Below are 49,982 nucleotides of genomic sequence, written 5' to 3'. Positions count from 1 at the left end.
CGCACGGAGGGTGGTAGGGTGGCAACGCCCCCCCCTGCCCGCCCCCCGCAAGCAAAGCCCGCTGTCCTACACGCCGCGTTTCTGTCACAACGCGCGCCATGCCCTGTCACGGCCCCGTCCCGATCCCCGCTCATGCGAGCACCGATCTGCCCGACGACCCCGTGAGAACTCGGACCGCGATGCGTCCAGCGCGTCAACGTCCTCAACTTATGCCCCGACGAGAGACCCCATGACCCCTCCGACGCCCGCCCGACCCGCAACCCCGCTCGCAGACCGTCTCTCCGCGCTCCGCGCCCATCTCGCCGCCGCCGGCCTCGACGGCTTCGTCGTGCCGCTGACCGACGAGCATATGAGCGAATATGTCGGCGGCTATGCGCAGCGGCTCGGCTGGCTGACCGGGTTCCAGGGCTCGGCGGGCAGCGCCGCGGTGCTCGCCGACCGCGCCGCGATCTTCACCGATGGCCGCTACACGCTCCAGGTCCGCGAACAGGTCGACGGCGATCACTGGGAATACGCCCCCGTGCCGCAGACCAGCGTCGCCGCCTGGCTCGGCACCCACGTCGCCGAGGGCGCGCGGATCGGCTATGACGCGTGGCTGCACACCAGCGCCTGGGTCGCCGAAGCGAGCGCGGTGCTCGCCGATCGCGGGGCTGAGCTCGTCGCGGTCGACGCCAACCCGATCGACGCGATCTGGACCGACCGCCCCGCGCCGTCGCCCGCCAGGATCACCATCCAGCCCGACGCGTTCGCCGGAGCCTCGTCCGCCGAGAAGCGCGCGCGGATCGCCGACTGGCTCGCCGAACAGCGCGCCGACGCGGTCGTGCTCTCGGCGCTCGATTCGATCGCCTGGACGCTCAACATCCGCGGCGACGACGTCAGCCACACCCCCGTCGCGCTCAGCTATGCGATCGTCGGCGCGGACGGCACCACCGACCTGTTCGTCGCGCCCGAAAAGCTCGACGACACCGTCCGCAAGCATCTCGGCAATGCGGTCCGCGTCCATGACCGCGCCGCGTTCCAGCCCGCGCTATGCAATTTCGCGGGCAAGCGCGTCGCCGCCGACCCCGAACGCGCGGTCGCCGCGATTTCCGACGCGCTGACCGCGGGCGGGGCCAAGGTGCTCGCGCTGCGCGATCCCGTCGTGCTCGCCAAGGCGCTCAAGAACCCGGTCGAGATTGCCGGCCACCGCGCCGCGTCGGTCCGCGACGGCGCCGCGCTCGCGCGCTTCCTGCGCTGGGTCGAGACCGACTGCGCCGACGGCAGCCAGACCGAATTGTCCGCCACCGCCAAGCTACTCGCCTTCCGCGAGGCGACCGGGCTGCTGAAGGACACGTCGTTCGACACGATCTCGGCGACCGGCGCGCACGGCGCGAGCCCGCATTATCACTGCACCGAGGAGTCGAACGTCCCCCTCGAGCCCGGCCAGCTCTATCTAGTCGATTCGGGCGGGCAATATGCCGATGGCACGACCGACGTGACGCGCGTCATGCCGATCGGCGCACTGTCACCCGAACAGGGCAAGGAGATCCGCGACCGCTTCACGCGCGTGCTCAAGGGCCATATCGCGATCGCGACCGCGGTCTTCCCCGACGGCACGCTCGGCGGCCAGATCGACGCGTTCGCGCGGCGCCCGCTCTGGGAAGCCGGCCTCGATTTCGCGCATGGCACCGGCCACGGCATCGGCGCCTATCTGGCGGTGCATGAGGGGCCACAGCGGATCGCCTCGCCCAACTATCCCGGCGGCGCGGCGATGGAGCCGCTGCGTGCCGGCATGATGCTCTCGAACGAGCCCGGCTATTACAAGGCGGGCGAATACGGCATCCGGATCGAGAATCTGCTGCTGATCGAACCGCGCAGCATTCCGGGCGCGGACCGCGAGATGCTCGGCTTCGAGACCCTGACCTTCTGCCCGATCGAGCGCACGCTGATCGAACCCTCGCTGCTCACGCAGCCCGAGCTCGCCTGGCTCAACGCCTATCACGCGCAGGTGTTCGAGACGCTGTCGCCCGAGATGACGGGGGACGATCTGGCCTGGCTGCGCGAAAAATGTGCGCCGATCGGCTGACGCCCTAGTCTTCGGTCGCAGCCTTCTGCGCAGGTTCGGCCGCGGCGGCGCGCGCCTGCGCCTTGCGCCGCCGCAGGTTCTCGCGCAGCGCCGCCGCCATTCGCTCCGCCTTTTCGGCGGCCTTCTGATCCCGCATATCCATAATTACGCCCTATATTGCCGCACCGTGCCTTGACAATCGCGCCGCCCTCGTCTCTTAGCCCCACTCCGCCGGCAGCGATGTCGGCGAGTGCTGCCGTAGCTCAGTGGTAGAGCGCATCCTTGGTAAGGCTGAGGTCGTGAGTTCAATCCTCACCGGCAGCACCATCTTATTCCGTCCCGCCGATCGGCCGGACACACCGCCCGCCCGATTTCGACCGACAATCACCCCCCCGCGGGGCGCCACGGCGGGCTAGTGCGCGATCGCCCGCAGCGCCGAAGCCTCGGTCGCGGGCAACTGGTCGATCCCGGTGCGCGGTACCTGGAACAGGCCATGGCGCGTCGCCGCCTCGCCGGCTGCATTGCTCGCGGTCCAGCTCGCCAGCCATGGCGACAGCAACAGCCCCAGCGTCACCGGCGCCAGCCACAGCGCGGTCACCGGCACGGCGGGCGACAGCGCGAGCAGCGCCACGCCCGCGACCAGATGCCACCGGTAGCGCGGCAGGACGGCGCGGATCGTCAGCCCGTCGCGGTCGCGGTTCTGCGGGTTCCACCCCGACGGCTGCCCACGAAAGATGCTGATCAGGTCCATCGTCTGCGTGAGCATGATGATCGGCGCGGACAGCATCGACAGCGGGATCTCGGCGAGCGTCGAGGAAATGATCGCACGCGCGCCGCCGAACGCTTCGCGCCGCGCCGTGTCCGACACCGCCCAGATGATCCCGAGCAGCTTGGGCCCGAACAGCAGCACCACCGTCATCGCCAGCACGCGTGCAGACGTCGTCGCCTCGACCAGCTTGCTTTCCCCCGCGAACGCCTGCGCGATCGTCGTCAGGATAAGCACCAGCCATGCGGGCGACGTCATATAGGCCGAGGCGCCGATCAGCAACTGCAGCCGATTGACCCAGTGAAAGCCATCCGAATTCAGCAGCTGCAGATGCTGGATATTGCCCTGCGCCCAGCGCCGGTCGCGCACCGCCATGTCGATCAGCGTCGGCGGAAACTCCTCATAGCTGTCGTCGATCATGATCAGGTGCACCGCCCAGCCACGCCGGCGCAGCAGCGCCGCCTCGACCATGTCGTGGCTCATGATCGCCCCGCCGAAGGGCGCAGCGCCCGGCAGCACGGGCAGACCGCAACTCTCGGCGAAGGCGCGCGTGCGGATCATCGCGTTATGCCCCCAGAAGCTCGCCTCGGCACCCGACCACCACACCAGCCCGGCGGTCGAGATCGGCCCGTAAAGCCGGCTGTTGAACTGCATCCAGCGCTGGAACAGCGTCGTGCCGCCGTAGATGGTCGGGACGGTCTGCAACAACCCGACCGACGGTCGGCTTTCCATGACCTGCGCCATGCCGATCATCGCCTCGGCGCTCATCAGGCTGTCCGCGTCGAGCATCATCATATGGTCATAGGCGCCACCGAACCGGCTGACCCAATCGGCGACGTTGCCGGGCTTGCGCGCGACGTTGGCGGTCCGCCGCCGGTAGTGCAGCGGCACCTGCGAGCGCGCCGCCAGCATCGCCCAGGCCGCGCGTTCACGCGGCTCGGCATCCTCGCCCGAGTCGCTCAGGACGAAAAACGCGAAACTGCCTGCCTCGCCCGCTGCGTCGACGTCGTGCATCATCCGCGCGATCCGGCCGAACACCGCGTCGACATCCTCGTTGTAGATCGGCACGAGCACGGCGGTCTTCCCGATCAGGTTGCCGCGGTTGCGTGGTGCCGGCACGAACCCGGGATGCATGCCCGTCATCAGCAGGATGAACCCGATCAGCGAGGTCAGGAACCCGAACGCGATCCAGCCGAACAGCGGGAAGAACAATGCGAGCAACGCGACGTCCCACAGGTCGATTCCGTCGCCGAGCAGCGAATCCTGCACCGCAGCCGATGCGGTGGTCGCGATCAGGCTGGTCAGCAGGAACAGCAGCAGACGCCGCGACAGCATCCCCTCGGGCGATGTCACGACGCTGCGCGCGTTCGCGGCGCCACCCATCGCGTCATCCGTTGCCGCTAGCGGTCCCCCGCCCGCCCCCATCGCGCGAAAATCCTGGATGGGCATCGCGATCGGTGCATCGGGCGGCAATTGGCGTGCCGCATCGCGCGAAGAAACCGGCGGCGCGCCAGGGTCAGGGGCGGCGTCGGGGGCGGGGTCGGGCATCTCAGGCCCCGATCTGTGTCAGCAGCGTTTCGCTCAGCGACAGGGTGCCGCGCTTCAGATACAGCCGGACATCGGCGATCGCACCCCGCTCGGGCTCGATATCGACGGTGACGCGCCAGCGATTGGGCTGGCCGACGACGGGATAGGCGGCATTGGCCAGCACGCGACCACGCCCGACGTCGACCTGCGCGGTCACGCCGCTCGACCGGTCGAGCCCGGCCAGCGTCGTACCGACGAAGTCGACGACGAGCTTCCGCGCGCCCGCGGTGGGGGCCGAGCCGGGCCGACCCGCGGCACCGCGCCACGTGTCCACCACATGCGCCGCCGCCGCGACGGAGGCATCGCGCGACGCCCAGGTCAGGCGATAGTCGAACGTCAGCGTCTGACCCGCCTTGGCAGGCGCCGCGGGGACCCAGAACGCCGCGACATTGTCGACCGTCTCGCTTGCGGTCGGAAACGCGTACAGCGTCACCGCGCCCTTGCCCCAGTCGCCCTTGGGCTCGACCCACAAATTGGGGCGCCGGTCATAGAATGCGCCATCGTCCTGGTAATGATCGAACGCGCGGTCGCGCTGGATCAGCCCGAAACCACGCGGATTGCTGTCCTGGAAACTGTCGAGCGTCGGGGTGGCGGGATTGTCGAGCGGTCGCCAGATCCGCTCCCCCGACCCGCTCGCCATGGCGAGCCCGTCCGAATCGTGGATCTCGGGTCGCCAGTCGACCGCGGCTGCACGGTTGCCCTCGCCGTACCAGAACATGCTCGTCGCAGGCGCGATGCCGAGCCGCGCCACATCCTTGCGCAGCGTGATCGTCGACGACACGTCCTGCACCACGCCGCCATCGGCGCCGGACCCGGCCGTGTGACGACAGAGGAACCGGTAGGCGCCCGTCACGCTCGGCCCATCGAGCAGCGCATAGATCGTATAGGCCTGCGCGCCGTTCGGCTCGATCCAGAAGGCGGTGAAGGCGGGGAATTCCTCCTTGCCGTCGATCCCGGTGTCGATCGCGATGCCGCGTGCGGACAGGCCATATTGATCCTGCGAGCCGGCGGTGCGGAAATAGGACGCGCCGATGTACGCCATCCAGTCGCTCTTGCCGTCCGGCGAAACCGCGCGGAAACCGGCAAGCCCCAGCGCCGCATGGTGGCCAGCGGTCGCCTGGAACAGGTCGGGGGTGAAATCGACGGCGCGCGCCTGCCCGCCCTCGACGATATGGATCGCAACTGGCGTCGGCGCGTAACGGCCGAGCGGGAACAACCGGATCCCCCCCGCCAACGTCCTGTCAGGCTTGTAGGTGATCGATCCGACCGCATCGTAATCGATCGCCTCCGCCGCCGCGACCTTCGCGGGCGCGCGATAGGGCTGGCTGGCGAGCGCCGCGGCGCGCGCTTTGAGCGAGTCCCAGGAGAAGGGCTCGACCTTGCCGCGTCCCGGCTGCACCCGACGCCGCGTGCGGGTCTGCGCGCGCGCTGCGCCGGGCAGGATGCCCAAGGCGCCAAGCGCCAGGATGATGTCGCGTCGGCTCGTTTTGCTCATCCCGGCATTATCGAACGTCGCGCGCCGCAGTGCAACATCGCCGGCTGCGGCTCGGACCCGCCGGTCTGGAAACGCGGTGGATCCCACTGCCGATCGCGCGGCGAGACGGGATGATGCGTGCGCCTACAGGGCCTTCAAGGCGGCGATGATCATCTGGCTGGTGATCCTCGCGGTCTCGACTTCCGACAGACGCGGTCGCGACAGCGTGCGATGACCAAGCCCGAACATGAACGCCAGCACGAGCTCCTCGGCGCCGTCCAGGGCCTCGGACGTCAGCAACGGATTGGCGACGCACGCCAGCTCGCGAACGACCGAGCGGAACCCCAGACACAGCGTCGCGATCGTATCGGCGACGTCGCTGTTGCGGTGCGCCTCCGCCATGATGTCGAACGACAGCGCCTCGTCCCCCTTGGCAAGCGCGTGTCGGGCAAGATGCTCGAACCCCGCCTCGATCGTCACCCGCCCCGAGGTCACGTCGTCCGTCAAGGCACGCAACTCCGCCTCCTTGGCCTCGGAGTCCTCGAGAACGAGCGCCTTGATGAGCGCATTCTTGTCGGTGAACAGGCGATAGATCAGGCCAACGCTGACATCCGCTGCCGCCGCGAGTTCTGCCATCGATGTCCGGTGAAAGCCCTTGGTGGCATAAAGGTGCCGCGCCGCGTCGACGATCCGTTTCTGCCCTGCGCTCTCATGTTGCACTGCACCCAATACGCCACTCCAAAAGGTTTTTTTGCTTGACCCGGCGTTCGCACAATCATAGCGGCCACGCAAGCGGAATGAACGTTCATTCCGGCGTGCGGTTGCACCCGTTGGTGGGAGCGAGCGAATGGGAAAGCGGAATATGCGTCGATTGGACATCAAGGGTTCGGTAGCTCTCGGGGCGCTTGCCCTCGTGATGGCATGCAGCGAGCCGGCGCCCCCGCCACCGCCGACGCCGACCGTGGGTGTCGTCACGGTCGCGCAGGACTCGGTGACGCTCACGACCGAGCTTCCCGGCCGTATTGCCGCCGTCGAGACGTCGGAAGTCCGTCCGCAGGTCAGCGGCGTGATCCGCAGCCGGCTGTTCACCGAAGGCGCGCTCGTACGCGCCGGTCAGACGCTCTACCAGATCGAGGACGCGCCTTATCGCGCACAGCTCGGCACCGCGCAGGGGCAGCTTGGCGCCGCGCAGTCGCAGATCAACGCGACCAGCCAGCAGGCCCGCCGATACGGCGAGCTCGTCACGCTTAACGCCGTCAGCAAGCAGGAGGCGGACAACGCCACCGCCTCCGCGCAGCAGGCGCGCGCCAATGTTGCAGCGCAGCGCGCTTCGGTCGAAGCTGCGCGCGTCAACCTGAACTTCACGCGGATCAAGGCGCCGATTTCGGGTCGGATCGGCCGTTCGCTGGTGACCGTCGGCGCACTCGTCCAGACCGGCCAGACCGATCCGCTCGCGACGATCCAGCGTACCGACACCGTCTATGTCGACGTCACGCAGTCGGCGGCGCAGTTGCTTGACCTGAAGGCGGCGATGGCGTCGGGCGGGGTCACCCGCGGCGATGGCAGCGCACGCGTCCAGCTGCTTCTCCCCAACGGGCAGACCTATCCGATCGAGGGGCGACTCCAGTTCGCCGAAGTCACGGTTGATCCGGCCACGGGCGCGGTGACGCTGCGCGCGAGCTTCCCCAATCCCAACGGAATCCTGCTTCCGGGCATGTACGTGCGTGCCAAGCTGGTCGAGGGTGTGCGCACCCAGGCGATCATGGCGCCACAGGAAGGCATCACCCGCGATCCACGCGGCAACGCGACCGCGATGGTGGTCAATGCGCAGAACAAGGTCGAGCAGCGGACCGTTACCACGGACCGCGTGATCGGCGACAAGTGGATCGTCACCAGCGGCCTGAAACCCGGCGACAAGCTGATCGTCGAGGGGCTGCTGAACCTGCGCCCGGGCACCACCGTCAAGGTCGGCAAGCCGCAGCAGGTCACCGTCCCCGCGGGCGGCGCGTCGAAGGGCGGCGCCGGCTCGGACGCGGCCGCAGGCGGCAACACGAACGGCAATTCGGCCGCGCAGGCCGGGAAGTAACCGCTTATGTCACGCTATTTCATCGATAGACCCATCTTCGCATGGGTCATCGCGATCATCCTGATGATGGCCGGCGTCCTCGCGATCCGGTCGCTGCCGATCGCGCAGTTCCCCGAGATCGCCGCCCCCAAGGTGACGGTCGCGACGTCCTATCCGGGCGCCGACGCGCAGACGCTCGAGAACACGACGACGCAGATCATCGAGCAGCAGATGAAGGGGATCGACAACCTTCGCTACTTCGCCTCGACCAGCGACGGCGCGGGCAACCTCGCGATCACGCTGACCTTCGAACAGGGCACCGACGCGGACATCGCGCAGGTCCAGGTGCAGAACAAGCTGCAACAGGCGACCCCGCTTCTGCCGCAGGAAGTGCAGCAGGCCGGCCTTCGCGTGACCAAGGCGACCGCCAATTTCCTGCTCGTGATCGCCGCCTATTCGCAGGACGGCAGCCATGACCAGGTCGATCTCGGCGATCTGATCGCGTCCAAACTCCAGGATCCGCTCAGCCGGATCAAGGGCGTCGGCGACACGCAGGTGTTCGGCGCGCAATATTCGATGCGGATCTGGGTCGATCCGTTCAAGATGTCGAACCTTGGCGTCACCGTCACCGACATCACCTCGGCACTGACCGCGCAGAACGCGCAGGTTTCGGCGGGTCAGGTCGGCAGCCTTCCCGCGGTCAAGGGCCAGGCGCTCAACGCGACCGTCACCGCACAGTCGCGACTGCAGACCCCGGACCAGTTCCGCCAGATCATCATCCGCTCGGCCACCGGCGGCGCCACCGTGCGCCTCGCCGACGTCGCGCGGATCGAAATGGGCTCGGAAAACTACAGCTTCCAGGCACGCTACAACGGCAAGCAGGCGGCAGGCTTCGGCGTGAAGCTGGCGCCGGGCGCCAACGCGCTCGACACCGTCACGCTGGTGAAGGCCGAGGTCGAGAAGATCGCCAAGCAGTTCCCGGCCGACGTCAAGATCGCCTATCCGGTCGACAATTCGACGTTCGTGCGGCTGTCGGTCGAACAGGTGGTCCACACGCTGATCGAGGCGATCGTCCTCGTCTTCCTTGTGATGTTCCTCTTCCTCCAGAACTTCCGCGCGACCCTGATCCCGACGATCGCGGTGCCGGTCGTGCTGCTCGGCTCGCTCGCCGTGCTTCAGGTCGCGGGCTTCACGATCAACACGCTGACGCTGTTCGGCATGGTGCTGGCGATCGGCCTGCTCGTCGATGACGCGATCGTCGTCGTCGAGAATGTCGAACGCCTGATCCAGGAAGAGGGGCTCTCCCCCAAGGAAGCCGCCAAGAAGTCGATGGACGAGATCAGCGGCGCGCTGATCGGCATCGGCCTCGTGCTGTCCGCGGTGTTCCTGCCGATGGCGTTCTTCAGCGGCTCGACCGGCGTGATCTTCCGCCAGTTCTCGATCACCATCGTCTCGTCGATGGTGCTCTCGGTGCTGGTCGCGTTGATCCTGACGCCCGCACTCTGCGCCACCATCCTCAAGCCGACCAAGCATGATCATGGCGACAAGAAGGGCTTTTTCGGCTGGTTCAACCGGACATTCGACACTGGCGTCGCCAAATATGGCAACGGCCTGCGTCGCGTCGAAAAGGGCTGGGTGCGGACGATGATCATCTATGCGGTCATCGTCGCCGGGATGCTGTTCGTCTTCCTCCGGCTGCCCTCGGGCTTCCTTCCCGAGGAGGATCAGGGGCTGATGTTCGCGCAGGTGTCGATGCCCACGGGCACGACGATGGAAGAGACCGCGCGGACGATGGACAAGCTGCGCGATCACTTCCTGGTCGATGAGAAGGCCAATATCGCGGGCATCTTCACGATCAGCGGCTTCGGCTTTGTCGGCCAGGGCCAGAATGTCGGTCTCGCCTTCATCCAGTTGAAGCCATGGGAGGATCGCGAAGGCGACGCGAATACCGTCGCCGCAGTCGCGCAGCGCGCCAACCAGGCGCTCGCAGGGATCCGTGCGGGCATGGTGATCGGCTTCGTGCCGCCCGCCGTGCAGGAACTGGGCAACGCCAACGGCTTCGACTTCATGCTGAAGGACAATGCCGGCGTCGGCCACGACAAGCTGCTCGAGGCCCGCAACATGCTGCTCGGCATGGCGAGCCAGGACAAGCGGCTGATGCAGGTTCGCCCGAACGGGCTGGAAGACGCACCGCAGCTTAAGCTGAACGTCGACCAGGCTCAGGCAGGCGCGCTCGGCCTCAGCCAGGCGGACATCAACACCACCGTCAGCACCGCGTTCGGCGGGTCGTACATCAACGACTTCATCGATCGTGGCCGCGTGAAGAAGGTGTTCGTCCAGGCCGATGCACCGTTCCGCACGTCGCCCGCGGACCTCGGCAACTTCTATGTGCGTGGCGCCAGCAACGCGATGACCCCGCTGTCGTCGTTCGCGACGACCAACTGGACCTACGGCCCGGCGCGTCTCGAACGCTATAACGGCGTCGCCTCGTTCGAGATCATGGGGTCGCCCGCACCCGGCGTCAGCAGCGGCACCGCGATCAAGGCGATGGAGGAGATGGCCGCCAAACTGCCGCCCGGCATCGGCTATGAATGGACCGGGCTCAGCTACGAGGAGCAACTGTCGGGTGGCCAGGCCGGCTATGTCTATGCGCTGTCGCTGCTGATCGTGTTCCTGTGCCTCGCGGCGCTCTACGAGAGCTGGTCGATCCCGATCGCCGTGCTTCTCGTCGTCCCGCTCGGCGTCCTCGGTGCGGTGCTCGCAGCGATGATCGCAGGGCTGAACAACGACATCTATCTCCAGGTCGGTCTGATCACGACGATCGGCGTGGCGGCGAAGAACGCGATCCTGATCGTCGAATTCGCCGAAGAGAAGATGGCGGACGGGATGAACGCGGCCGATGCCGCGGTCGAGGCGGCCAAGCTGCGTCTGCGCCCGATCCTCATGACGTCGTTCGCGTTCATCTTCGGCGTGCTGCCGCTCGCGCTGTCGAGTGGTGCCGGTGCCGGCGGTCAGAACGCGATCGGCTGGGCGGTGGTCGGCGGCATGCTGTCCGCGACCGTCCTCGCCATCTTCTTCGTGCCGTTGTTCTTCCTGCTGGTGAAGCGCCTGTTCAAACAGGACAAGCCGGCAAAGAACGCTACCAACGACCATCGTGACGGCGACACGCCGCACGATCAGCGGCCGCAGGAGGCCTGACCGCCATGCCATCGTCCTTCATGTCCCGGCGCCTCGCGCTGACCTTTGCCGCCGGCCTCACGCTGGCGGGGTGCAACCTCGCGCCGAAATACGTCCGCCCGGACCTGCCGGTCGCACCGACCGGTCCGGTCGGCCCCGCCTACGCGACGAGCGATCCCGTCGGCGCGATCGTTCCGGCCGACACCGCCTGGTCGGCATTCTTCACCGACGACCGGCTGCGTCGCGTGATCCAGCTCGCGCTCGACAACAACCGCGACGTGCGTATCGCGGTCGCCAACGTCGCGCAGGCCCGGGCGCAATACCGCGTCCAGCGTGCCGATCTCTTCCCGACGCTTGGCGCAACGGGGAGCGCGACGTACCAGAAGTCGCCGTTCGGCGCGGTCGGCGGCGGAGTCGGTGGTGGAGTCGGCGGCGGTGCCGGCGGTGGCGCGGGTGGCGGTGCAGGCGGCGGTGCAGGCGGTGGCGCGGGCGCGGGCGCAGTTGCCGGCGGTGGTCGCTTCGACATCTATTCCGCCAATCTCGGCATCTCTGCCTGGGAAGCCGACCTGTTCGGGCGCATCCGCAACCTGACCGAAGCCCAGCAACAGGCCTATTTCGCGGCGGAGGAAAACCGCAACGCCGCACAGGTCACGCTGGTCGCCGAGACCGCGACCGCGTGGCTGACGATGGCCGCCGACCAGGACCGTCTGAGGATCGCACAGGATACCGAGCGGGCATTCGGCCAGACGCTCAAGCTCACCCAGGATCGGTTCCGCGTCGGCATCGCGTCCGAACTCGAGGTGCGCCAGGCGCGGACGACCTATGATCAGGCTCGCTCGGACATCGCCGAGGCGACGACGCTGATCGCGCAGGACCAGAACGCGCTGAACCTGCTCGCGGGCACCACCGTGACCCAGGAGCTGCTGCCCGCCCGGATGCCGGAGACGACGCCGACGCTCGAGACGTTGCCCGCAAACCTGTCATCCCAGGTGTTGCTGCGTCGTCCCGACGTCGCTGCGGCGGAGCATCAGCTGGTCGCGGCCAACGCCAATATCGGTGCCGCGCGTGCGGCATTCTTCCCGAACATCTCGCTGACCGCGAGCCTCGGGACGCTCAGCCTCGGCCTGTCGAACCTGTTCGGCAACGGCAGCGAAAGCTGGTCGGTCGCACCGACGATCACGCAGCCGATCTTCGATTTCGGGCGCAACAAGGGCAACCTGCAATATGCCAAGGCGTCGCGTGACGCGATGCTCGCAACCTATGAGCGGACGGTCCAGACCAGCTTCCGCGAAGTCGCCGACGCGCTCGCGCGACGCGGTACGATCAACGCGCAGCTGTCAGCACAGACGTCGCTGCGTGACAATGCCGCGGGCGCATTCAACCTGTCGCAACTGCGTTTCCGGGCCGGGATCGATCCGTTCCTCAACACGCTCGATTCGCAGCGATCGCTGTACACCGCGCAGCAGAGCCTGCTTGCGACCCGGCTCGTGCGTGATACCAACGCGGTGGAACTGTACCGGGCGCTGGGTGGTGGGCTGAAATAGCAGCGAGACCGCCGCCGAGACCGTCATCCCCCCGATCGCCGGGATGACGGTCTCGGCGTGCGCGGGGTCAGTTGGCCGGTTCGGACAGCGGCGCGAACCGTGCGACCTGACGGCCGACCAGACGAAGCTGCTCGATCACCGCGGGATCGCTGGCGCCACCCTCGTCGTCGAACTTGGTGACCTGTGTGTTGATCGCGGCCGCGAACGGCGTCGGCCAGCCGCGCAGCGCATGGACGATCGAGCGCAGCGCCGCGATCGTGCTCCCGGTCGCCTGCCAGCCATAGGCGGTCGCGATCAGCCCGACGGGCATGTCGGCCAGATAGGACCGCTCCGGGTCACGCGCCGTCTCCTCGAGAAGGTCGAGCGCGTTCTTCACGACGCCGGAAATGCTGCCATGATAGCCGGGGCTTGCGATGATCACCGCCGACGCGGCTCGGACTGCGGCGACGAACGCCTGCTCGTCGGCGGTGCGCGTCGTTGCCTTTGGATCGTACAGCGGCAGCCGCGCCATGTCCGCGCCGCCGAACATCTGCGTACGATAGCCCTGTTTCTCGACCGCATCGAGCGCGATGCGCAACGCGCGCTCGGTCGACGACACGCCGCCGATCGTGCCGCCAATGCCGACGACGAGAGGGAGAGATTCGGAAGAGGTCACGTTATCACCCGGTTCGATCGTTTCGCCTGCTCTTCCCCGTTTCGCGGCACGATGACAACAGCCCATCGACGCGGTGCCCGCGTGGCGATACCGCGACGCTGTCGCTCAGCCTGCATACACGATAGGCATGCGCACAGGCTTGTCCGAACTGTAATAGAACGATAACACACCAGATGCCCGACCGCTGGAACGACCCGATGCGCCCCGATCCCTTCGATACAGACCGTTCCGGCCACGGCGGAGGCGGCGAGCGCGAACCCTATGCCTATGAACGCGAACGCCTGATCACCGAGCGCGAACGCCTGCGCGAGCGCTACGAGCGTGAACGCGCCGGCGAAGAGCCCGCAGCATTTAGCGATACCGATGCCGACACGGGCTACACCGTCGCGCGACCACGGCGGCGGGGCGGCATCGGCCGCTGGATCATCCGCGGGACGGGGATCGGCATCGTCCTGCTGGTGATCGCGATCATCTGGCTCGCCTTCACCGCGCCGCTGTCAAAGTCGCTCCAGCCCCCGACGCCGCCCTCGATCACGCTGACGGCGAGCGACGGCACGCCGATCGCGCGGCGCGGCGCGATCATCGGCAAGCCGGTCGACGCCGCGACGCTCCCCCCGCACGTCATCCAGGCATTCCTCGCGATCGAGGACCGGCGATTCTATTCGCACTGGGGCATCGATCCCCGCGGCATCGCACGCGCGGCCTGGGCGAACATGGGGTCGGGCGGTGTCCGTCAGGGCGGCAGCACGATCACGCAACAGCTTGCGAAGAATGCGTTCCTCGATTCGGATCGGACCGCGACGCGCAAGATCCGCGAGGCGATGATCGCGGTCTGGCTGGAGGCCTGGCTGTCGAAGGATGAAATCCTGTCGCGCTATCTGTCCAACGTCTATTTCGGCGACAACACCTACGGGATCGCCGCGGCGTCAAAGCATTATTTCGGTCGCACGCCTGACAGGCTCAATATCGGGCAGGCCGCGATGCTTGCCGGGCTCGTCAAGGCGCCGTCGCGGCTTGCTCCCACGTCCAATCTCGAAGGCGCGCGCAAGCGCGAGGCGGTCGTGGTCGGCGCCATGGTCGCCGCGGGGTTCCTGACCAAATCCGAAGGCGACGCCGTCAGGCCGCAGCGCGTTCTGTCGAGTCCGCCGGCGCAACTCCCCAGCGGTACCTATTTCGCTGACTGGATCCTGCCCGAGGCGCGCGACCAGGCGGGCGAGGTCAAGACGGAGACGACCGTCAAGACGACGCTCGATCCCCGGTTGCAGCGCGCCGCCGAGCGTAGCGTCGCACGCGCCGGCCTCCGGCAGGCGCAGGTCGCGCTCGTCGCGATGCGCCCCGACGGCCGCGTCGTCGCGATGGTCGGCGGCAAGAACTATCGCAAGAGCCCGTTCAATCGCGCGACGCAGGCGCGGCGCCAGCCCGGGTCGACGTTCAAGCTGTTCGTCTATCTCGCCGCGATGCGATCGGGCCTGACCCCCGATTCGACGATCGAGGACCGGCCGGTAACGATCGGCGACTGGACGCCCAAGAACAGCGATGGCCGCTATCAGGGGACGATCACGTTGCGCCAGGCGTTCGCGCGCTCGTCGAACGTGGCGGCGGCGCGGCTGACGCAGCAGGTTGGCGTGAAGGCGGTGATCAAGGCCGCGCGCGACCTCGGCATCTCGACGCCGATCCCGAACGAGGCGACGATCGGTCTTGGTACGTCGGCCGTGTCGCTGCTCGAGCTGACGGCCGCCTATGCCGCGATCGCGCGCGAGACCTATCCGGTGCAGCCGCGTGGTCTGGCGGATGTCCGCGAAAAGGGATGGTATCAGTCGCTTACCGGTGGCTCGACCGCGATTCCGGCGACGATCCATGACGAGATGCTCGATCTCCTTGCCGCCTCGATCCGCGAGGGAACGGGGCGCAGCGCGAACCTGACGGTCGATGCGTTTGGCAAGACCGGCACGACGTCGGATAACAAGGACGCGCTGTTCGTCGGCTTCGCACGGGACCTAGTCGTCGGGGTGTGGGTCGGCAATGACGACAACAGCTCGAACCCCGGCCTGTCGGGCGGCGGGATCCCGGCACGGATCTGGCGCGATTTCATGCAGTCGGCGCTGGGGATCGCGCCCGTCGCCGCCCCGCTGCCACCGGTCGAGGAGGTCGATCCCGATGCGTTGCCGGCGGACGACCCCGACAACGCGGTGCTCCCGCTCGGCGGCGAGATCGAGGGGCTCGGCTTCAACCTGAAGATGGGCGAGGACGGGACGATCTCGGTCGGCCCGTCGCGCCGCGACCGGGACGAGGGACCGCCGCCGCCACGCGACGACCGCCGCCCGCCCGAGGACGAGCCGGGGTATGACGGCGGGCAGTGATCCCCTCCCCCCGCCGCCGTCATCCTGACGAAAAGCAGGATCCAGTGCCCCGAATGACCCCGCCCGCGGCTCTGGATCCTTGGTCCAGCCCAGGATGACGAAGCAGAAGGGGACGGCTCGGTCGACGCTCCCGTTGACGCCCTCCCGTTGACGCCCCCGTTGACGCCCTCCCGTTGACGCCCCCGTTGACGCCATCACCGCATCGCAGCATGTCCTCGCCATGCGATTTTTCTCTGACAATGCCGCCCAGGTCCATCCACTCGTCATGGCCGCGATCGGCGCGGCCGACACGCTCGACACCGCCTATGCGGGCGACGCGTGGAGCCAGCAGCTCGACGGTCGCCTGTCCGCGCTGTTCGAGACCGAGGTCGCGGTCCTCTGGGTCCCCACCGGCACCGCGGCCAACTGCCTCGCGCTGGCCGCGCTCTGCCCGCCGCATGGCGGGATCGTCTGCCACCGCGACGCGCACATCCAGAACGACGAGGGCGGCGCGCCCGAATTCTACACCCACGGCGCCAAGCTGTTCCTCGCCGACGGCATCGGCGCGAAGCTGACGCCCGAGACGATCCGGACCGTCCTCGATACGATCCCCGACGACGTCCACCGCGTCCAGCCGCATGCGATCTCGCTCACCAACGCGACCGAATATGGCCGCGTCTACCAGCCGCACGAAGTCGCCGCGATCGGCGCGCTGGCAAAGGAGCGCGGGCTCGGCTTCCACATGGACGGCGCGCGCTTTGCCAACGCGATGGTCCATGCCGGGTGCTCGCCCGCCGACATGACGTGGCGCGCCGGCGTCGACGCGCTGAGCTTCGGCTTCGTCAAGAACGGCGCGATGAGTGCGGAGGCGCTGGTCTTCTTCAACCCCGACCTCGCGGCCGTCACGCACTACCGCCGCAAGCGTGCAGGGCTGCTGCTGTCGAAGGGGCGCTACCTTGCCGCGCAGATCCTCGCGATGCTCGACGACGATCTGTGGCTCGCCAATGGCAGGGCCGCCAACGACGCCGCTGCACGCCTCGCGACGGCCGCTGGCGACCGGCTGGTCCACCCGGTCGAGGCGAACGAGGTGTTCCTGCGCGTGACCCCGGACGAGGCCGCCGCCCTGCGCGCGAAAGGCTTCGACTTCTACGACTGGGCGGCGGGCGAGATCCGTCTCGTCACCGCCTGGGACAGCCCGGTCGATGCCGTGGGGCTGCTCGCCGACGCGATCCGGGCGTTATGACGGCCTCCGACATGACCGGTTCCGGCATCAGCGGACCGTCCGACCCGCCGCAGTCGACCCGCGCGGCGATCCTGATCCCGTTCGGCATCGTCACGCTGATCTGGGGTTCGACCTGGCTCGTGATCCGCGATCAGCTCGCGGTGGTGCCGCCGAGCTGGTCGGTCTGCTACCGCTTTCTCGTCGCGGGGATCGCGATGGCGATCTACGCCACCGTCCGCCGCGAAAGCCTCCGGCTCGACGCGCGCGGCTTCGCCTTTGCGGCGATCCTCGGCACCGCGCAGTTCGTCTGCAACTTCAACTTCGTCTACCGGGCCGAGCATTATGTGACGTCGGGGCTGGTCGCGGTGGTGTTCGCGCTGTTGCTGGTGCCGAACGCGATATTCGGGCGGATCTTTCTCGGCCAGCGGCTGGGACGTCAGCTCGTCACCGGTTCGGCGATCGCGATGGCGGGCGTTGCGCTGCTCTTCATCAACGAGGCACGCGTCGATCCGCACGGATCGACCTCCGCACTCATCGGGATCGGCTTCACGCTGTGCGCCATCCTGTCCGCGTCGACCGCGAACGTGATGCAGGGGACGCAGACGGCGAAGCGCTATCCGATGGGATCGATGCTTGCGGTGGCGATGCTGATCGGTGCCGCGCTCGACGCGGCGTTTGCCTGGACGACGACCGGCCCGCCGGTATTCGAGATGCGCGCGGGGTATATCGCCGGCATCCTCTATCTCGGGCTGTTCGCCTCGGCGCTCGCCTTCCCGCTCTATTTCAACGTCATCCGCGCGATCGGCCCGGCAAAGGCGGCCTATTCGGGCGTGATCGTGCCGGTGATCGCGATGCTGCTATCGACGATCTTCGAGCATTATCGCTGGTCGACGCTGGCGGTTGCCGGCGCCGTGCTTGCGGGAATCGGGCTCGTGACCGCATTGAGGGCGCGCAGGCCCGCACGGTAATCGGGCCAGACGGGCGTCCAGCCGAGCACGCGCTTCGCCTTGCCGTTCGCGACCCGGCGGTTCTCGCGGTAGAACCCGCGTCCCATCGCGGACAGGTCATCGAGCGTGACGAACGGCGGGGCGGGCAGCCCGAGCAGCATCGCGGCGAACGCAGCGACGTCGTTCTGCGATGCGGGCAGATCGTCGGCGATGTTGTACGCACCCGCCGGCGCATCCATCCCGGCGATCACCCCCGAGACGATGTCGTCGACATGCGCGCGGCTGAACACCTGGCCCGGACAGTCGATCCGGTGTGCCTTGCCCTCGCGCACGCGGTCGAGCGGCGATCGTCCGGGGCCATAGATGCCGGGCAATCGGAACGTCCGCGCGCCGATCGCGAGCCAGTCCGCGTCCGCCGCCGCGCGTGCGCTCCGCCGGCCGCCGCCGATCGGGGCGGTCTCGTCCACCCACGCGCCGCCGGCATCGCCGTACACGCCGGTCGACGAGAGGTAACCGAGCCACGCCCGGGACCGCAGCAGCAACGGGCCGTACCGCACGAGCACCGGGTCGGCTTCGTGCTCGGGCGGGACCGACGAGAGGATATGCGTCGCCGCGGCAATCTCGGCTGCGACCGCGTCGCTATCGTCGAAGCGGATCGTGCCGTCGCGCCCGTCCCGCGTCGTGCCGACGACATGCCAGCCATCGGCGGTCAGACGCTCGGCGACCAGCGATGCGGTATATCCCAGCCCGAAGACGAGCAGGCGGCTCATTTCGCGACGGCGCCCGGGCTCATCCGACCCTTGTAGAGCGTCCCGAAATAATCGCCCGCGTTCCACACCGGACGCTGGGCGCCGTCGGCGATCTCACGCGCGATCCGATAGTTCGCATCGACGAACCGGACGCCCTGGTCCCACAGGATCGGCTGCGACAGGTCGTCCGACGGCTTGTGGTAATTGTTCGCCATGAAATAGGAGACCGCGGCCTTGCCCGGCCCCTTCTGGCCCGGCCACAGGAACACCGCCGGAATGCCCTTCTGGACGAACCGGAAATGATCGGAGCGGACGAAGATCCCTTCCTCGGGCATCGGGTCGGGCGACAGCCCGACACCGATCGCCGCGACCGCCTTCTGGACGATCGGCCCCAGCGTCGAGCGCTCGGCACCGAACACGACCATATCCTCGAACTTGTAGGTGAGGATCGGCATGTCGAGGTTCACGTCCGCGACGATGTCGGTGAGCGGCACGGTCGGGTGGTTGGTGAAATAGTCGCTGCCGACCAGCCCCTTTTCCTCGCCCGTGACGGCAAGGAACATCACGGTGCGCTTCGATGCCTGGCCGCTGCTCGTGAAGCGCTTGGCCTCCTCGATCAGGCTGGCGATCCCGATCGCGTTGTCCAGCGCGCCATTGTTGAGCGCATCGCCCTCCTTTGCGCCATTCGCGGGGCGCGTGATGCCGATATGATCGAGATGCGCGGACAGGACGACGACTTCCTTGCCCAGCACCGGATCGGTCCCCGGGATGATGCCGACGACGTTGCTGCTGGCAGCAGGCGCGAAGCTCGTCTTGGTCGCGACGGTCAGCGTGCCGGTCAGCGGCGCGGATCGGAACTTCGCGTTATCCGACTTCGCCTGCTTGGCGATCGTCTTCCACGACGGACCGAAGAGCTTGGCTGCGCCGATCACGCTCAGCGTGCCGAGCGACGGCGCACCCGGCGCGTCGACCTTGCCGGTGCCGTCGGGGTTCGCCCAGGTCATCCGCGCCATGTCGTAATATTGCGCAGACCGCGCGAATGGCCGCGCCTTTGCCGTGCGCGGATTTTCGAGCGTGATCACGCCGATCGCGCCCTTGCTCTCCGCGATCCGCGCCTTGGTCCCGCCCGACCCGAAAAACGCGCGCTCCTCGCCGCTGAACCGCGCGGGGGCACCGCCGAAATAGGCGACGATCTTGCCGCGGACGTCGACGCCGGCATAATCGGTCTGCTTGTACTGCGGTGCATCGATCCCGTAGCCGACGAAGACGATCGGCGCGCTCACCGTGGTATCCGCTTTCGCGCCGTTGGCGGCAGGGACGTAATCCTCCGCAAAGACGAGCGGCACGGTCGCTCCCGACCGCGGCGCCCAGGCGAAGCTCCCCTTCCCCGCCGCCTTGTAGCTGACCAAGGGAACGCGCTGCAGATAGCCCGCATCGTCGCCCCCCGGACGCAGCCCCGCGGCATAGAATTGCGCGGCGACATACTGTGCGGCGATGTCGAATTCGGGGCTCCCCGCCTCACGCCCCTTCATCGCGTCGGAGGCCAGGAACAGGACATGCGCCTTCATCGCGGCCTGATCCGCGGGCAGCGGCGCAGCAAGCTTGGCGTTGAGAATCGCCGGGTCGGGCTTGGCCGGCATGGTCGTCGTCGTCGCGGCCGGTTTCGGGGTGGGCGTCTGCGCCAGCGTCGCCGTCGACATGGCCGTGGAAGCTGCGAGCAACGAAAGCGCGCCGATGAACCGATACATGCCGAAATCCTCGCAAGACGAACGTGTTGCAGCCGGGTAGCACGCCGATGGCGCCGCGCAAGCTCGGCCCGCAAGCTTTGGCTGGCGGAGCCCGCGACTGTGCCTATATTCATCTGCTATGCTCGATATCCAACACAGTCTCGCCCAGCCCGACATCGCCGCCCCGGTCTCTATCCGTCGGGCGGATTATCAGGCACCGGCGTGGCTGGTACCGACGACGAGGCTCGATTTCGCCCTCGATCCGGTCGCAACGCGCGTCACCGCGACGCTGTCCGTCACGCGCAACGGCGATCATCGCGATCCGCTCCGGCTCGATGGCGCCGGGCAGCGGCCGCTGTCGATCACGGTCGACGGCGTCGCGGTCAATGACTGGCGATTCGAGGGTGAACAACTCGTGATCCCGTTGTCGGGCGACGCGCATGTCGTCGAGACGCAGGTCGAGATCGCCCCCGATCGCAATACGCAGCTGATGGGGCTTTATGCCTCGGGCGGTATCCTGTGCACGCAGTGCGAGGCGGAGGGCTTTCGCCGGATCACCTATTTCCCGGATCGTCCCGACGTCCTCAGCCGCTATTCGGTGCGCATGACCGCCGACAAGACGCGGTTTCCCGTGCTGCTGGCGAATGGCGACCCGGTTGCGCACGGCGATCTCGACGACGGCCGGCATTGGGCGGAATGGAACGACCCCTTCCCCAAGCCCTCCTATCTGTTCGCGCTCGTCGCGGGCGATCTGTCGGTGAATTCGGGTCGCTTCACGACCATGTCGGGGCGCGACGTCGCGCTCGGCATCTGGGTGCGCAAGGCCGATCTGCCCAAGACCGATCACGCGTTGAAGGCGCTCGAGCTCGCGATGGCGTGGGACGAGACGACCTATGGCCGCGAATATGACCTCGATGTGTTCAACATCGTCGCGGTCGACGACTTCAATTTCGGCGCGATGGAGAACAAGGGTCTCAACATCTTCAACTCGCGCTACATTCTGGCCGACCCGGATACCGCGACCGATTACGACTATGACGCGATCGCAGCCGTCGTCGCGCATGAATATTTCCACAACTGGTCGGGCAACCGCATCACCTGCCGCGACTGGTTCCAGCTGTCGTTGAAGGAAGGGTTCACCGTCTACCGCGACCAGGGGTTCTCCGCCGATCAGGGGAGCCGTGCGGTCAAGCGGATCGAGGACGTCCGGGGCCTGCGCGCGGCGCAGTTCCCCGAGGATGCCGGGCCGCTCGCGCATCCGGTGCGCCCCGAAACCTATCAGGAGATTTCGAACTTCTACACTGCGACGATCTACAACAAGGGCGCCGAGCTGATCCGGATGATCGCATCGATCCTTGGTCCGCAGAACTTCCGTGCCGGCACCGACCTGTTCTTCGACCGGTTCGACGGGACGGCCGCGACGTGCGAGGATTTCGTCGCGAGCATGGAAGCGGCGAGCGGTGTCGATCTCGCGCAGTTCCGCCTGTGGTATTCGCAGGCGGGTACGCCGCGCGTGACCGCGCGGCTCGCGCATGATGCCGCCGCTGCCCGTGCGACGCTGACCTTGACGCAGCATATCCCAGCGACGCCGGGACAGCCTGACAAGCAGCCGATGGTCCTGCCGCTCCTGGTCAGACTGTTCGGCGCGGACACCGGCGCGCCGCTGGCGGAAGAACGCCTCGTCATGCTCGAGACGGCCAGCGATCAGGTGATCTTCGAGAATGTCCGCGAGCGTCCGATCCTGTCGATCAACCGCGGCTTCTCGGCGCCTGCGATCGTCGATAGCGATCGATCCCCGGCGGACCTCGCCTTCCTCAGCGCGCATGACGACGACCCGTTCGCGCGCTACGAGGCGATGCAGCAGCTCATGCTCGACACGCTCGTCGCCAATGCGACGACGCCCGGCCAGGTCGATCATGCCGGCGTGATCGCGGCGGTCGCCAAGACGCTCGCGGATCCCGCGCTCGATCCCGCCTTCGTCGCGGAGGCGGTCATGCTCCCGTCCGAAGCGTATATCGGCGACCAGATGGCGGTGGTCGACCCCGAGGCGATCTTCCGCGCGCGCGATGCGCTTCGCCGCGACCTCGGCCGGTCGTTGGAGCCACAGTGGCGCGCGGCGTACGCATCGGCCGCATCCGGCTCGTTCGTCTACACGCCCGTCGCGAAGGGACAGCGTCGGCTGCGGACGGTGTCGCTCGGCTATATCGCCGCAAGCGGCGCGACGGACGCGGCCGATCTCGCCTTTGCGCAGTTCGAGACCGCGGACAACATGACCGACCGACAAGGTGCGCTGGCGACGCTGGTCAACGTCGCGTCCGACCATCGGCTGCGCGCGCTCGACCTCTTCTACGCGCGCTACCGCACGAATCCCCTCGTGCTCGACAAATGGTTCCAGACGCAGGCGCTGTCGTCACGCGACGATGCCGGTGCGATCGTCGCGAGCCTTGCCGGCCATCCCGATTTCAGTCTCGCCAATCCCAATCGCGCCCGCTCGCTCGTCGGCGCGTTCGCTGCCAATCAACGTGCGTTCCATGCAGCGGACGGCAGCGGCTATCGCTTTCTGGCGGACCAGCTGATCGCGCTCGACCGGCTCAATCCGCAGACCGCGGCGAAGCTGCTGCCACCGCTCGGTCGGTGGCGCCGGTTCGACACGGCGCGCGCCGCGCTGATGCGGGCAGAACTCGAGCGGATCCTGAAAACGCCAGGCCTGTCGAAAGACGTGTTCGAGCAGGCATCGAAAAGTCTGGAGGAATAGGTCCCGGCGCCAGGGCGGCGTCAGAACAGCCGGCCGCCGTTCGGGACCGTCCCGGACGGCTGGACGAGTACGACCTTGCCGTCCGTATCGGGAAACCCGAGCGTCAGGACCTCCGACATCATCGGGCCGATCTGCCGCGGCGGAAAGTTGACGACCGCTGCGACCTGACGCCCGACGAGCGTCTCCGGCGTATAATGCTCGGTGATCTGCGCGGACGACCGCTTCGTACCGATCTCGTCGCCGAAATCGATCGTCAGCTTGAACGCGGGCTTGCGCGCCTGCGGAAACGGCTCGGCCGACACGATCGTGCCGACGCGGATATCGACCTTGGCAAACTCGTCGAACGTGATCGCGGGGACCGGCATCTCAGAAGTCGACATTGTCATAATGTGCGGGTGGCGCGATGAGCTCCATCCGCTCGCTGAGCAAGGGACGGAAGCTCGGGCGGCTCTTCAATCCGCGATACCAGCGTGCGGTCTGTTCATGGCCCTTCCAGTCGATCCCGCCGAGATAGTCGGTGACCGAGATCTGCGCCGCCGCCGCCAGATCGACGAGACTCATCGTCGCGCCGCCCAGCCAGTTGCGATGGTCGAGCAGGTAATCGGTATAATCAAGATGGCCGACCGCCGCCTTCATCGCCTCGCGCAGCCCCTTCGCGTCGGGTGCTGCCCGGTGCGCGAGGCGCTTGACCATGCGTTCGTGGAGCAACGGCCCCGTCACGTCGCGGTAGAAATGCGTGTCGAACCACGTCACCAGCCGGCGGATCTCCGCACGGTTGGTCGCGGTGCCGTTGATCATCGCCGACTTCTCGACGGTTTCCTCGAAGAATTCGCAGATCGCCATCGAATCGATCAGCGGTGCGACGCCGCGCGACGCGTCGACCATCACCGGCGTCTGCCCCGCGGGGTTCATGTCCATGAACTCGTCGCGCCGCTCCCATGGCGATTCGCGGACCAGCTCGTAGCCGACGCCCTTCTCACCCAGCAGCAGACGCACCTTCCGCGAGAAGGGACACAAGGGGAATTGATAAAGCTGCCACATACCCTCCGTTTAGGCGGCATGGGGCGGGTGTGTCACTAGCGCGGGTTGGGCGGCGAGTAAGAAGATTTTGGTTCACGCGGAGGCGCGGAGGCGCGGAGGTGGTCCGTTCGCAGCGCGCGAAGCTCTTTCATAACCGATCACGGGAAAAGGGAAGCAGAGGAGGTTCTAGCTCCGCGTCTCCGCGTCTCCGCGTGAACCCTCCCACTCCCCCCGGCGAGGGCCGGGGCCCAATTGGGAGGCGTGGCTAACGGAGGGCGGCGCTCCGTTACTGCGAACTTTCCAGTTGGGCCCCGGCCTTCGCCGGGGTGGTGCACTGGAGACGAGCTTACTCGGCCGCCACCAGCTCCGCGCTGTCGTCGAGCGGATGGCTCAACCGAGTCAGCATTTCCTTCGGTACCACCTGCCAGAAATGCGGCGCCACGCGGTCCCAGTCCTCGAGCAGGCCCTTCGACCATTTGCTGTCGGTGGTATCGGCATGGTCGCGCACGAGGTCGAGCAGTATGTCCGCCCAGTGCAGCGCCTTCACGCGGTCCCAGGTGATGTTCTCGGGGTTCGCGCGCTTTTCGAACACGCCCTCGGGGTCGTAGATGAACGCCATCCCGCCAGTCATCCCCGCGCCGAAGTTCGCGCCGACCTTGCCCAGCACCACTGCGATGCCGCCGGTCATATATTCGCACCCGTTCGCGCCGCAGCCCTCGACGACGACGTTCGCGCCCGAATTGCGCACCGCGAACCGCTCGCCCGCCTGCCCCGCTGCGAACAGCCGGCCGCTCGTTGCACCGTACAGCACGGTGTTGCCGATGATCGTGTTGTCCTGGCTGGCCAGCGGCGAACTGACCGCGGGCCGGACGATGATCGTGCCGCCCGACAGCCCCTTGCCGACATAGTCGTTCGAATCACCGAACACCTCGAGCGTGATCCCCTTGCACAGGAACGCGCCGAGCGACTGGCCTGCGGAGCCGCGCAACCGGATCGTGACGTGATCGTCGGCGAGCGTCGACATCCCGAATTTCCGCGTGATCTCGCTCGACAACCGCGTCCCCACCGCGCGGTGCGTGTTGCGCACCGAATAGGTCAGCTGCATCTTCTCCCCGCGCGAGAACACCGCGGCGGCATCCTTGATGATCTGCGCATCGAGGCTGTCGGGCACTTCGTTACGGAACGTCGACAGGCTGAACCGCCGCTGCGAATCGTCGGCATCGACCTTCGCCAGGATCGGGTTGAGATCGAGATCGTCGAGATGCTCCGCGCCGCGGCTGACCTGCCGCAGCAATTCGGTGCGGCCGATCACGTCGTCGAGGCTCTTCACGCCGAGCCGCGCGAGGATGTCGCGCACTTCCTCGGCGATGAAGGTCATCAGGTTGATCACCTTCTCGGGCGTGCCGACGAACTTTTGCCGCAGCGCGTCGTTCTGCGTGCAGATGCCAACCGGACACGTGTTCGAATGGCACTGGCGCACCATGATGCAGCCCATCGCGACTAGGCTCAGCGTGCCGATCCCGTATTCCTCGGCCCCGAGAATCGCCGCGATCACGATGTCGCGGCCGGTCTTGAGCCCGCCATCGGTGCGCAACCGCACGCGACCGCGCAGGCCGTTGAGCGTCAGCACCTGGTTGACCTCGGACAGCCCCATTTCCCACGGCGTGCCCGCGTACTTGATCGAGGTCTGCGGAGACGCGCCGGTCCCGCCGACATGCCCCGCGATCAGGATCACGTCGGCATGCGCCTTGGCCACCCCCGCCGCGACCGTGCCGATCCCCGCCGACGAGACGAGCTTCACGCACACCCGCGCGCGCGGATTGATCTGCTTAAGATCATAGATGAGCTGCGCCAGATCCTCGATCGAGTAGATGTCGTGATGCGGCGGCGGCGAGATCAGCGTCACGCCGGGCGTCGCATGGCGCAGCTTGGCGATGAACTCGGTGACCTTGAAGCCGGGCAGCTGGCCGCCTTCGCCGGGCTTGGCGCCCTGTGCGACCTTGACCTCGATCTCCTCGCAGGCGTTCAGATATTCCGCGGTCACGCCGAACCGCCCGCTCGCGATCTGCTTGATCGTCGAGTTGGCATTGTCGCCGTTCGCATAGGGCACGAAGCGCGCCTTGTCCTCGCCGCCTTCGCCCGACACCGCCTTCGCGCCAATCCGGTTCATCGCGATCGCGAGCGTCTCGTGCGCCTCCGGGGAGAGCGCGCCGAGCGACATCCCCGGCGTCACGAAGCGCTTGCGGATCTCGGTGATCGCCTCGACCTGGTCGACCGGAACGCCTTCCGCGGGGAAGTTGAACTGGAGCAGATCGCGCAAATACACCGGCGGCAGGTCCGACACGCCACGCGAGAATTGCAGGTAGCTCGTATAGCTGTCCGTCGCGACCGCGGTCTGGAGCAGATGCATCAGCTGCGCGGAATAGGCATGCGTCTCGCCGGTGTGGCGCTGGCGATAGAAGCCGCCGATCGGCAGCGTCGCGACGCCCGAATCGAACGCCGCCTCGTGGCGGTCGGTCGCATTGACGTGGAGCGACTTGTAGCCCTCGCCGCTGATCTTGGCGGGCATGCCGGGGAACAGGTCGTTCACCAGGCTGCGCGACAAGCCGACCGCCTCGAAGTTGTAGCCGCCGCGGTAGGACGAGATGACCGCGATGCCCATCTTCGACATGATCTTAAGCAGCCCCTCCTCGACGGCGACGCGGTGACGACGGAGGCATTCGGCGAGGTCGAGGTCACCAAACAGCCCACGCGACTGGCGATCGACGATCGCGGCCTCGGCGAGATACGCGTTCACGGTGGTCGCACCGACGCCGATCAGCACCGCATAATAATGCGTGTCGAGGCATTCGGCGGTCCGCACGTTGATCGACGCGTAGGAGCGCAGGCCACGCCGGACGAGATGCGTGTGAACGGCGGCCACCGCGAGCACGCCGGCGATGCCGACGCGGTCTTCGCTGATCGCCTCGTCGGTGAGGAAGATCTCGCTCTTGCCCTGCCGGACGGCCTGCTCCGCCTCGTTGCGGATCCGCTGGATCGCCGCGCGCAGCTTCTCCGGGCCGCCGCCGACTTCGAACGTGCAGTCGATCTCAGCGACCGCGCTGCCGAAATGTGCCTTCAGCCGCGACCAATGCTCGCCCGTCAGCACCGGCGAATCGAGCACCAGCACGCGCTCGCGCTGGTCGCGCACGTCGAGGATGTTGGCGAGATTGCCGAACCGCGTCTTGAGCGACATCACGTGGCGCTCGCGCAACGGATCGATCGGTGGGTTGGTCACCTGCGAGAAATTCTGGCGGAAGAACTGGCTGATGAGGCGCGGCTTGTCAGAGATCACCGCGAGCGGCGTGTCGTCGCCCATCGATCCGATCGCTTCCTTGGCGGATTCGACCATCGGCGACAGGATCAGCTCCATGTCCTCCATTGTCTGCCCCGCGGCGATCTGACGGCGTGCGAGCTCGGCGCGGTCGTAGCGCACGATCGCGTCCTCGACCGAGGGGAGGTCAGCGAGCGTGTGGAATTCGCCGATCATCGCGGCGTAATCCGCCTCGCCCGAGATACGATCCTTGACCGCGCGGTCCTGCAGCAGGACGCCTTCGTCGAGGTCGACCGCGATCATCTCGCCCGGCCCGAGCCGCCCCTTGGCGATGATCGTCGATTCAGGCACGACGACCATCCCGCTTTCCGACCCGACGATGAGCAGACCGTCGGATGTCAGCGTATAGCGCAACGGCCGCAGCGCATTGCGGTCCATACCCGCGACTGCCCAGCGGCCATCGGTCATCGCCAGCGCGGCGGGGCCGTCCCACGGCTCCATCACGGAGGCGAGATACTGGTACATCGCGCGGTGCTCAGGCGGCATGTCGGGCGCCGCGGCCTCGGGCACCAGCATCAGCTTGGCGGTCGGCGCATCGCGCCCCGAGCGACAGATCGCCTCGAACACCGCATCGAGCGCGGCGGTATCGGACGCGCCCGCCGGGATCACCGGCTTGATGTCCTCCGAATTGTCGCCGAACGCGAGGCTCGCCATCCGGATCTCGTGGCTGAGCATCCAGTTCTTGTTGCCGCGGATCGTGTTGATCTCGCCGTTATGCGCGAGGCAGCGGAACGGCTGCGCCAGCCACCATTGCGGGAAGGTGTTGGTCGAATACCGCTGGTGGAAGATCGCGACGCGGCTCTCGAACCGCTGGTCGCACAGATCGGGGTAGAACACCGACAGCGATTCGGCGAGGAACAGCCCCTTGTAGATGATCGACCGGCACGACAGCGAACAGATGTAGAAGCCCTGGATCTGCGCGGCGATCACGCGCTTCTCGATCCGCCGGCGGACCAGATAGAGCGTCTTTTCGAACTCGGCGGCGTCCTGCTCGTCGGGCAGCGGCCCGGCGATCATGATCTGCTCGATCTCGGGGCGAGTCGCCTGCGCCTTCTGGCCGATCACGGAGACGTCGACGGGCACCTGGCGCCAGCCATAAATGGTATAGCCCGCCTCGATGATCGCGCTCTCGACGATCGTCCGGCAATCCTCCTGCGCGCCCAGATCGGTGCGCGGCAGGAAGATCATGCCGACCGCGAGCCGGTTCGGGCGCACCTTGTGCCCCGACGCCGCGACCGCATCGTCGAAGAAGCGCAGCGGCAGGTCGATATGCAGCCCCGCGCCATCGCCGGTCTTGCCGTCCGCATCGACCGCGCCGCGGTGCCACACCGCTTTCAGCGCATCGACCGCCGACTGCACCACGCGCCGCGACGCGCGGCCATCGGTGGCGGCGACGAGGCCTACGCCGCACGCATCGCCCTCATAGTCGGGACGGTACATGCCCTTTTCGGCGAGACGGGCGCGTTGATCGGTGGTGAAATCGGTCATCGTCACTTCTTCTTCTGCTCGAGCGTGGCGCTGCGCCACATCGGCGATGGCAGGCTGACGACCGCCAGCGCCACGGCCCGCCGGTCAATCAGGCCGCGACCCTGGCGCTCGCGGCCTTTGCTTTCAGATATTTGTGCATCGTCGCGGCGACGTCCCGGCCGTCGCGGATCGCCCACACGACCAGACTTGCACCGCGGACGATGTCGCCCGCCGCGAACACGCCGTCGAGGCTCGTCATCAGCGTCTTGCCGTCGACCAGCACGGTGCCCCAGCGGCTGACACCCAGCTCGGGCGTTGCGAACAGCGTCGGCAGGTCCTCCGCGTCGAAGCCGAGCGCCTTGATCACCAGATCGGCATCGACGGCATAATCGCCCGCCGGATCGGGTTCAGGCGTGCGTCGACCGCTGGCATCGGGTGCGCCGAGCCGCATCTTGCGAACCGTCACGCCGGACACCGCGTCACCCCCGTCGAAGCTCTGCGGGCCCGACAGCCAGACGAACTCGACGCCCTCCTCCTCGGCATTCGCGACTTCGCGCTGCGATCCGGGCATGTTCGCGCGGTCGCGACGATACAGGCACTTCACCGACGTCGCGCCCTGGCGGATCGCGGTTCGGACGCAGTCCATCGCCGTATCGCCGCCACCGATCACCACGACGTTCTTGCCCTCGGCATTCAGGCTGCCGTCGTCGAACGCGGGCACCGCATCGCCGAAGCCCTTGCGGTTCGACGCGACGAGGAAATCGAGCGCCGCCACCACGCCGCGCGACCCGCCGCCGGGCAAGTCCATCGCGCGCGCCTTGTAGACGCCCGTCGCGATCAGGATCGCATCGTGTCGGGACCGCAACTCGTCGAGGCTGGCATCGTCCCCGACGGCAAAACCGGCGTGGAACACGATGCCCGCCGCCTTCAGCCGTTCGATACGTCGCATCACGATCGGCTTTTCGAGCTTGAACCCCGGAATCCCGTAGGTGAGCAGCCCGCCGGCGCGGTCATACCGGTCGTAGACGTGGACGTCGTACCCATGCCCGCGCAGATATTCCGCCGCGGTAAGCCCTGCCGGACCCGCGCCGATCACCCCGACCGACTGGCCCCGCGCGGATCCCGGGACGAGCGGTTCGACCCAGCCCTCTTCCCACGCGGTATCGGTGATGAACTTCTCGACCGCGCCGATCGTCACCGCGCCATGCCCGGTGAACTCGATCACGCAATTGCCCTCGCACAGTCGGTCCTGCGGACAGATGCGCCCGCAAATCTCCGGCATCGTCGAGGTCGCGTTGCTGAGTTCATACGCCTCTCGCAAGCGCCCTTCGGCGGTCAGCCGCAGCCAGTCGGGAATATGGTTGTGGAGGGGACAATGCACCGAGCAATAGGGCACGCCGCACTGCGAGCACCGCCCCGCCTGGTCCTCGGCGGGCTCGACCGCATAACGCTGCGCGATTTCCTTGAAATCGTCCGCGCGCTCAACCGCCGTTCGCTTGACCGGATAGGATTGCTCCCGTCCGACAAATTTCAACATTGAATCGTTCGCCATGCGCGCCTCCGGCTGCCGCAATATTGCGCCAGCCGGAGTTTGTCACCGGTGAATCAGCATATTAGACAGCAACGCTGTCGCACTTTTCGATCTAATTCTAGCCGCGTGGTTTTGCCGCTAAGAAAATTGGACTTTTAATATCCAAAGCGGACCTATTTGGTCAGAAGCCAGATCAGCGCGGCGGATCCCGCCACGATGCGATACCAGGCGAAGGGCACGAACCCATGCTTGGTGACGATCCCGACAAACCATTTCACGACGAGCAGCGCGACGACGAACGACACGATCGCACCGATGGCGATCGCGAACAGCCCGACGCCCGCGCCACTCGTCAGCGCCTCGCGGTTCTTGAGCAGCTCGAGTGCACTGGCACCCAGCATCGTCGGGATCGCGAGGAAAAAGCTGAACTCGGCCGCGGTGCGCCGCTCGACCCCGAGCGCGAGCGCGCCGAGGATCGTCGCGCCCGACCGGCTGACGCCCGGGATCATCGCAAGGCACTGGAGAAAGCCGATCCCGACGACCGTCCGCAACGGGATATCCGCGACGCCGCTGATGTCGCTGCGCGGCGCGAACCGCTCGACCGCCAGGATGGCGAAGCCGCCGATGACGAGCGCGATCGCCACGACCTCGGCGTTGCCGAGCAGCGCCTCGATATAGTGATGGAGCGCGAGGCCGATCACCGCGGCGGGGATGAACGCGACGACGAGGTTGCGCAGGAACAGCCAGGATTTCGGTTCGCCCTTCACCAGCCCCATCGCGACCGCCCAGAAGGTTCGCCAGTACAGCACGACGATCGCGAGGATCGCGCCGAGCTGGATCACGACGTTGAACACCTCCCACCGGCCGGCATCATAGCCCAGCAGGCGGGTCGCGAGGATGAGATGCCCGGTCGAGGACACGGGCAGGAATTCGGTGATCCCCTCGACGATGCCGAGGAGGATGACGGTAAGAAGTTCGGTCAAGCAGGGCTCCCGCAGCGCGGTGTATCAGGACGAACGACGGCGATCAGGCCGCGCCGGTATCGAAATCGCTCGTGGCATGAATCTCGGCGCGCGTCGCGGCCCTGCGTCCGAAACGGCCGGCCTTGCGGAAGCGCACGAGCCAGCCCGGGGCAACGCTCGACATCGGCGTCGGCTCGATCCCCATCGCCGCGAGGCCATCGATCCCGGTGACGACATTGTCGCTCTGCAGCATCGTCCACTGGTCCTTGGTGATCGGCGCACCCGGCAGGAAGCCGGCCTTGGCGATCAAAGCGCCGGCGAAGTCGGGCAGCTCGACGATCGACGGATTGCGACCGATCGTCTTGGCGATCCAGCGGATCAGCTCGCCCATCGTAACGACGTCCGGCCCGCCGAGCTCGAGCGTTTGGCCGGCAAAGCGCGCAGGCGACGTCACCGCGGCGACGACGGCGTCCGCGACATTGCCCACGAACACCGGCTGGAACTTCGCGGGGGCGCGCAACACGGGCACGACCGGCGCCTTGGCGATCATGCCGGCAAAGCGGTTCACGAACTGGTCTTCCTGGCCGAAGACGATCGACGGCCGCAGGATGGTCGCACGCGGAAACGCATCGAGCACCGCCGCCTCGCCCTGCCCCTTCGATTTGCCATACGCCGATGCCGACGCCGGATCCGCACCGATCGCGGAGACATGGACGAGTGCCTCGACCCCGGCCTTAGCCGCCGCCCTCGCGACGGTCTGCGCGCCGAGCGCCTGGACCCGCTGGAAATCACCGGACAGGACACCGACAAGGTTCACCACCGCGTCGGAGCCGTGAATCGCGTGCGCGATCGTCTCGGGCTTGGTGACGTCGGCGCCGACGAACTGCGTCTGGCCGAGCCCTCCCAGCGGCTTGAGAAAGAAAGCCTGCCGCGGGTCGCGTTGCGCGATGCGGACGCGCGCACCAGCCGCGAGCAGCGCCTGCGCCACATAGCGACCGACGAACCCTCCGCCCCCGATCAGCGTTACCAGCTTGTCGTTCATCGCACGTCTGTCCAATATCTTTTGCCTTCGCGCCCTTTGCCCCAGCAAGAGGGTTGTTGACAAGCATTGCGACCCTCCACTAGAGGCGCCCTCCTACCCCGTGCCCGGATGGCGGAATTGGTAGACGCACCAGCTTCAGGTGCTGGCGATCGCAAGGTCGTGGAGGTTCGAGTCCTCTTCCGGGCACCAGTTTCCGATAAGCGACGTTTACAGTGTAAACGGTCGCTTATGGACCCTCCCGAGACAACCCGGTCGACCAGCTATCGCGCCAGCCGCAAGGCCGCGCGATCACCCGGTGTATGCTAGGGGTAATCGCGCGCCGAGTTCTCTAGCGTATCAAAAAAGTTGCGGACGCGCGGTCGGATGCGCGTGTCACCGCGCCGAGGGACAACGTGTCGCCAGTCTGGCGTACGACCATGCCCGTTTTGCCGAACGCCGCGAGCGTGACGCCCCCTGCTCCCGCCAGTCCAGGCCGCAGGACGAAGCTTGCACTGGCCGCAAAGGCGCTGCCCTCGGTCCTTGCCGCAACCCCGATCCGTCCATCCGCCTGCGCGACGAGATAGTGACCGGGCGCATCGATCGGGACGAGCGAGATGCTCCCGGATCCTGCGAGCCCCGGCACCTGCCGGAACTGGCTGGAAGGGATATCCCCGCGCCCGATCGATACGCGTGCGCCGTCGTGTCGCAGGAACGCGCGCTTGTCGCTGACGGGAGAGAAGCGGTCGGGTACCGGCCCGTTGCCGACGGGAATGCCGAAATCGGGGGTGCCGTCGGGTTTGTAATAGAGACGCTGCATCCGCGTATGGCGATTCGGATCGAACAGCGGGTCGCCCTTGATCGCTGCATAATCGCGCCCGTGATACACCAGCACGTCGCGGCCCTGCTCGTCGACGGTGAAGCTGTTGTGGCCGGGCCCGTACACCCCCGTCGTCGATGACGACACGAAGACGGGCTCGGGCGATTTCGTCCAGGACCGCGCGTTCATGATGTCCGCCTTCGCATCCGCGGTCAGCAGGCCGAGACAGTATCGCGCGTCGGTCGCGCTTGCCGAATAGGTGATGAACAGCCTGCCGTTACGCGCCAGCAGCGCGGGCGCCTCGGCGACCTTGTAGCCCTGGATCTCCCAATCGAGCGTCGGCACCACGATCCGTACCGGCGGACTGGCGAGCGTGATTGGCGTGGCGAGCGGGGCGAGATACAGGTTGCTGTTGGTGTCGATCCCGGGCTCCTTCTGGGCCCAGCACAGATAGCGCGTGCCGCGGTGCACGAACGACGTCGAATCGAGCGTGAAGCTGTCCCACGGTGTCTTCAGCTGCCCCAGCAGCGACCAGCGCGCCGTCATCGGATCGGGCCCGTCGGCGACCAGCGCATAACTGCGGATCCGGAACACGTCCTCGCCGCCGCCGCTCGGCCCGGCCGCGAAATACACGATCCAGCGGCCGTCGATCCGGTGCAGTTCGGGTGCCCAGATGAACCCCGACAAGGGGCCGCTCGCAAGATGCCGCCACAGGACCTGCTCGCGCGCGGTGGTCAGCCCGGCCAGCGTTCGCGACCGTCGCAGAACGAGCCGGTCATATTCCGGGACCGATCCCGTCATGTAATAATAGCCGTCGGTGTGCCGGAACACCTGTGCGTCCGCGCGCTGGCGGACGACCGGATTGACGGGAACGGGGATCGCGGCGGGTCCCGCACCGGGCAGTCGCGCGATCGCGCCGCTCGCCGAAGCCGCGCCGGCACCGGCGAGAAACAGGCGGCGTGTCAGGTCGATCATCATCAATACTCCGCCACGGGCCAGCCATCGGCGCCCCAGGTGATGGGGGCGATCCGCAACGTCGGCGCGCCATTCTTCGTCCGGTCGTACGCGTGATAGACGACGTAATCCTTGCCGTCGGTGTCCTGCATCACGCCGGGATGCCCGGGGCCGCGGAAGCGTTGCTGCTCCTGGAGATCGGCCCGCAGGAAGATCGTCCCGCCGCCGTTCATCATCGCGCTGCCGTCCTTGCCGAGATACGGGCCGGTGATCGCCGTCGAGCGACCGACGACGGTGTAATAGGTGCTGTTCGTGCCCTTGCAGCAATAGTCGTAGCTCGCGAGCAGCCAGTAATACCCGCCATGGCCGATGATGAACGGCGCCTCGACCGGCGCGGGGCCACCCGCGGGCGCGGGGCGTCGGGCGATCGCATGGGGTTTGGCTGCCGGATTGAGCAGCTTGCCGGTCCTGGGGTTCAGCGCAAACAGCTTGATCCCGGTCCAGAAGCTGCCGAGCGACAACCATTCGCGACCCTCGGCATCGACGACGTGGTTCGGATCGATCGCGTTGAAATCGTCCTTGGCGGTCGACATCACCACCAGCCCCTCGTCGCGCCAGCCATAGCCCGGCGCCCTGGGGTCGAGCGTCGGGCTCGTCGCCAGCCCGATCGCCGAACGGTTCGAGCCGAAGGTGGAGACCGAATAATAAAGCCGGTACCGCCCGTCCGCCGCGCGCGAGATGTCGGGCGCCCACATCCCCTTCGTGCCTGGCACCGCCCGAGTCGCCCAGTCGGGCAGCCGTGCGATCGGCGGCGTGCCCGCGGTCCAGTGGACCAGGTCGGGCGACGTGCGCGCGCTCAGCATCTGGCCGTCGAGCCCCGTGCCGTAGACGTAATAGGTAGAACCTGCGCGGATCATCACCGGATCGTGGACCGGTGCGGTGTCCCCCGTCAGGCGCGCGTTGAGCGCACCGCGCGATGGTGCATCGGTCGTCTGCGCGCCCACGCTGCCCGTCAGCGTCAGCGCCAACGCGATCATTCCGGTCGCCCATCGTGGTGCGGCCATCGTCCTCTCTCCCGGTCTGTGCGCCCGCCGGTTGCTCCGGCGGGCGTCACGGTCATTTCAGTTCGAGCATCACCACCGACATTGGCGGCAACGTCACCGCCAGCGTCCCGCCGTTCAGGCGCGCGCCGTTGAACGCGGCCGGGGCAACGGCGTTGGGCGTGTCGAAGGTGTTGAGCGCGGTCATCGTCGACGCGGTCAGCACCTGTCCGGTGACGCCCTGCGCCGTCACGCCAGGCAGTGCGGCGGAGACGCTGGTCGGCCTGTTCGGGTCGAGATTGGCGAGCGCGATCCGCACCACGCCGTCCTTGCCACGCACCGCCGACGCGCTGACCGATGGCATCGTCCACTGGTCCTTGTTGTACCAGCGCGACTTGATGTCGATCGGCAGCACGGTGCCATCCATGTACGGCTTGTACATCGCGAACACGTGATAGGTCGGCGTCAGCACCATCTTGGCGCCGTCGGTCAGAATCATCGCCTGCAGCACGTTCACCATCTGCGCGATCGCGGTCATCTTCACGCGGTCCGCGTGCTTGGCGAAGATGTTGAGGTTGATCGCGGTGACCAGCGCATCGCGCAGCGTGTTCTGCTGGCGCAGGAAGCCCGGGTTCGTCCCCGGATCACCGGCATACCATGTGCCCCATTCGTCGACCGCGAGCCACATCGTCTTCTTCGGATCGACCTTGTCCATGATCGCCGCGTGCTTGGTGATCAGCTCGTCCATCCTGAGCGTCTCGGACAGCGTCTCGGCCCAGCCACGCTCGTCGAACACGGTCGCCGACGCGCGCGGCGGCCAGCCGCCGGGGACGGTATAATAATGCAGCGACAGCGCATCGACCTTGCCGACCAGCTCGCGCGCCATCGTCTCGGTCCAGTGATAGTCATCGACGTTCGCGCCGCTCGCTATCTTCATCACGCGCGTGTCCTTGGGCGCCTTGATGAAGGTTGCGTAGCGCCGCGTCAGGTCCGCGGCATATTCGGGCCGCATGTTACCGCCACAGCCCCACAGCTCGTTGCCGACGCCGAAATAGGGCACAGCCCACGGCGCCTTGTGGCCGTTCTTCGCGCGCTCGTCGGCAAGCGTCCCCGAGGGCGAGGTCATGTATTCGACCCACTCCGCCATTTCCTGCGGCGTGCCGTTGCCGACATTGCCCGCGATATAGGGCTCCGCGCCGAGCTGTCCGGCAAGGTCCATGAACTCGTGCGTGCCGACCGTGTTGGGCTCGGTGACGCCGCCCCAGTGCGTGTTGATCTTGACTGGGCGCTTGGCCTTGGGGCCAATGCCCTCGCGCCAGTGATACTCGTCCGCGAAGCAGCCACCCGGCCAGCGCACGACGGGCACGCCGATCCCGCGCAATGCGGAGACGACGTCGGTACGGAAGCCGCGGACATTGGGGATCTTCGACTTCTCGCCGACCCACAGCCCGCCATAGATACCGGTGCCCAGATGCTCGGCGAACTGCGTGAAAATGCGCCGGTCATAGGTCGCGCCGGGCGTGTCGCCATGGACGGTCACCGTTGCCGCGGGCGTCGTCGGCGCCTCGGTCTGCGCTGCGCCGACCCCCGCGGTCGACAGCAACAGCGCGGCGGCCAGGCGTTTCAACGTGCGCGTCATCTTTACCTCAATCATCGAAAGCCTCCACCGATTGGCGTGTGCCGCGCAGGAACGCGTCGGCGACGAGTGTGAACGGGGTCGTGTCGACCTCACTGCGGCGATCGCGGATCAGCGACGCGAAGCGGGCGTAGAGGCCGGGATATTCCTCGTCGTCGTTATGAACCGTACCACTTGGCAGCGTCAGGACGGCGCCGCCCTTGGCAAGGCTGAGCGTCCCTGCATCGGTCTCGACGACGATGTCCCAGCTTTGCGGGCCCGTCTGCCGCCAATCGAGATCCATGCTGATCGGCGTGCCGGTATTGCTGCGGAACGTCAGATCGGCCGCAATCGGCGCGGCGCGGTTCGCCGGCGTCGACAGCGTGGCCGACGTCAGGAAGAACGGCTGCGGCAGGATTTCGGTCGCGATCGACAGCGCGTTGATGCCGGGATCGAACACGCCGAGCCCGCCCGGCTCCCAGATCCAGGCCTGCCCCGGATGCCAGACGCGGACGTCCTCGCGCCAGACGATCGACACGCGCTCGATCCTGCGGTCGGCCAGCCACGCCTTGGCCGGCGCGACGCCCGCGGCAAACCGCGAATGCCAGCCCGCGAACACCGTCGCTCCCGCTCCGGCAGCGTGGGCCTCCAGCGCATCGACCTCGGCGAGCGTCGCCCCGGGCGGCTTTTCGAGAAAGACGTGCACGCCCTTGTCGAGCGCCATCGCCGCGAGCTCGTAGCGGACCTGCGGCGGCGTGCAGAGCGCGATCGCGTCGATCGCCGGACCATCCGCCAGCAGCGTCTCGAGCGACTTGAAGTTGGCGATGTGCTCGACGCCCGGATCGCGTGGGCTGACGCTGGCGACGAGCGCAAAATCGGCGTTGCGCGCGATCGACGGCAGATGCTGGTCGCGCGCGATCTTGCCCATGCCGACGACGGCGATGCGGATCGGATCCATCCTCACAGCGCCTTGACGACGACGGGCTGCGACTCGGCCCTGGTCAGCGTGTTGCGCAGCGGCAGCGTGAAGGGTGCGGCCTCGATCTCGAAGACGTCGCCTTCGCGCGTCGTCACCCCGTCGGCGAACGACAGCGTCGCGGTGCCGAAGAAATGGACATGGATATCGCCCGGACGGCGGAACAGGTCATATTTGAAATGATGCGCCTCGAGGTTGGCGATGCTGTGCGACATGTTCGCCTCGCCCGACAGGAACGGCTTTTCCCACAGCAGCGCGCCGTCGCGGTGGATCCGGCTCGCACCCTCGATATGCTCCGGCGGCGTGCCCACCAGCAATTCGGGGCCGAGCGACGCTTGACGCAGCTTCGAATGCGCGAGCCACAAATAATTGTGCCGCTCGGTGACGTGGTCGCTGAACTCGTTGGCGAGGCACAGGCCGAGCCGGAACGGCGTGCCGTCCGGGCCGATCAGGTAGATGCCCGCAAGCTCGGGCTCCTCGCCGCCGTCCTGCGCAAAGGCGGGCATCGTCAGCGAGCCGCCGGGTGCGACGAGGCCAGAGCCGTCACCCTTGTAGAACCATTCGGGCTGCTGTCCGCGCTCGCCTTCGCCCGGCTTGCCGCCCTCGACGCCCTCGAGGAACATCCGCATCGAATCGGTCTGCGTCTCGGCGTCCGCCGCGGCGCGGTGCATCTTGTCGCGTCCCTCGGCAGAGCCGAGATGCGTGAGGCCGGTGCCGGTCATGACGAGATGCGCCGGGTCGAGATGATCGATCGGCGAGGTCAGGCGACCCGCGGCGAGTTCTGCGGCGATATCGACGCTGGCACCCGTTCCGCACGCCGCGACGGCGGTGGCGAGATCACTGCCGTCGGCAATCGCCCGCCCGGCCAGATCGCGGACGCTGTCGACCCCGGTGACGAACGCCGCCCCCTCATCGGTGGCGGCGATCACCGATCGCGTGCCGTCGACGCCAATATGCTGCAACAGGCGCAAAGTCATATGTCTCTCCTAAGCGGGGCGCCGCTGGTTCCGGTTCGCCCCCAGATAGTCTCGTCAGTTGGCGGGAACGCCGTCGATCAGCCGCGGTGCGTCGGTGCCGTCGCGCAACACCGCCGGCAGAAGCTCGGGAATCAGGTTCTGGTACGACACCGGCCGCAGGAAACGGTCGATCGCCAGGCTGCCGACCGAGGTCGTGCGGCCGTCGGACGTCGCCGGGAACGGCCCGCCATGCACCATCGCATGCGCAACCTCGACACCGGTCGGCCAGCCATTTGCGAGGATCCGCCCGGCCTTGCGTTCGAGCAGCGGGATCAGCCGCGACGCCATCTCGGCATCGCCCGCATCCATCTGGATCGTCGCGGTCAGCTGCCCCTCCGCAGCGCGCAGGACGGCGTGAAGCTCGTCCTCGTTCGCGCACCGCACCAGCAGCGACGACGCACCGAACACTTCATGGCCAAGCGCCGTGTCGGCAAGGAAGCGTGCCGCGGTCGTCTCGAAAAATGCCGCCTGCCCTTGGGCGACGCCTTCACCGACCTGGCCGCGTGCAATCTCGTTCACCGCATCATGGCGCGCGAGCGCGGCGACGCCCTGCTCGTACGCGGCGTGGATCCCGCCGGTGAGCATGGTCGCAGCGGGCGCCTCGGGCAGCGCGGTCGCCGCAGCGGACACGAAGGCATCGAGCCCCTCGCCCTCGACCGCGAGGACGAGACCGGGGTTGGTGCAGAACTGCCCCGCGCCCATCGTCAACGAGCCGACGAATGCCGTGCCGAGCGCAGCACCCCGCGCCTTCAGTGCCTCGGGGAGGAGTACGACCGGATTGATGCTCGACATCTCGGCATAGACCGGGATCGGAATCTCGCGGGCCTGCGCCAGCTTGACCAGCGCCAGCCCCCCCGCGCGCGATCCGGTGAAGCCGACCGCGGCGATGCGGGGATCCGCAACCAGCGCACTGCCGAGATCATTGCCGGGGCCGACGAGGTGCGAGAACACGCCCTTCGGCAATCCACAGGCGACGACCGCGGCCTCGATCGCGCCCGCGACCATCGCGCCGGTCGCGGGATGCGCGGGATGGCCCTTCACCACCACCGGGCATCCGGCGGCGAGTGCCGATGCGGTGTCGCCCCCCGCGGTCGAGAACGCGAGCGGAAAGTTGCTCGCACCGAAGACCGCGACGGGGCCCAGCGGGATCATCCGCAACCGCAGATCGGGGCGCGGCAGCGGCGCGCGATCGGGGAGCGCGGGATCGATCCGCAGCCCCATCCAGCCACCGCGGCGGACGACGCCCGCGAACAGCTTCAACTGCCCGATGGTGCGACCGCGCTCGCCTTCCAGCCGCGCGCGCGGCAGGCCGCTTTCGCGCATCGCCGTGACGATCAGGTCGTCGCCCAGCGCCGCGATCTCCGCGCCGATCCGCTCGAGGAAATCCGCACGCGCGTCGTTGCCGGTCGCGCGGTACGCGTCGAAGGCCGCCTCCGCGGCGCTGCACGCCGCCGCGACATCGGCAGCCCCGTGGACCGCGAAGGCGTCGCCCGTCGCGGTACCGGTCGCGGCGTCGATCGAATGGAAGCGCTCGGCGTGACCGGCTTCGACGATAGTGGCGTTTTCATGCGTTTCGGACATCAGCGGCCCTCCCTTATACTCGGACATATAAGCGCGCCAAAGCTTTTGCAATCTTTGTCGTTCCTTGATTCGGGCCGGGCTGGTAATCGGGTGTCATGGAGCAGGATGCATGACGAAAATCGACGATGTAGAATATGTGGACGGCGTCGATGCCACGTCGCTTCGTCCGCCCCGCGGCACCGGGCGGCGGCTGCACGGGGCCGTCGCGCACAAGCTCGGCACCGCGATATTGTCGGGGGAATATGCGCCCGGCGATACGCTGTCGGGCGAGGTCGAGTTTTCGAAGACACTCGACGTTTCGCGGAGCGCATACCGCGAGGCGGTGCAGGTCCTGACCGCGAAGGGGCTGGTGGAAAGCCGGCCCAAGATCGGCACGCGCGTCCTGCCGCGCAGCCGGTGGAACCTGCTCGACCCCGACGTGCTCGCCTGGGCGTTTGCGGGGGAGCCCGATGTCGCGTTCGTCCGCAGCCTGTTCGAATTGCGCGGCATCGTCGAACCCGCCGCCGCCGCCTTCGCGGCGCAGCGATGCGACCGGTCGGACCTCAAGACGATGAAGGAGGCCCTGGCCGCGATGCGGCGTCACACGCTGGCGACCGAGGCCGGACGCGCAGCGGATCGCAATTTCCACGATGCGATCCTGCACGCGACACGCAGCGATGCGCTGATCGTGCTGAGCGCAAGCATCGGTGCCGCGGTCAGCTGGACGACGCAGTTCAAACAGCGCGGACGCGCGTTGCCGCGCAACCCGATTCCCGATCACGCGCGGGTCTATGATGCGATCGCGGCGGGCGATGCCGTCGGCGCCAGCGACGCGATGCGCACGCTCGTCGACCTGGCGCTGGAGGATACGCAATTGTCGATGGAGCCCTGACGCTCCATCGGCATCATCATCGACGTTTCGACCGTCGTCAGACGATCTGCTGGTCGGGCAACGGATCGGTGACCCTCGATCCCCATACCGCATAGAACAGGATGTAGAGCTCGCACGCCGCGGTCAGCAGGAACGACGCCTGCAGTCCGTAGCGGTCGGCAAGCCAGCCCTGCACGATCACCAGCGCGCCGCCGGCGATCGCCATGATCAGCAACCCCGACCCCTCTTCCGTCAGCGGGCCAAGCCCCTTGATCCCGAGCGTGAAGATCGTCGGGAACATGATCGAGTGGAACAGCCCCACCGAGATCAGTGCCCACATCGCGACATGCCCCGTCGTGAACGTCGCGATCAGCATCACGACGAACGCGCCGATGCTGGCAACAGCGAGGACGCGCTCGGCCGGGATCGTCCGCATGACATAGCTTCCGACGAGGCGACCGATCATCATGCCGCCCCACAGGATGAACAGGTAATGCGACGCCTGTTCGTGCGTGAGATTGCCGATCTGCGGCTGGCTGACGAAGTTGATGAACAGGTTGGCGACACCGATCTCGGCGATCAGGTAGATGAAGATCGCCGGGATGCCGAGCACGAGGTTGCGGTGCGACCAGAGCGACAGCCCCTTGCGTTCCGCCTTCGCCGAGCGCTGCGTCGATGCGCCCATCGCGGGAAGCGGGAACCGCGCGATGACGACCGCGAGCACGATCAGCACGGCTGCGACGATCAGATACGGCAACACCACCGACTGCGCATCGGCGAGCCGCTCGGCCGGCGTCAGCACCGCGGTCGAACCGGCGGCAGCGGTGCCGGACGTCGACCGGCCGAGGATAAGATACCCGCCGAACAATGGTGCGAGCGTCGCACCCGCCGAGTTGAACGCCTGGACCAGGTTCAGTCGCGACGACGCGGTCTCGGGCGGGCCGACCACCGCGACATACGGGTTCGCCGCGACCTGAAGCAGCGTGATCCCGCTGGCGATGACGAACAGCGCGACGAGCGTGACGCCGTAGGACGGCAGGCGCGCGGCGGGCACCATCATCAACGCGCCGACCGCCATCAGCCCGAGCCCGAACACCATCGCGCGCTGGTACCCGACCCGCTCGATCAGCTTGGCCGACGGGATAGACGCGAAGAAATAGGCGATGAACCACACGCTTTCGATCAGCGTTGTCTGCGTATAGCTGAGGTCGAACACGCTGCGCAGATGCGGCAGCAACGTGTTGTTGATGACCGTGATGAAGCCCCACATGAAGAACAGGCTGGCCAGGAGCGTCAATGCCGAGCGATAGCCGGGGCTGCCCCCGGGCACCGCAGGGGCGGGTCCGGACCCGACGGCTCGGTTCGTCTGTATCGGCATCGCCATAATCATCTCATCCTCAATGCCGGGCCGGCGACTGTTCAGCAGTCTTTTCCGGCAAGGCTTGCCCCAAATTGTCTTGTCCGACTATATAGCGATCCAAGGCGCGTCAACGGCGTCGGGCTATTAAGGACGGGAACTGGGATGCGCACAATCGGAATCAGGGACAGCGTCATCATCGGCAGCGATACGGCAGGTAGCGGTACCAATGACGCGAGACGGTCGAGCTATGCGCTCCGTCGCTCCGGTATCGTGGCCGCGGCACTGCTCGGCGCGCTGTCGGCACAGACCGCAGACGCGGCCGAGGCCAAGCGCGCGGCGTTCGGCACGCTTCCCGATGGCACCGCGATCGAGGCCGTCACGCTGACGGGCACAAACGGCGTCAGCGCCCGGATCATGACGCTGGGTGCGACGCTCCAGTCGCTCAATGCGCCCGATCGCGCGGGACGTGTCGCCGACATCACGCTCGGCTATGACGACGCGGCGAGCTACGTCACCGCTCCCAATTACTGGGGTCAGACGATCGGTCGCTACGCCAACCGGATTGCGGGGGGACGTTTCGCGATCGACGGCAAGACGTATCAGGTCCCGCTCAACGACAAGACCAACAGCCTGCACGGCGGAACGATCGGGTTCGACAAGCGGGTCTGGACGATCGCGTCGGTCAAGAGCGGCGCGCAGGCGCAGGTCGTGATGACGCTCACCAGCGCAGCGGGCGATCAGGGCTATCCGGGCACGCTCGGCGTCAAGGTCACCTATTCGCTCGACGACAAGGGTTCGCTGACGATCGATTTCGATGCGACCACCGACGCGCCGACGATCGTCAACATGACCAACCACGCGCTGTTCGATCTCGCCGGCGAAGGCTCCGCCACCGGCATCTACGCACAGCGCCTGACGATCCCCGCGCGCCGCTATACCCCCGTCAACGCCACGCTGATTCCGACCGGCGAACGCAAGCCCGTCGCGGGTACGGTCTTCGACTTCACTCGCGGCCGCCTGCTCTCGGACGGGATCCGCGATGGACGCGATCCGCAGATCGTCGTCGGTCATGGCTGGGATCATAATTTCGTGCTCGACAAGGGCGTGACGACCGAGCCGGGTCTTGCCGCACGCGTCGAGGATCCGGCATCGGGGCGCGTCCTCGAGGTCCTGACGACCGAACCCGGCGTCCAGTTCTACTCCGGCAATTTCATTGACGGCTCGCTTGTCGGCAAGTCGGGTCACATCTACCGGATGGGCGACGGGCTCGCGCTCGAACCACAGAAATTCCCCGATACCCCCAACCAGCCGGCGTTCGGCTCGGCCCGGGTCGATCCGGGCAAACCCTATCACCACCGCATGATCTACCGCGTTTCGGTCTCGCGCTAATCCAATGGAGCATCCAGTGAGCCCTTCCCCCAAGCTGCGCAGCCGCGCCTGGTTCGACAATCCCGAAAACATTGACATGACCGCGCTCTATCTCGAGCGCTATCTGAACTTCGGCCTGAGCCTCGAGGAGTTGCGCTCGGGCAAGCCGATCATCGGGATCGCACAGACCGGCAGCGACCTCTCGCCCTGCAACCGCCACCATCTCGTGCTCGCCGAACGCCTGCGCGAGGGCATCCGCGAGGCGGGCGGGATCGCGCTCGAATTCCCGGTCCACCCGATCCAGGAAACCGGCAAACGCCCGACCGCCGGGCTCGACCGAAACCTCGCCTATCTGGCGCTGGTCGAGGTGCTCTACGGCTATCCGCTCGACGGCGTCGTGCTGACGATCGGCTGCGACAAGACCACGCCCGCCTGCCTGATGGCGGCGGCGACCGTCAACATCCCCGCGATCGCGCTGTCGGTCGGGCCGATGCTCAACGGCTGGCACAAGGGCGAGCGGACCGGCTCGGGCACGATCGTGTGGAAGGCGCGCGAGCTGCTCGCGACCGGCGCGATCGACGATGAGGGCTTCATAAAGCTCGTCGCGTCGTCGGCGCCGTCGACCGGCTATTGCAACACGATGGGTACCGCGACGACGATGAACAGCCTGGCCGAGGCGCTCGGCATGCAGCTGCCCGGCTCGGCCGCGATCCCCGCGCCCTACCGCGACCGCCAGGAGGTCGCGTACAAGACCGGCAAGCGTATCGTCGACATGGTCGCCGAGGACCTCAAGCCGTCGGACATCCTGACCAAGGAGGCGTTCCACAACGCGATCGTCGTCAATTCGGCGATCGGCGGATCGACCAACGCGCCGATCCACCTCGCCGCGATCGCGCGTCACATCGGCGTCGACCTGCCGATCGACGACTGGCAGACGCATGGTCACAAGGTGCCGCTGATGGTCAATCTCCAGCCGGCCGGCGAATATCTCGGCGAGGATTATTATCATGCGGGCGGCGTGCCCGCGGTCGTCGCCGAACTGATGAAGCAGGGGCTGATCCACGAGGACGCGATCACCGCGAACGGCCGTACGATGGGCGACAATTGCCGCGATGCAACGATCGAGGACGAGCGCGTTATCCGCCCGTTCGCGACCCCGCTGCTCGAGGATGCCGGCTTCATCGTGCTCCGCGGCAATCTGTTCGACAGCGCGATCATGAAGACCAGCGTGATCAGCCCCGAATTCCGCGATCGCTATCTCAGCAATCCGGACGATCCCGAGGCGTTCGAGGGGCCCGCGGTCGTGTTCGACGGCCCCGAGGATTATCACCACCGGATCGACGATCCCTCGCTTGGCATCACGACCGACACGCTGCTGTTCATGCGTGGCGCGGGGCCGATCGGCTATCCGGGCGCTGCCGAAGTCGTCAACATGCGCCCGCCTGCCTATCTGATTCGCGAAGGGGTGCATGCGCTCCCGTGCATCGGCGACGGTCGCCAGTCGGGGACGTCGGGTTCGCCCTCGATCCTCAACGCTAGCCCGGAGGCCGCGGCGATGGGTGGCCTTGCGCTGATCCGCACTGGCGACCGCGTCCGGATCGATCTCGGCAAGGGGACGGCCAACGTATTGATCGGTGACGAGGAGCTCGCCGAACGCCGGCGAACGCTGACCGCCGCCGGTGGCTACGCGTTCCCGCGGTCGCAGACGCCGTGGCAGGAAATCCAGCGCGCCACCGTCGGCCAGATGGAAACCGGCGCCATTCTCGAAGGCGCGGAGAAATATCAGCGCATCGCACAGACCATGGGGCTGCCCCGCGATAATCACTGATCCGACCAGTGCCCCGCATCGCCGTTCAACGCGCGATGCGGGGCGCATTTGCACGCAGACCCTGACGGCGATGCCTGCCTCGCGTGCATGACAGGCCGCGGAGCCGCGGCCGGCTCCCGTCCGGACACCCCGCTCATCAGCACTAGCAGGCCGTTCAGAACGAACGGATCGCGCGCGTCCACCGCTACGGATTCGCGCGAAAAAGGCGTGGTCGCGCCAATTCGGGTTGTCGGAGTGATAAGCCGGGTTCTGGCCCGTGCTGCCCGCCAGATCAGCGCCCAGGCCAAGCATGTCGCGCAAGCCCGATCATCTCCCGAAATGTCGGATCTCGTCCGAACCGCGCGATCCGCAACGGTAAACGTGCAGACAGTCGGCTGCTCTGGGCGATTTCAACATGGCCGCTCCTGCCGCGGATACGGCGCTGACAGACGATCAGGACCCCAAGCCTCTTGTCCGACAAAAAATGTTGCGAGCGCAATCGGATCATACTATCGCGATTCGCAAGTCGCACGGGGAAGCTGCGACGTCAGGGAGAGATTTATGACCGCGAAAGCACTGCTTTGCGCATCCGCAGGCGTCTTGGCGCTTGCCACCGTCACGCCGGCCTTTGCCCAGACCACCGAGGCGACGCCGGCGCAGTCCTCGAAGACGCCCGCGGCGGGCAAAGGGCAGGATCTTCCCAAACCGACCACCGCGTCGGACCGCAACGCGAACCCCGCAGCGCCCCAGCCATCGATCCAGGAAAGCCCGGCCGAGGACAGCGGCGAGATCATCGTGACCGGCCTTCGTCGCAGCCTCCAATCGGCACAGGCGATTAAGCGCAATTCCGACGGCATCGTCGATGCGGTCGTCGCCGAAGATATCGGCAAGCTGCCCGACACGTTCGCCTCGTCGGCGCTGGCGCGCGTTTCGGGCGTCCAGGTCTCGCGCGGCGGCGGCGAGTCGGCAGGCGTCACGGTCCGCGGCCTGCCCGATCTCAGCACGACCTATAACGGACGCGAGATCTTCACCGCCGAAGGGCGATTCGTCCAGATCCAGGACTTTCCCGCGGGCACGGTCGCCGCGCTCGAGGTGTACAAGTCGGGCACCGCGAACCTGATCGAAGGCGGTATCGGCGGGCAGGTCAACGTTCGCGGTCGGCGTCCGTTCGACTTCAACGGGTTCGAACTCTCGGGCTCGCTCAACGGCGTGAACTGGCAGCAGTCGGGAAAGCTCTCGTGGAACGGCAACCTGCTCGTCAGCGATCGCTGGGATACCGGGATCGGCGAGATGGGGCTGCTCGTGAATGCCTCCTATGTCGGGATAAACTTCCTCGACTCGCTGCGTGAACAGTCGCTTGTCGTCGGCACCACGAATGCGGCGAATGCACCCGGCACGACCGGTGGCGTGCGCTATCCCGACGCGCAGTCGCTGTTCCTCGGCTATGGGCGACGCTGGCGCCCGTCGGCGAATGCGGCCTTCCAGTGGAAACCGACTCCCGAACTCGAAATCTATGCCGACGGTCTCTTCCAGGGCTATCGCGGGCGCGATTCGAACCGGTTCATGTTTGTGCCGATTTTCGGTGGCCCCGACTTCACGCTGACCAACCTCGCGACGCGCGCGGGCGCCTCGAACATCGCGCAGAGCGCGACGGTCACCGGCGCCAATGCGCCTGACGGATATTACGGGTCCGCGAACGGCGAGACCAACACCTATCAGGCCGGCGGCGGCGCGATCTGGAAACGCGACAATCTCCAGATCTCGGGCGATGTCGCCTATACCGACAGCACCTATACCTTCGACCTCGTCAATATTGACTACACGTTCCGTAGTTCGCCGGTGCGCAACGTCGTCTTCGAATCCCCGGGTACCGACGGCGGTCCGACCTTCGACTTCGCCAACTTCAACCTGACCGACCCGGCGAATTACATCAGCCGCGGATTCTTTCAGGAATATCTGAAGGTCGGCGGCAAGGACATTCAGTCGCGTGTCGACGTCCAGTATGACTTCGACGGCGGTCTGCTCAAGCGCTTCCAGTTCGGCGTCCGCTACAACGACCGCGATGCCAATCGCGATCGCGGCGCCCCGTATATCTTCACGCTGCCCGCACAGCAGCCGATCACCGCCTTGCCGGTTTCGACGGAGAGCACGCTGGCCGGGTTCGGGTATAACAACACCTTGCCGATCCACACGTTCGCCGCGATCCCCTCGAACAGCATTCGCGGCAATCTCGCGGCGCTGCGGACCTTCTACGGCGCCCCGGCAGGACGCCCCGAGTTCAATCCGTCAGAGAATTTCCGGGCGAACGAGAAGGCGCTGGCTGCCTATGCTCAGGTCAAATACGGCTTCGACATCGGCACGGTCGTCGTCGATGGCGTCGTCGGGGTACGCGCGGTCCGGACCAAGAACACGATCAGCGGCTTCCTGCGCGACGAACAGACGCCCGGCAATTTCCTGATCACGCCGATCACCGCGAAGAACGAATATACCGACTATCTTCCCAACGTCAGCGCGCGCGTCGCCGCGACGGACGAACTGCAGCTGCGGCTTGCGTACACGCAGACGCGGACGCGGCCCAACTTCTTCGATCTCAACCCCGCGCTGACGGTCGGGTCTCCGCCGACGATCGACCCGAACAACCCGCCGAACCCGAACGATCCCAACAGCAACGTCCGGACCATCACCGCGGGGAATCCGAACCTGTCGCCGCTGACCTCGAACAACTACGATGCCAGCCTCGAATGGTATTTCTCGCGCACCGGGTCGCTCACAGGCGCGATTTTCCGGCGTGATGCGCAGGGCTTCATCTCGAACACGACGGTGTTCACCACCGACCCCGTCTATGGCCGTGTCCGCTACACGCAGCCCGAGAATACGGGTGCCACGCGGTTCCAGGGCGTCGAGGTGGGTTTTGCGAGCTTCCTCGATATCGATGGGTTGCCGGATTGGGCAAAGGGGTTCGGGCTTCAGGCAAACGGCACCTATGTCGACTCCCGCGGCGATCTCGCCTCGACGCTGGCAACGTCACCCAATGTCGCGGGCCAGCAACAGCGGTTCAACGGCGTGTCGAAATGGACCTACAACCTGATCGGACTCTATGAGCGGCCATTCTTCTCGGCGCGCCTCGCGTATAATTTCCGCTCGGACTTCGTGCAATATTACAGCCAGGAGCCGCTCGACCTCGACGCCAACGGCGCACAGCGCACGGGCGGCGTGATCGAGAAGGGCCGCGGCCAGCTCGATTTCTCCACGACGGTGACGCCGATCCCCAACGTCACGCTGGCCTTCGACATCGTCAACCTGCTCGGGAATCCGATCCGTCGGTACCGCGACTTCAACGACGCGGGCGACCAGTTCGCGCGGCAGATCTTCTATCTCGAGCGCACCTACTCGCTCGGCGTACGGTTCCGCTTCTAACGCTGTCCGTCATAGGGTGGACGATGACGTCGATCATCGTCCACCTTCGCGCGCCCACACCCCGGGGTCGCTTTTCGACCAACACGCTGCCCGCCGTTCACCGGCGACAGACGCTCTCGACCTCAAGAACTCGATGCCTGCTGAACAGGCGTGAGGGGACGCGCCACGTGTTTATACACGATCTCGCGCCGGAGCGGCTTGGTTGACACGGCGCCCCTTACGACCCGACCGCCTCAGTCCTTGACCAGCGACAATGTCCGGCAACTCGCCGATCAGGTCGGGCGTGATTTGGCGCGGCGGACGGGCACGACGTGCTGGCAATACTGCTGCCTCGATCGCTTGGGCCTCGCAGGCTGCAAGATCGGCAACCTTGCCGCGAAACGCCAAGCTGAGACGGCCGCCCTAGAACGGATATCAGGGCAATCCCGGCACCCATCATCCTACCACATTTGGCGCTGCCGCTGTTGGAGGAGAAGCTCAGCCGCTTGCGCGAGACAGCGTCGCGGAAACCTGCCGCGGCGTTGCTGCGGAGATCCTGTCGATACTCATCGACCGCTTGACGATCTATCCAGACGGTAATGCTGATCCCGAAGACGACGTCGTCGCAATGGTCGCGGATGTGCTCACTTAAACCACAAACGACAACGCCGCCCGTAAGGGCGGCGTGATGTCGAGTTTGGAATTTGGTTGCGGGGACAGGATTTGAACCTGTGACCTTCAGGTTATGAGCCTGACGAGCTACCGGGCTGCTCCACC

General features: G+C 66.9%; 32 protein-coding genes and 2 tRNA genes. 14 read left to right on the top strand and 20 right to left on the bottom strand.

What is annotated here, in order from left to right; all coding sequences use genetic code 11:
- The first annotated feature begins 229 nt into the window (after window positions 1–229).
- Window positions 230–2,065 (top strand): aminopeptidase P family protein, encoded by a 1,836-nt coding sequence (locus AC0CH3_RS17090; protein WP_354303502.1) that lies wholly within the window; start codon window positions 230–232, stop codon window positions 2,063–2,065.
- A gap of 4 nt (window positions 2,066–2,069) precedes the next feature.
- On the opposite strand, the gene AC0CH3_RS17085 is transcribed toward AC0CH3_RS17090, so the two are convergent.
- Window positions 2,070–2,207: a hypothetical protein gene (locus AC0CH3_RS17085; RefSeq protein WP_354303504.1), complete on the bottom strand. Its 138-nt coding sequence runs from the start codon at window positions 2,205–2,207 to the stop codon at window positions 2,070–2,072.
- An 89-nt stretch (window positions 2,208–2,296) separates the two neighbouring features.
- On the opposite strand from AC0CH3_RS17085, the gene AC0CH3_RS17080 reads away from it, so the two are divergent.
- Window positions 2,297–2,371 (top strand) — tRNA-Thr (locus AC0CH3_RS17080).
- An 85-nt stretch (window positions 2,372–2,456) separates the two neighbouring features.
- Here the strand turns inward: AC0CH3_RS17080 and mdoH are convergent.
- From mdoH to AC0CH3_RS17065, 3 genes are all read right to left on the bottom strand, one after another.
- Window positions 2,457–4,358, bottom strand: coding sequence for a glucans biosynthesis glucosyltransferase MdoH (mdoH, locus tag AC0CH3_RS17075; RefSeq protein ID WP_354303506.1), 1,902 nt, complete (start codon window positions 4,356–4,358; stop codon window positions 2,457–2,459).
- Between the two features lies 1 nt (window position 4,359).
- A complete protein-coding gene (locus tag AC0CH3_RS17070; protein WP_354303508.1) occupies window positions 4,360–5,892 on the bottom strand; it encodes an OpgD/OpgG family glucan biosynthesis protein in 1,533 nt (510 codons plus the stop codon).
- Between the two features lie 123 nt (window positions 5,893–6,015).
- The gene (locus AC0CH3_RS17065) at window positions 6,016–6,591 is read right to left on the bottom strand and encodes a TetR/AcrR family transcriptional regulator (protein ID WP_327196480.1); all 576 of its coding nucleotides are present in this window, start codon (window positions 6,589–6,591) and stop codon (window positions 6,016–6,018) included.
- Between the two features lie 142 nt (window positions 6,592–6,733).
- Between AC0CH3_RS17065 and AC0CH3_RS17060 the strand changes: the two genes are divergently transcribed.
- From AC0CH3_RS17060 to AC0CH3_RS17050, 3 genes are read left to right on the top strand one after another with little or no spacing between them, the layout of a single operon-like run.
- On the top strand, window positions 6,734–7,957 hold the full coding sequence (locus AC0CH3_RS17060) for an efflux RND transporter periplasmic adaptor subunit (protein WP_056019586.1): 1,224 nt from the start codon (window positions 6,734–6,736) through the stop codon (window positions 7,955–7,957).
- Between the two features lie 6 nt (window positions 7,958–7,963).
- Window positions 7,964–11,134 carry an efflux RND transporter permease subunit gene (locus AC0CH3_RS17055; protein WP_354303510.1) on the top strand — a complete coding sequence of 1,057 codons (3,171 nt, stop codon included), beginning with the start codon at window positions 7,964–7,966 and terminating at the stop codon, window positions 11,132–11,134.
- A gap of 5 nt (window positions 11,135–11,139) precedes the next feature.
- The gene (locus AC0CH3_RS17050; protein ID WP_457325758.1) at window positions 11,140–12,657 is read left to right on the top strand and encodes an efflux transporter outer membrane subunit; all 1,518 of its coding nucleotides are present in this window, start codon (window positions 11,140–11,142) and stop codon (window positions 12,655–12,657) included.
- A gap of 67 nt (window positions 12,658–12,724) precedes the next feature.
- Here AC0CH3_RS17050 and AC0CH3_RS17045 read toward each other — a convergent pair whose 3' ends face one another.
- Entirely contained in the window at window positions 12,725–13,312 is a 588-nt protein-coding gene (locus tag AC0CH3_RS17045) for an NADPH-dependent FMN reductase (protein WP_056019577.1), read from the bottom strand.
- A 173-nt stretch (window positions 13,313–13,485) separates the two neighbouring features.
- Here AC0CH3_RS17045 and AC0CH3_RS17040 point away from each other — a divergent pair, with 173 nt between their 5' ends.
- The 3 genes from AC0CH3_RS17040 to AC0CH3_RS17030 all read left to right on the top strand — a co-directional run bounded on the left by AC0CH3_RS17040 (window position 13,486) and on the right by AC0CH3_RS17030 (window position 17,841).
- A complete protein-coding gene (locus AC0CH3_RS17040; RefSeq protein WP_354303513.1) occupies window positions 13,486–15,672 on the top strand; it encodes a transglycosylase domain-containing protein in 2,187 nt (728 codons plus the stop codon).
- Window positions 15,673–15,892: 220 nt separating this feature from the next.
- Entirely contained in the window at window positions 15,893–16,894 is a 1,002-nt protein-coding gene (locus tag AC0CH3_RS17035) for a threonine aldolase family protein (RefSeq protein WP_354303515.1), read from the top strand.
- 11 nt (window positions 16,895–16,905) lie between these two features.
- On the top strand, window positions 16,906–17,841 hold the full coding sequence (locus AC0CH3_RS17030; RefSeq protein WP_056021977.1) for a DMT family transporter: 936 nt from the start codon (window positions 16,906–16,908) through the stop codon (window positions 17,839–17,841).
- Here the strand turns inward: AC0CH3_RS17030 and AC0CH3_RS17025 are convergent.
- Both AC0CH3_RS17025 and AC0CH3_RS17020 read right to left on the bottom strand, forming a co-directional pair.
- Window positions 17,751–18,590, bottom strand: a complete 840-nt coding sequence (locus AC0CH3_RS17025; protein ID WP_354303517.1) for a Rossmann-fold NAD(P)-binding domain-containing protein — start codon at window positions 18,588–18,590, stop codon at window positions 17,751–17,753. The genes AC0CH3_RS17030 and AC0CH3_RS17025 overlap by 91 nt on opposite strands.
- Window positions 18,587–20,317 carry a M28 family metallopeptidase gene (locus tag AC0CH3_RS17020; protein ID WP_465238095.1) on the bottom strand — a complete coding sequence of 577 codons (1,731 nt, stop codon included), beginning with the start codon at window positions 20,315–20,317 and terminating at the stop codon, window positions 18,587–18,589. Before AC0CH3_RS17020 ends, AC0CH3_RS17025 begins: the two co-directional genes overlap by 4 nt.
- Before the next feature lie 118 nt (window positions 20,318–20,435).
- Between AC0CH3_RS17020 and pepN the strand changes: the two genes are divergently transcribed.
- The gene (gene pepN / locus AC0CH3_RS17015) at window positions 20,436–23,051 is read left to right on the top strand and encodes an aminopeptidase N (RefSeq protein WP_354303519.1); all 2,616 of its coding nucleotides are present in this window, start codon (window positions 20,436–20,438) and stop codon (window positions 23,049–23,051) included.
- A gap of 20 nt (window positions 23,052–23,071) precedes the next feature.
- Here pepN and AC0CH3_RS17010 read toward each other — a convergent pair whose 3' ends face one another.
- The 6 genes from AC0CH3_RS17010 to AC0CH3_RS16985 all read right to left on the bottom strand — a co-directional run bounded on the left by AC0CH3_RS17010 (window position 23,072) and on the right by AC0CH3_RS16985 (window position 32,446).
- Window positions 23,072–23,431: a tRNA-binding protein gene (locus tag AC0CH3_RS17010; RefSeq protein ID WP_354303521.1), complete on the bottom strand. Its 360-nt coding sequence runs from the start codon at window positions 23,429–23,431 to the stop codon at window positions 23,072–23,074.
- Window positions 23,418–24,092 carry a glutathione S-transferase family protein gene (locus AC0CH3_RS17005; RefSeq protein ID WP_056019559.1) on the bottom strand — a complete coding sequence of 225 codons (675 nt, stop codon included), beginning with the start codon at window positions 24,090–24,092 and terminating at the stop codon, window positions 23,418–23,420. The genes AC0CH3_RS17010 and AC0CH3_RS17005 overlap by 14 nt, the downstream gene beginning before the upstream one ends.
- 325 nt (window positions 24,093–24,417) lie before the next feature.
- Window positions 24,418–28,932 carry a glutamate synthase large subunit gene (gltB, locus tag AC0CH3_RS17000; RefSeq protein WP_354303523.1) on the bottom strand — a complete coding sequence of 1,505 codons (4,515 nt, stop codon included), beginning with the start codon at window positions 28,930–28,932 and terminating at the stop codon, window positions 24,418–24,420.
- Window positions 28,933–29,020: 88 nt separating this feature from the next.
- Window positions 29,021–30,463, bottom strand: coding sequence for an NAD(P)-dependent oxidoreductase (locus tag AC0CH3_RS16995; protein ID WP_354303525.1), 1,443 nt, complete (start codon window positions 30,461–30,463; stop codon window positions 29,021–29,023).
- 152 nt (window positions 30,464–30,615) lie between these two features.
- Complete coding sequence (locus tag AC0CH3_RS16990; RefSeq protein ID WP_333995835.1) at window positions 30,616–31,425, bottom strand: undecaprenyl-diphosphate phosphatase; 810 nt, start codon at window positions 31,423–31,425, stop codon at window positions 30,616–30,618.
- A 43-nt stretch (window positions 31,426–31,468) separates the two neighbouring features.
- Complete coding sequence (locus AC0CH3_RS16985) at window positions 31,469–32,446, bottom strand: complex I NDUFA9 subunit family protein (protein ID WP_333995834.1); 978 nt, start codon at window positions 32,444–32,446, stop codon at window positions 31,469–31,471.
- A gap of 102 nt (window positions 32,447–32,548) precedes the next feature.
- On the opposite strand from AC0CH3_RS16985, the gene AC0CH3_RS16980 reads away from it, so the two are divergent.
- Window positions 32,549–32,635 (top strand) — tRNA-Leu (locus AC0CH3_RS16980).
- A 139-nt stretch (window positions 32,636–32,774) separates the two neighbouring features.
- On the opposite strand, the gene AC0CH3_RS16975 is transcribed toward AC0CH3_RS16980, so the two are convergent.
- From AC0CH3_RS16975 to AC0CH3_RS16950, 6 genes are read right to left on the bottom strand one after another with little or no spacing between them, the layout of a single operon-like run.
- The gene (locus AC0CH3_RS16975) at window positions 32,775–34,220 is read right to left on the bottom strand and encodes a family 43 glycosylhydrolase (RefSeq protein WP_354303527.1); all 1,446 of its coding nucleotides are present in this window, start codon (window positions 34,218–34,220) and stop codon (window positions 32,775–32,777) included.
- Entirely contained in the window at window positions 34,220–35,260 is a 1,041-nt protein-coding gene (locus AC0CH3_RS16970; RefSeq protein ID WP_354303529.1) for an arabinan endo-1,5-alpha-L-arabinosidase, read from the bottom strand. Before AC0CH3_RS16970 ends, AC0CH3_RS16975 begins: the two co-directional genes overlap by 1 nt.
- Before the next feature lie 52 nt (window positions 35,261–35,312).
- Window positions 35,313–36,875, bottom strand: a complete 1,563-nt coding sequence (locus tag AC0CH3_RS16965; protein WP_354303588.1) for an alpha-N-arabinofuranosidase — start codon at window positions 36,873–36,875, stop codon at window positions 35,313–35,315.
- A gap of 7 nt (window positions 36,876–36,882) precedes the next feature.
- The gene (locus AC0CH3_RS16960; protein WP_354303531.1) at window positions 36,883–37,809 is read right to left on the bottom strand and encodes a Gfo/Idh/MocA family protein; all 927 of its coding nucleotides are present in this window, start codon (window positions 37,807–37,809) and stop codon (window positions 36,883–36,885) included.
- A gap of 2 nt (window positions 37,810–37,811) precedes the next feature.
- Complete coding sequence (gene araD1, locus AC0CH3_RS16955; protein ID WP_354303532.1) at window positions 37,812–38,804, bottom strand: AraD1 family protein; 993 nt, start codon at window positions 38,802–38,804, stop codon at window positions 37,812–37,814.
- Between the two features lie 54 nt (window positions 38,805–38,858).
- Window positions 38,859–40,424: an aldehyde dehydrogenase (NADP(+)) gene (locus AC0CH3_RS16950; protein WP_354303534.1), complete on the bottom strand. Its 1,566-nt coding sequence runs from the start codon at window positions 40,422–40,424 to the stop codon at window positions 38,859–38,861.
- A gap of 109 nt (window positions 40,425–40,533) precedes the next feature.
- Between AC0CH3_RS16950 and AC0CH3_RS16945 the strand changes: the two genes are divergently transcribed.
- Window positions 40,534–41,295 (top strand): FadR/GntR family transcriptional regulator, encoded by a 762-nt coding sequence (locus AC0CH3_RS16945; protein ID WP_354303537.1) that lies wholly within the window; start codon window positions 40,534–40,536, stop codon window positions 41,293–41,295.
- A 37-nt stretch (window positions 41,296–41,332) separates the two neighbouring features.
- Here AC0CH3_RS16945 and AC0CH3_RS16940 read toward each other — a convergent pair whose 3' ends face one another.
- Window positions 41,333–42,652 (bottom strand): sugar MFS transporter, encoded by a 1,320-nt coding sequence (locus tag AC0CH3_RS16940; protein WP_457325746.1) that lies wholly within the window; start codon window positions 42,650–42,652, stop codon window positions 41,333–41,335.
- Window positions 42,653–42,796: 144 nt separating this feature from the next.
- Between AC0CH3_RS16940 and AC0CH3_RS16935 the strand changes: the two genes are divergently transcribed.
- The 3 genes from AC0CH3_RS16935 to AC0CH3_RS16925 all read left to right on the top strand — a co-directional run bounded on the left by AC0CH3_RS16935 (window position 42,797) and on the right by AC0CH3_RS16925 (window position 49,226).
- Window positions 42,797–44,023, top strand: a complete 1,227-nt coding sequence (locus AC0CH3_RS16935; RefSeq protein WP_354303542.1) for an aldose epimerase family protein — start codon at window positions 42,797–42,799, stop codon at window positions 44,021–44,023.
- 4 nt (window positions 44,024–44,027) lie between these two features.
- Window positions 44,028–45,830 carry an IlvD/Edd family dehydratase gene (locus AC0CH3_RS16930; RefSeq protein ID WP_354303544.1) on the top strand — a complete coding sequence of 601 codons (1,803 nt, stop codon included), beginning with the start codon at window positions 44,028–44,030 and terminating at the stop codon, window positions 45,828–45,830.
- Window positions 45,831–46,370: 540 nt separating this feature from the next.
- Window positions 46,371–49,226, top strand: coding sequence for a TonB-dependent receptor (locus tag AC0CH3_RS16925; RefSeq protein ID WP_354303546.1), 2,856 nt, complete (start codon window positions 46,371–46,373; stop codon window positions 49,224–49,226).
- Window positions 49,227–49,982: the final 756 nt, after the last annotated feature.

It is taken from the genome of Sphingomonas sp. AC449 (assembly GCF_979253475.1).
Note: the sequence above shows the minus strand (reverse complement) of the source record. Positions and strands in the feature narration are given on the sequence as shown.

Excerpts from the sequence above, each read along its gene's own strand:
- AC0CH3_RS16975 (WP_354303527.1), bottom strand. The coding sequence starts at position 34,220 with ATGATGATCGACCTGACACGCCGCCTGTTTCTCGCCGGTGCCGGCGCG.
- AC0CH3_RS16965 (WP_354303588.1), bottom strand. The coding sequence starts at position 36,875 with ATGACGCGCACGTTGAAACGCCTGGCCGCCGCGCTGTTGCTGTCGACC.
- mdoH (WP_354303506.1), bottom strand. The coding sequence starts at position 4,358 with ATGCCCGACCCCGCCCCCGACGCCGCCCCTGACCCTGGCGCGCCGCCG.
- AC0CH3_RS17035 (WP_354303515.1), top strand. The coding sequence starts at position 15,893 with ATGCGATTTTTCTCTGACAATGCCGCCCAGGTCCATCCACTCGTCATG.
- AC0CH3_RS17085 (WP_354303504.1), bottom strand. The coding sequence starts at position 2,207 with ATGGATATGCGGGATCAGAAGGCCGCCGAAAAGGCGGAGCGAATGGCG.
- AC0CH3_RS16935 (WP_354303542.1), top strand. The coding sequence starts at position 42,797 with ATGCGCACAATCGGAATCAGGGACAGCGTCATCATCGGCAGCGATACG.
- AC0CH3_RS16995 (WP_354303525.1), bottom strand. The coding sequence starts at position 30,463 with ATGGCGAACGATTCAATGTTGAAATTTGTCGGACGGGAGCAATCCTAT.
- AC0CH3_RS16925 (WP_354303546.1), top strand. The coding sequence starts at position 46,371 with ATGACCGCGAAAGCACTGCTTTGCGCATCCGCAGGCGTCTTGGCGCTT.
- AC0CH3_RS17005 (WP_056019559.1), bottom strand. The coding sequence starts at position 24,092 with ATGTGGCAGCTTTATCAATTCCCCTTGTGTCCCTTCTCGCGGAAGGTG.
- AC0CH3_RS17070 (WP_354303508.1), bottom strand. The coding sequence starts at position 5,892 with ATGAGCAAAACGAGCCGACGCGACATCATCCTGGCGCTTGGCGCCTTG.
- pepN (WP_354303519.1), top strand. The coding sequence starts at position 20,436 with ATGCTCGATATCCAACACAGTCTCGCCCAGCCCGACATCGCCGCCCCG.
- AC0CH3_RS16945 (WP_354303537.1), top strand. The coding sequence starts at position 40,534 with ATGACGAAAATCGACGATGTAGAATATGTGGACGGCGTCGATGCCACG.
- AC0CH3_RS17060 (WP_056019586.1), top strand. The coding sequence starts at position 6,734 with ATGCGTCGATTGGACATCAAGGGTTCGGTAGCTCTCGGGGCGCTTGCC.
- AC0CH3_RS17010 (WP_354303521.1), bottom strand. The coding sequence starts at position 23,431 with ATGTCGACTTCTGAGATGCCGGTCCCCGCGATCACGTTCGACGAGTTT.
- AC0CH3_RS17030 (WP_056021977.1), top strand. The coding sequence starts at position 16,906 with ATGACCGGTTCCGGCATCAGCGGACCGTCCGACCCGCCGCAGTCGACC.
- AC0CH3_RS16985 (WP_333995834.1), bottom strand. The coding sequence starts at position 32,446 with ATGAACGACAAGCTGGTAACGCTGATCGGGGGCGGAGGGTTCGTCGGT.
- AC0CH3_RS16950 (WP_354303534.1), bottom strand. The coding sequence starts at position 40,424 with ATGTCCGAAACGCATGAAAACGCCACTATCGTCGAAGCCGGTCACGCC.
- AC0CH3_RS17040 (WP_354303513.1), top strand. The coding sequence starts at position 13,486 with ATGCCCGACCGCTGGAACGACCCGATGCGCCCCGATCCCTTCGATACA.
- AC0CH3_RS17020 (WP_465238095.1), bottom strand. The coding sequence starts at position 20,317 with ATGTATCGGTTCATCGGCGCGCTTTCGTTGCTCGCAGCTTCCACGGCC.
- AC0CH3_RS16960 (WP_354303531.1), bottom strand. The coding sequence starts at position 37,809 with ATGGATCCGATCCGCATCGCCGTCGTCGGCATGGGCAAGATCGCGCGC.
- AC0CH3_RS17055 (WP_354303510.1), top strand. The coding sequence starts at position 7,964 with ATGTCACGCTATTTCATCGATAGACCCATCTTCGCATGGGTCATCGCG.
- gltB (WP_354303523.1), bottom strand. The coding sequence starts at position 28,932 with ATGACCGATTTCACCACCGATCAACGCGCCCGTCTCGCCGAAAAGGGC.
- AC0CH3_RS17050 (WP_457325758.1), top strand. The coding sequence starts at position 11,140 with ATGCCATCGTCCTTCATGTCCCGGCGCCTCGCGCTGACCTTTGCCGCC.
- AC0CH3_RS17025 (WP_354303517.1), bottom strand. The coding sequence starts at position 18,590 with ATGAGCCGCCTGCTCGTCTTCGGGCTGGGATATACCGCATCGCTGGTC.
- AC0CH3_RS17090 (WP_354303502.1), top strand. The coding sequence starts at position 230 with ATGACCCCTCCGACGCCCGCCCGACCCGCAACCCCGCTCGCAGACCGT.
- araD1 (WP_354303532.1), bottom strand. The coding sequence starts at position 38,804 with ATGACTTTGCGCCTGTTGCAGCATATTGGCGTCGACGGCACGCGATCG.
- AC0CH3_RS16930 (WP_354303544.1), top strand. The coding sequence starts at position 44,028 with ATGGAGCATCCAGTGAGCCCTTCCCCCAAGCTGCGCAGCCGCGCCTGG.
- AC0CH3_RS16940 (WP_457325746.1), bottom strand. The coding sequence starts at position 42,652 with ATGCCGATACAGACGAACCGAGCCGTCGGGTCCGGACCCGCCCCTGCG.
- AC0CH3_RS16970 (WP_354303529.1), bottom strand. The coding sequence starts at position 35,260 with ATGGCCGCACCACGATGGGCGACCGGAATGATCGCGTTGGCGCTGACG.